A 57,671-nucleotide genomic window follows, 5' to 3' on the forward strand; every position below is an offset into this window, starting at 1 on the left:
GCGAGTCGGAACCACCCCTTCCCATCCCGAACAGGACCGTGAAACGACTTTGCGCCGATGATAGTGCGGACTACCCGTGTGAAAGTAGGTCATCGCCAGGCTCTTATACCCAAAACCCCCAGCCCCAAAAGGCTGGGGGTTTTGCTTTTTGGGCGTTCGATTCAGCACACGGCACGCGCAATCGGAATCGTTCGCCGTGGCGTGGCCGCTGGTTCGCGTACCGGCATCGGTGCTGCGACCGGCGTATCCATCAGCTTCCGATACCAGCCGTGGAAATGACGCATGCCGTCTTCCAGCGGCGTCTGATATGGACCCGCATCGGTCTTACCTTGCCGATATAACGCGCGCCGGCCGGCGTCTACGCGCTCGGCAATCTCGTCGTCCTCGATCGCCGTTTCCATATAGGCGGCGCGATGCGCCTCCACCAGTTCACGGTCGAATGCGGCCAGCTCCTCCGGGTAATAGAACTCGATGACGTTCATCGTCTCGTGAACGCCCTTGGGATATAGCGTCGACAACACCAGCGCGTACGGGAAGACCTCGATCATATGGGTTGGATAATAAGTCGCCCAGATCGCGCCGAAGTCAGGTACGCGGCCGTCGCCGTAAGCGAGCAGTCGCTCATGCCAGGTTCGATACGTGTCGGTGCCCGCGATCTCCAGCGTCGGGTGTACGTCGATCCGCTGCACGCTGTACCAGTCCCCATATTCCCAACTCAATCCCTCGCTATGCACGTAGCGGCCTAGGCCCGGGTGGAAGGGGCCGATGTGATAGTCGTCGTTATAGATCTCGACGAAGGTCTTCCAGTTGCAGTCGCAACGGTGCATTTCCACGTGATCGAGTACGTAGTCGCCAAAATCGAGTTCCGGCCGGTCGAACAGGCCGCGCAGGTCGTGGGCGGCATTGCGCGGGCCCTCGAACAGGAAGCCATTCACGTTCTGGAGCGGAAAGCGCTCCAGGTTCCGGCATGGTTTTTCAGGAAATTGCGGTGCGCCGATCAACTGGCCGCTGTTGTCGTAGGTCCAGCCATGGAGCGGGCAGACGATGTTGCCGCCGCGCTCGCGCAGGTTGCCCTGGCCGTTGCCGGCAGTCGCGCCGGGTCCGTACTGGCCGAGCATAAGCGCCTGCCGATGCCGGCAGACGTTCGAGATCAATTCCACGCCATGGTCGGTGCGCACCAGGACGCGCGCGTTGTCTTCATGGCCCAGCGCGCGCCAGTCGCCCTGGTCGGGGACCATGCGGTCGTGGCCGATATAGGTCGAGCTGCGCGGGAAGATGCGTTCCATTTCCATCGCAAACACATCGTCATCGCAATAACTTGCTACCGATAATTGCAGGGCCTCCGCTTCGAAGTGGGAGGACTGACTCAGATCGGACATGGTGTTCTCCTTGCACGGATGAGCGCCGCCGCGTATGGCGGACGCATACGAGGAAAAATCAGAAAAAAGCGAGAGGTAGGACGCGGGCGGGCTAGGGCCCGTCGCGGGCAGCGAGTCGTGCCAGGCGCTCGGGCACGCGCTGGCGCGGGCAGGTGGTACACATCTCGCCGTCGGCGCGGCGATAGTGGAGGCAGCAACCCTTGCGGGCGAGCGCGAGCCGTTCTGTACCGCCGCCGTCGCGGAAGGTGAGGAAGCCGCATTCGCCGCCGAGACCGATGGCTTCGAGCCAGCGTTGTCCCAGCGCATGCATGCGCGGCGTATCCCAGTCGATGCGCTCGCGCTGCACGCACAGCAAGGCGCCGAGTACGCAATCGGCCAGCAATCTGCCGGCGGCCTTCACCGGCAGCGGGCCGACGTCCCGCCATTGCGCATGCAGCCGGGTCCAGCCTTCCGCGATCTGGCGGGCGACGCGCCGCAGCCCGTCATCTTCCGCGTCGAGCCGCGGCGCATGCGGCGCGATGCGGAAACCGTGGATGCCCCCCGCCTCGGTGCGCTGGGATAACGCCGAAAGATCCGGCGCGCACGCACAGCAATGCACGCCGACCACGCCGAGGTACACCGGCTGCCAGATATGCAATCCCCAAGCGCGAAGTGACCAATAGTGGGCTCCGGCTTCGGGATGGTGCGCGCCGAGGTGCCGCACCATCGGTGCGATGTCCTCGGCGCGTGCCTCGCTCCACGCGCGCCCGTTGCCGATCTCGCCGATCGTACCGTCGAGTCCCGGCACCACGCGCGCCGCCGTGGCCAACAGTGCGTGGAGCCGGTCCGGCGCGGGCGCGAGCATCAGGCAGCCGCCTTGGTGTCGGCGGAGCGGGCGCGGCCGGCCACCGGGTTGGGCAGCGACCCCGCCATGGTCAGGCTCGATGCCGGATCCGCCAGGTTCACCATCTGCAGGTTGTTCTTGAGCTGCAGCCGGTTCAGGCACGAGTGCAGGAAGTCCGGCGCGAAGAAGTCGTAGCGCGCGAATTTGTGCTGCAACTCGGGATGCGCCGCCTGGTAGTCGTGCGCGCTGTCGGCCACCACCTGCCAGAAGTCATCCTCGGAGCAGCTGCCGCCCTCCACCAGGATCTGCGCCATGTGCCGGAACACGCCGTCGAATACGTCGATGAAGATACCGAGCAGCTTGTAGTTCTCGGGCACGTCCACGGCGAGCCGCTGGATGCCTTCGGGCAGCACCGCGTCCTTGTTCAGGATGGCCGACTCCTCCGCGATGTCCTTCATGAACACGCGCGTGACGGTGTGGCCCTCCAGCACCAGGATCAGGTTCTCGCAGTGCGGCATGAACACAAGGTCGTGCGCGTAGAAGCAGTGCATCAGCGGTTCGAGATAGGCACGCAGGTACTGGCGCAGCCACGTCCGCGCGGAGAGCCCCGAGCGGCGGATCAGCGCCGGCAGCAGGGCGTCGCCCTGCGGGTCGGTGTGGAGCAGCGCGGCCATCGTCATCAGCCGCTCGCCCTCGCGGAGCTTGCCGAGCGGGCTTTCACGCCAGAGCGCGGACAGCATCTTCTTGTAGGGGCTGTCCATCTCGAGCGCGGCCTCGTAGTAACGGTTGCGATAGCCGACGGACGCCACCTCGCGCAGGATGCTGAAGCCGTAGCCGCGCAGCGTGGCATCGTCGTTGATCAGTCCGTCCAGAAAGGCGTTGATGGCGGGCGTGCCAGCCATGTAGTACGGCGACAGCCCGCGCATGAAGCCCATGTTCAGTACCGACAGCGAGGTCTTCACATAGCACTTGTCCGGCCGGGACGCGTTGAAGTACGTGCGCACCGACTGCTGGGCGGTGTACAGGTCGTCGCTGTAGCCGAGTGGGATGATCTTGCGATTGGCCACATCGGCGGCAAACGCGATGCTGAGCTTGTTGAACCACTGCCACGGGTGGGCCGGCATGTAGAGGTAATCCTCGGGCGCCACGTCGGCCGCCTCCAGCGCCTGGCGGAACGCGGCCAGACGGGCTTCGCCCAGTTCGCTCGCCATGTGGGCCTCGTAGTCCAGCCCGGGAATGCTGGCGAAGTGGGCGTTGTCACGATGCACTGCCAGCCAGATCACGGCGAAGCGCGAGCCGGTTTCCGGGGCGAAGGCGCGGTAGTCCTCGGCATCGAAGCCCAGCCGGCCGTTGTTCGCCACGAAGCCCGGATGGCCTTCGATCATCGCCCACTCATAGGTCTGGAAGTCCGCGTCGAGCAGGGTCTCGGCGCTCGGCGCCTGCGGGTTGTGCTTGTAGGCGGCGCCGAACAGGGTGCTGCTGATCTCGTCCAGGTAGATCGGCAGCTTGTCGGCGGGAATGCCGAGCGTGTGCTTGAAGTCGTTGATGAAGGTCAGCGCGTCCAGCGGCGCGTTGGCGCCGTCGAGCACGCGCTCGATGCTGGCCGGGTCGATGCGCCAGTGGCGCAGGGCCATCGGCTGGCCGTCGAAGGTGTAGTGGCAGTTGGGCGTGTCGGCGTCGATGCGGTAGCGGGTCCAGCCGTCTGCATCGGCCGCGCCTTGCGCCGCCGGCGTGATGACCACCTCGTGCGCGTATTCGGCGATGGCCTTGCGCACGAGCAGGCGGTTCACCTTGGCCCAGACGGCCGGTTCGAGGTGGTTGACCACGTGGCGCGGCTCGCGCGTGGTCTGGGCTTGCAGCGTGGCGTGGATGGTGGCGTCAAGCGGGGCGTTCATCGGTGAAATCTCCTCGGATGGATCGTTCGAAATCGGGGCGGGTGCAGAAGGCCAGCCAGGCGGTCTTCTGCGGCAGGGTGATCTGGCGGTCGTAGGCGAAGCCCACAGCGCGGTTCAGGGCATGGACCTTGTCGTTGCGCGCGTCGGGCTCCACCACTACGCGCTGGGCGCCCAGCGTGTAGAGGGTGTGCGCCATGACGTGGCGCAGCACGTCGCGCGTGAAGTGGCGGATCGGCGCGGCCGGCGGGCCGACGAAGAAATGCATGCCGATGTCGCTGGCGCGCGGCGCGAAGTGCGCGCCCACGGGCTCGTGCGCGGGGTTGTAGCATTCGATCAGGAAGGCCGGTGCCCCTTCGCAGAGGCCCATGTAGGCACCGCCGTGGCCGTTCGCGAGCAGGTCCGCGTAGAAGCGGCGGGTCTCGTCCAGCGTCAGGTCCTGCATATTCCAGAAGCGCGCGTAGTCCATGGTGAACCAGCGATGGAGCAGGCCGATGTCATGGTCGAGCGACAGCGCCCGGATCGTCATGCCCGGATGGAGCAACGGGCGCAGCGTGGCCGGAATCGGCTCCGCGCCACCACGGGTGATGTCCCAGCGGTCAGCTTGCATGGGGGGCTCCCGCAAGTCCGGCGGTGTCCGCCGCATTGGTCTCAGGCAGCGCGGCCGGCGCCGCGTGGCGGCGGTCCACGCCGAAGCTCCAGCGGTCCAGCGCGGCGGTCAGCAGCATGCCGGCGGCGGCCAGTACGAAGGTGACCTCGATGCCGAAGCGGCTCACGATCAGCCCGGCGCCGAACGACGACAACAGCACCCCCAGGTTCTGGAAGAAGTTGGCGATGCTGAAGTCCTTGGCGTAGGCGTCCGGTGTGCTGACCTTGAACAGCGTGACCTCAAGCTTCACGATGACCTGGAACAGCGACCACCCATACAGGCAGCGCCCGATCAGCACCAGCGCCGGTGACGGCGCCGCCTGCAACAGTAGGCCCACCGTGCCAAGCAGCAGGTTGCCGAGCGTATGGTCGAGCAGCTTGCGCCCGTCCCGCGTGGCCCGCTTGTTGGCGATCAGCGCCACCAGCGCGACCACGCCCGGAATCGCGAACACCAGTCCCGTCAGCATCTGGTTGTGCATGCCGGAGATCTGCTCCCAGTACACCGAGAAGAACGGGCGGACGAGGTAGGCGCTGAAGTCGAACAGCAGCATCAGCAGGCTCAGGCGCAGGATCAGCCCCAGCGTGCCGCGTCGCGCCGTGCTGGCAGGACTGCCCGCCGCCGGCTGGGCCGCATCGGTGCCCAGCACGCGCACCACCCGGCCGGTGCGGATCAGGTAGATGCACAGCGCCATCTGTACGAAGTCGCCGGCGGCCATCATCCACAGGCAGGTGCGCGGGCCGAACTGCTGGAGTGCCATCCCGCCCGCCATCGCCCCGAAGATGCCACCGATATGCACCACCACCGACAGCAGGCCAATGGTGGCGCCGTGCGTCTCGGCTTTCTCGAGCCGCATCAGGTACGGGAACATCAGCAGGTAGCTGCTCTTGGTCATGAACATCAGCATGGTCAGCACCCAGAAGGCGGTGACCGTCTCCGCCCATGCGCTCAGCGCGCCGAAGGTGCCGGCCACGAGCTGGGTGTAGACCAGCAGGTGCATGGTCTCTACACGCCGCGCCACGCGCGCCCAGAACGGCAGCGTGCACATCACGGCGATGGAGATGGCGGCGATGTAGGCGCCCACGTGCACCGGGCTGGTGATGCCGTAGCGCACTTCGAAGAACTGCGGGTAGAACGCGATCAGGATGGCGTCGCTGATGACGCCAAACGCGGACATGATGACGATGGTGAGTCGCAGGCTCATGGTCTATCCCGCCACCGTGACCCATTGCGCCAGCGCCGGCTGCGGCGGATGGGCCGGCAGGGGCGTGCCATTGCCGGGGGCCGGCACGGTTGCCGCGGCTTCCGCCGCGTCGATCCGCTCGAAGCCGCTGTTGGCGCGCGGGGCGAAGTCCTGGAACGTGGTGCGTGCCTCGGCGCGATAGTGGTCCACGCCGGTCAGCGCGTGCAGCAGCCGCGCATTGCGATGGCAAGCCATGCCCAGGTCCGGGTTGGTCAGGCCGTGGCTGTGGAAGCCCGCGTTCTGCACGAAGATCTCGTCGCCATGCACGTCCACCGCGAAGTTGCGCGCCTGCTGGTAGCGCCCAGCCGCGTCCCAGCGGATGCGTTCGCGAATGCCGTCGATGAAGGCCGGCACGCGATTCGTGTAGCCGGTGGCCATGACCACGCCGTCGGCCGCGTGGCGGTAGGCGTCGCCCAGGTCCATGTGACGAAACGTCATCTCGTACTGGCGCGCGGCGGGGTCGAAGCGCATGCCGTCCAGCGCGAGGTTGGTCAGCAGCTGCGTGCGGGCCCCGGCGCGGTGGCGCTTCTCGTCGAGCGTGTCGTAGATCTGGTCGATCAGCGTCTTGTTGATGCCGTTGTAGATGCTGCGCTGGTCCTCCAGCACGCGCGTCTTCACCGACTCGCCCAGGTCGTAGAAGTGGTCGCTGTAGGCGGGCGAGATCAACTCCAGCGTGAGCTTGGCGTTTTCCATCTGGAAGAAGCGCGGCGAGCGGGTCACCCAGTTCAGCGTGTAGCCGTGGGTGTCGCAGTCCTTGAGCAGGTCGTGGTAGACCTCGGCGCCGCTCTGGCCGCTACCAATGACGGTGATGGTGCGGCGCTGCTGGAGCCAGCGCTTGTTGGCGAGATAGGCCGAAGTGTGGATCGGCGCGGGCTCGCCCGCGCAGCAGGCGGGCAGGTTCGGCGTGCTGCCGATGCCGAGTACGAGCCGCCGCGCGCGATGTCGGAACGGCGTGCCGGTGTGGGTGTCGACGCCGCTCACCACATAGCCGGGCAGGGACGGGTCATGGCGGATGTCGAGCACGTCCTGCCGATAGCGCACGTTGGGCAGCTGCCCGGCGGCCCACTTGCCGTAGCGGTCGTATTCCTGACGCGTCAGGTAGAAGTTCTCGCGGATGTAGTAGTGGTAGATGCGGCCCTGCTGCTTGCAGTAATTCAGGTAGCTGAAGCGGCTGGTGGGGTCTGCCATCGACACGAGATCGGCCAGGAATGGGTTCTGCAACGTCGTGCCGTCCACGAGCATGCCCGTGTGCCAGCCGAACGCTTCCTTCTTCTCGAGGAACAGGCTGCGTACGCCGGGCAGCGGATCGGCCAGGCACGCGAGGCCGAGATTGAACGGGCCCAGTCCGACGCCGATAAAGTCATAAGGATCTTCATTGCTCATGTTTAGCCCTGGTGGATCGCGAAAACAGAAAGGCTTCCGCAGTGGAAGGGGGATATCCATCAAGACGAATGGCCTCGTAATTCGTTTAGTTCGGCCATGTCATTCACTTAAAACATGCGGGGCTGTGCGGGCTCGCGTCATCAAAGCCGTGCTACGCGTGCACGGGCACGCGCGAGGCACGCATGACGCGTGCACGTGTGGCGTTTCAGGAAAACGGATGGAGGGCGGCGCGCGTGGCGTCCGCCGCGCGTCCGGAGGGGCAGCGCGCGACGTGCATCGCGCAGCCAGGAATCAGCGCGCGATATTCATCGCGCTGAGGGCGCTGCGCGCATCCTGGAGGATGAAGTTGACCATCGTGGCCGAGATGCCCAGCCGCTCGGCAATGCGCTTCTGCGTCTGGTCCTCGTAGTAGTACTGCACCACGGCGTCGCGCGTGCGCGAGGGCAGGCGCCGCATCGCGTTACGCAGGCAGGTGGCCTGCTCCTGTGCCATCGCGATGCAGTCCGGCGAGTTGGTGTCGAGCGGTGCGTCCTGCTCGGGAACATCGCCGATGAATAGCCGCTTCTCCAATTGTTGGCGCCGGTAGCTATCCAGCGCGAGATTGCGCACCACCCGGCTGATGTAGCTGGCCTCGCAACGCAAGGCTTCGGGGCAGGGGTCCTGGCAGAGCTTGAGAAACGCGTCGTGCAGCACGTCCTCGGCCTGACAGGGGCAGCCCAGAATGCGGGTGGCCACGTGTAGCAGGCTGCGCCGTTGGGCGATGAAGGTGTGGAGAACCGTGCCGGGCGCATCGTGCGCAGGAGGCGTGTCTGCGCGGGCAGGGGGCTTGCGATCGTCGATCACTGTCATGTGAACTCCATGGGAAGGGCCATGCGTTCCCCTGGCGGGGATGTACCGTTTTCAACGAGGCGCCCATCCTAAAGTAAATGCGAATCGTTCTTATTAATGACCGTGCCGAACAAATGGTCACTGAGGGCGAAACCTGAAGGCAGACTTAAATGCCGTGATATGCGGGGCAGATACGTCTTGTTACACGCACGTTGCCGACAGGGCGCCAATGCATGGCTTACCCATCGGTTGTAATTCCGGAGCGCCGGCCAGACGCCACGCGGCCTCCGGGGCGCCTGGCACCGCACAAGAGCGACCGGCACGGCTTTCGCTACGTCATGAAGGGAGCGGTGGAGATTTCCTTCCCGCCGCAATCGATTCGCCATGTGGAGGTAAGCCATGAAGACGATGAAGACGATGCGGGCCAGCAGTGTGTTGGCCGCCGGGGCGCTGGCGTTGATGTCGGTGTCGGCGCTTGCGCAGATGACGCCGGGCCCGCGCGACCCGTACACGCAGGGCGGTGCAACGGCCACGCCAATCGATCCTTCGACCAGCGGCGCGCGCGCGGGCGACAAGTTCGATCCGTACTCGCAGGGCGCCGTGCAATCGACGCGACAGGATCTGGCCCCGCAGCAACAGCAGCAGATGCAGATGTCCTCGCAACAGTACGATCTCGTGCCGGGAGCGGCGACCACGACCAATCGCACTTACGGCTCCGCCGCCTACCAGGGCGACATGCGCTGGACCACGCCCAACCTCGGCCGGCCGCTGGGCCAGCGGAACCGCTATCTGGACGGCGCCTGATCTCGCTGGATGGATCGACAATAAGAAACGCCCCCGGTCAAACGGGGGCGTTTCTTTATTGCAGCCTGGAAGCGTTCGTCTCGAACGTCGTAAAAGTGCTACATAATCCACTGAAAGTGACCCCGCCCTATCCCCCGCCTTTTATTTCAGTGCATTACACGACAAGTCCTGTCATCCAGATTCTTCTTCAAGCTGGTACGATGACGCGCAACTCGTCATTCGGCTATGGAACTCGTTGCAGTCCAGTGAGCCGAATGCTGCATTGCATCACGACGGCGACGGCTTCCCTGGAGGAGACGGTTGTCTTTACCCTAATACATGGGGTGCCGCCGTGCACTGCAGACATTACCGTGGCAATGCGCCGCCAGCAGGCATCGGGAAAACCGATTATTGTGGCGGCCGGCAAGACGTAGCGCGACGTTCAGATCGGCGCGCGGGCTTGCGCGAAGCACGGTGATCCGGACAAGCGAAGCAACGTGCAGGACATTTCAGAATACGGGGAGCAGGGCGGTTCCACGAACCCCCTGCGGCCGGATACGCGCGCGCGGCGCGGCCGGTCTTGTGTTTTCCTCCAGGCCAGCAAATGGCGAAAGCAGGGGCCCATGGCGACAATCCGCTGAACCCGACGACCGAATTTCGTGCCGGCGACCCGGCACGCCACTTGCGTCCACGCGCTGCGCCGTGGCGCCCGCCTGGTCTACGGGGCCAGGCCACATCATTCCGTTTCATCCTCGAGGAAATCGCTATGCAAGCAATGCGCGCCAGGCGTGCTTTGATTCCGGGCATGCTGGCCATCGCCGTCTCGGTCCTTGCCGCCTGTGGCAAGGAAAACAAGGCGCCCGCAGCCCAGACGCCCGAAGTGAAGGTGGTCACGCTGAAGGACGAGACCGTGACGCTCGACTCGTCGCTGCCGGGCCGGACCACGGCCTTCCGTATCGCCGAAGTCCGCCCGCAGGTGGACGGCATCATCCTGAAGCGGCTGTTCGTGGAAGGCTCCGACGTCAAGCAGGGCCAGCAGCTGTACCAGATCGACCCCGCCACCTATGAAGCCACGGCCAAGAGCGCCGATGCCACGCTGGCGTCGTCGCGCCTGCTCGCGGAGCGCTATGGCCGCCTGGTGGGCGAGGAAGCGGTCAGCAAGCAGCAGCACGACGAAGCCAAGGCCGCCTACCTGCAGGCCCAGTCGACGGCGGACCGCGCCCATATCAACCTGCGCTACACCAAGGTGCTGTCCCCCATCTCGGGCCGCATCGGCCGCTCGGTGGTCACCGAGGGGGCACTGGTCACCAACGGCCAGGCCGCCGCGCTGACCACCGTGCAGCAGCTGGACCCCATCTACGTGGATGTGACGCAACCGTCCACCACGCTGCTGCGGCTGCGGCGCGAACTGGCCGACGGCCGGCTCCAGGCCGCCGGTGCCAACGCTGCCAAGGTGACGCTGAAGCTCGAGGATGACAGCACCTACTCGGAGGCGGGCCGGCTGGAGTTCTCCGAAGTGTCGGTGGACCCGAGCACCGGCTCGGTAACGCTGCGCGCGGTGTTCCCGAACCCGCGCCACGAACTGCTCCCGGGCATGTTCGTGCACGCGCGGCTGGCCGAAGGCGTGAAGACCTCGGCCATCCTGGCGCCACAGCGCGGCGTCACGCGCGACCTCAAGGGCCAGGCCACCTCGCTGGTGGTCAATGCCAACAATGAAGTCGAGCAGCGCGTGCTGAAGACCGACCGGACGATTGGCGACAAGTGGCTGGTCACGGACGGCCTGAAGGCCGGCGACCGCGTCATCGTGGAAGGCCTCCAGTTCGTGCGCCCCGGCGCCAAGGTCAAGGCCACGGAAGCCACCGCCACCGCCGCTACGGCCCCCAATGCCGCCTCGGCCCCGGCCGCCGCTTCCGCGCCTGGCGCGGCCAAGTCCTGACCGGGACCGACGCATGAGGAATCGCCATGTCTAATTTCTTCATCGACCGGCCGATCTTTGCCTGGGTGATCGCGCTGGTCATCATGCTGGCTGGCGGGCTGGCCATCCGGTCGCTGCCCATCAACCAGTACCCGGCCATCGCGCCGCCGACCATCGCCATTTCGGTGAACTACCCCGGCGCGTCCGCGCAGACCGTGCAGGACACGGTGGTGCAGGTCATCGAACAGCAGATGAACGGGCTGGACAAGCTGCGCTATATCTCGTCGGAGTCGAACTCCGACGGCAGCATGACCATTACCGTGACGTTCGAGCAGGGCACCAGCCCGGACATCGCCCAGGTGCAGGTCCAGAACAAGCTCGCGCTGGCCACGCCGCTGCTGCCGCAGGAAGTGCAGCAGCAGGGTATCCGCGTGACCAAGTCCGTGCGGAACTTCCTGGTCATCGTCGGCCTGGTGTCGACCGACCCGAGCCTGACGCGGGAGGATCTGTCTAACTACATCGTCTCGAACCTCCAGGACCCGATCTCGCGGACCTCGGGGGTGGGTGACTTCCAGGTGTTCGGCTCGCAGTACGCCATGCGCATCTGGCTGGACCCGGCCCGGCTCAACAGCTACCAGCTGGCGCCGCTGGACGTGAGCAACGCCATCAAGGCGCAGAACGTGCAGGTGGCCTCCGGCCAGCTGGGCGGCCTGCCGGCCGTGCGCGGGCAGCAGCTCAACGCGTCGGTGATCGGCAAGACCCGTCTCCAGACCGCCGAGCAGTTCGGCAACATCCTGCTGAAGGTCAACCCGGACGGCTCGCAGGTGCGCCTCAAGGACGTGGCCGACGTGGGCCTGGGCGGCCAGGATTACAACATCAACGCGCAGTACAACGGCCGCCCGGCCTCGGGTATCGCCATCCGGCTGGCCTCGGGCGCCAACGCGCTGGATACGGTGAAGGCCATCCGCGCCACGCTGAACCAGCTCGAGCCGTCGTTCCCGGCGGGCATGCAGGTGGTGTTCCCGTACGACACGACCCCGGTCATCGCCGATTCGATCCACGAAGTGGTGAAGACGCTGCTCGAAGCCATCGTGCTCGTGTTCCTGGTGATGTACCTGTTCCTGCAGAACTTCCGCGCCACGCTGATCCCGACGATCGCCGTGCCGGTGGTGCTGCTGGGCACCTTTGGCGTGCTGGCTGCGTTCGGCTACTCGATCAACACCCTGACGATGTTCGGCATGGTGCTCGCCATCGGCCTGCTGGTGGACGATGCCATCGTGGTGGTGGAGAACGTCGAGCGGGTGATGTCCGAGGAGGGGCTGGGGCCGAAGGAGGCCGCCCGGAAGTCGATGGGGCAGATCCAGGGCGCGCTGGTCGGTATCGCGCTGGTGCTGTCGGCCGTGTTCCTGCCGATGGCGTTCTTCGGCGGCTCCACGGGCGTGATCTACCGCCAGTTCTCGATCACGATCGTCTCGGCGATGGTGCTCTCGGTGCTGGTGGCGCTGATTTTGACCCCGGCGCTGTGCGCGACCATGCTCAAGCCGATCGAGAAGGGTGACCACGGCGAGCACAAGAAGGGCTTCTTCGGCTGGTTCAACCGCAGCTTCATCCGCTCCACCCAGCGCTATGAGCGCAGCGTGGTCGGCATCCTGAAGCGGCGCGTGCCCTACCTGATCATCTACGTGCTGATCGTGGCCGGCATGGCCTTCCTGTTCACGCGCATCCCCACCTCGTTCCTGCCGGAAGAAGACCAGGGTGTGCTCTACGCCCAGGTGCAGACCCCCGCCGGCGCCACGGCGGAGCGCACGCAGGCGGTGCTCGACCAGATGCGGAACTACCTGCTCAACGACGAGGGCAAGATCGTCAGCTCGCTTTTCACCGTGAACGGCTTCAACTTCGCCGGCCGCGGCCAGAGCTCGGGTCTGGCGTTCATCCTGCTCAAGCCGTTCAAGGAGCGCGAGGGCGACGCCACCAGCGTGTTCGACCTGACCAGGCGCGCCCAGGCCAAGTTCAGCACCTTCCGGGACTCGCTGGCTTTCGCCTTCGCGCCGCCGGCGGTGCAGGAGCTGGGCAACGCCACCGGCTTCGACTTCTACATGCAGGACCAGGCCGGCCTGGGGCATGACGCGCTGATGGAAGCCCGCAACAAGTTCCTGGCGCTGGCCGCCAAGGACCCGGCGCTGCAACGCGTGCGTCCGAACGGGCTGAACGACGAGCCGCAGTACCAGCTCGAGATCGACGACGAGCGCGCCCGCGCGCAAGGCGTGTCGCTGGCGGACATCAACAGCACCATCTCCATCGCCTGGGGCTCCAGCTACGTGAACGACTTCATCGACCGCGGTCGCGTGAAGCGCGTCTACCTGCAGGGCCGCCCCAACGCGCGCATGAATCCGGAAGATCTGGACAAATGGTACGTGCGCAACGACAAGGGCGACATGGTGGCGTTCTCGACCTTCGCCACCGGCAAGTGGGGCTATGGCTCGCCCAAGCTCCAGCGCTACAACGGCGTGCCGGCGGTGGAAATCCTCGGCGAACCGGCGGCGGGCAAGAGCTCCGGCGAGGCCATGGCGGCGGTGGAAGCCATCATGAAGCAGATGCCGCAGGGCATTGCCTACTCGTGGACCGGCCTGTCGTACGAAGAGCGGCTGTCGGGCTCGCAGGCGCCAGCCCTCTACGCGCTGTCCCTGCTGGTGGTGTTCCTGTGCCTGGCCGCGCTGTATGAAAGCTGGGCGATTCCGTTCTCGGTGATGCTGGTGGTGCCGCTCGGCGTGGTCGGCGCGCTGCTGGCGACGATTGGCCGGGGCTTGTCCAACGACGTGTTCTTCCAGGTGGGCCTGCTGACGACCATCGGCCTGTCCGCCAAGAACGCGATCCTGATCGTGGAATTCGCCAAGGAGCTGCACGAGCAGGGCAAGAGTCTGGTCGATGCAGCCGTGGAGGCGTGCCGGATGCGCCTGCGGCCCATCATCATGACCTCGCTGGCGTTCATCCTGGGCGTGTTCCCGCTGGCGGTGTCGCAAGGCGCCGGCTCGGGCAGCCAGCACGCCATCGGTACCGGCGTGATCGGCGGCATGCTCACGGCCACGGTGCTGGCCATCTTCTGGGTGCCGCTGTTCTTCGTGGTGGTGAACGCGCTCAAGGAGCGCCGCCAGAAGCACGATTCCTCCTCCCTGGAAACGGGGGCCAAAGCATGAGACAAACGCTAATCAGCATGGCCGTCGCCGCCACTGCGGCGCTCGCGGGGTGCAGCCTGATCCCGACCTACGAGCGTCCGGCGGCGCCGGTGGAGGCCGCCTATCCGCAGGGCGATGCCTACCCGGCCGCCAATGGTGCCGGCCAGGTGCCACCGGCTGCGGAACTGGGCTGGCGAGACTACTTCGCCGACCCGCGCCTGCAGCGGCTGATCGAAGTCGCCCTGCAGAACAACCGCAACCTGCGCGTGGCGGCCCTGAACATGGAGGCGTACCGCGCGCAATACCGCATCCAGCGCGCGGACCTGTTCCCGCAGGTGGGCGTGGTGGCAGAGGGCACGCGGCAGCGCGTGCCGGCCGATCTCTCCAGCACGGGCCAGCGGGTCATCAGCAGTTCGTATGGTGTGTCGTTGGGCACCACGGTGTGGGAGATCGACCTGTTCGGCCGGCTGCGCAGCCTGAGCCAGGCGGCGCTGGAGCAGTACTTCGCCAGCGACGAAGCCCGCCGCAGCACGCACATCGCGCTGGTGGCCAGCGTGGCCAACGCCTACCTGACGCTGCGCGCCGACGAGGCGCAGCTGAAGCTGACGCGCGAGACGCTGGGTACCTACGAGCGCACCTACAACCTCACGCGCCGCAGCTACGAGGAAGGCATTTCCTCGCGGCTGGACCTGCGCCAGTCGCAGACCCAGGTGGAGAACGCGCGGGCCTCGCTCGCCCGCTATACGCGGCTGGTGGCGCAGGACACCAACGCGCTAACGCTGCTGCTCGGTGCGAGCCTGCCGGCGGACCTGCCCGAAGGGCTGCCGCTCGAAGGCAAGCTTGTGGCGGACGTGCCGGCGGGTTTGCCCTCGGATCTGCTCCAGAACCGCCCGGACATCCTGGCCGCCGAGCACCGCCTGCTGTCGGCCAACGCCGATATCGGCGCGGCGCGGGCGGCGTTCTTCCCGAGCATCTCGCTGACCGCCTCGGCGGGCACGGCGAGCCGCCAGCTGTCGGGGCTGTTCGATGCCGGTTCCGGCACGTGGCTGTTCTCGCCGCAGATCAACCTGCCGATCTTCACGGCGGGCAGCCTGAGCGCCAGCCTGGACTACGCGCGGATCCAGAAGGACATCAACGTGGCGACGTACGAACAGACCGTGCAGTCGGCCTTCCGCGAGGTGGCGGACGGGCTGGCGGCGCGCGGCACGTACACGGAGCAGCTTGAGGCGCAGGTGCGCCTGGTGGAGGCGAGCCGGGACTACTTCCAGCTTGCCGAGGGCCGCTATCGCACCGGGGTGGACAACTACCTGACGCTGCTCGACGCACAGCGTCAGCTGTTCGCGCAGCAGCAGGTGCTGATCGACTCGCGCCTCAACCAACTGACCAGCGAGGTCAACCTGTACAAGGCGCTGGGCGGTGGCTGGAACGAGGTGACGGGGCAGGCGGCGAACAGCGCCGGCGCCGGCACGCGCCCCAGCGGCAGCTAGCCGACCCGCAGGACAACCCTCTCCCGTCCGCGGGAGGGGGGTCTGGCACTACAGCGTCGACTTCCCGAACAAACTCTCCAGCAGGTCTACCACCAGTTCGGCCGTCTGGTTGTGGACGTCCCGGGCCGGGTTCAGCTCCAGGACATCGAGCGACCCCAGTGCCCCGGTATCCTCGATCATCTCCAGCGCCAGATGCGCCTCCCGATACGTCGGCCCGCCGCGTACCGGCGTGCCCACCCCGGGCGCGATCTGCGCATCCAGGAAATCCACATCGAAGCTGACATGCAGATGCGTATTCGCGTCGATGCCGGCGAGCGCCTGCTCCATCGTCTGGCGCATGCCGTTTTCGTCGATATAGCGCATGTCGTAGACCGTCAGCCCCAGCTCGCGCAGGCGCAGCTTCTCCCCGGCATCCACGCTGCGGATGCCCACCTGGCGGATCGACTGGGGCGACATGGCCGGCGTGACGCCGCTCAGGGCGGTCAGAGGCGCGGGGCCGTCGCCGCACAGGCAGGCCACCGGCATGCCGTGGATATTGCCGGTGGGACTGGTGCTGCCGGTGTTGGCATCGGCGTGGGCATCGAGCCATAGCACCAGCAGCCGCCTGCCGGTCTCGCGGCAGTGGCGCGCGGCAGCGCTGATCGAGCCGATGGCCAGGCAGTGGTCGCCGCCCATCAGCAGTGGCATCTGGCCACTGGCGAAGCAGCCGTAGGCGGCGTCGAACACCAACTGATTCCAGGCCAGCACTTCCTGCAGGTGGCGCATACCTTCGACGGGAAGCTGGCCAGGGTTGCCCGGGCCGCTCAAGTTGCCGAGGTCGGTCACCTGCAACCCGTTGCGGGCCAGCGCCCCGGCAATATCGGCCACGCGCAGGGCCTCGGGCCCCATCGAGGTGCCACGAATGCTTGCCCCAACATCGGTGGGCGCGCCAATCAGCGTGACAGGCTGCATGAGAGACTCCAGGGGTTGCGGCTCCCACTCATATTAGGTGTTGTGCCGCCGCCGCTCCATGGTGGCATGTTGCCCTGCAAATTAAGGAAATTTCGACCTATAATCATTGACCACACAACGATTGATCGGGCAATAGAATGACTTCCGCGTCACAAGAAGGGCAGGGCGCTCCACATTCGTCCGGCAACGGGCAAGTGCTGCCGTTCCGGGAATCGCTGCTGGCGATGATCGGCATCGCCTTCGTGGTGATGCTCGTGGCGCTGGACCAGACCGTGGTGGCCACCGCGCTGCCGACGGTGGTCGCCGAACTGCAGGGTTTCGAGTACTACGCCTGGGTGGCCACGGCCTACCTGCTGACCTCGGTTGTCACCGTGCCGATCTTCGGCCGGCTGGGCGACTACTACGGCCGCAAGCCATTCGTGCTGGTGTCGATCGTGGTCTTCCTGGTGGCCTCGGTGCTGTGCGGCATGGCGCCCAGCATGCCGTTCCTCGTGGCGGCACGCGCGCTGCAGGGCATTGGCGGCGGCATGCTCGTCGGCACCGCCTTCGCCTGTATTCCCGATCTGTTCCCGGACCCGCATGTGCGCCTGCGCTGGCAGGTGATGATGAGCACCGCGTTCGGGCTTGCCAACGCCATCGGCCCGTCCATGGGCGGCGTGCTGACTGAATGGTATGGCTGGCGTGCCGTCTTCTATATCAACGTGCCGGTGGGCCTGCTCGGCCTGTTGTTCGCGTGGCGCTACCTGCCGCACCTGCGCCATCAGGCGCACAAGGGGCCGATTCGGGTGGACTGGCTGGGTGCGCTGCTGATTGCGGCGGGGCTCGGCTGCCTCCAGCTTTCGGTGGAATGGCTGCCCGAGCGTGGGCTGGACATCGTGACGATTGGTCTGGCCGTGCTGTCCGTGGCGTCGTTCGTCGGCCTCTGGCAGTGGTCGCACCGCGCGGCGGACCCCCTGCTGCCGCTCGACATGTTCCGCAATCCGGCGCTGGCCTCGCTGTTCGTGCTTGGCGTCCTGGGCGGCTTCGCCATGTTCGCGCTGCTGCTCTACGCGCCGCTGCTGTTCCAGGGCGGGTTTGGCTATTCGCCGAAGGAGGCCGGGCTGCTGGTGACGCCGATGGTGGTCTGCATCACCATCGGCAGCATTCTCAATGGCCGCATCATCACGCGCATTCCGGTGCCGAACAGCATGCTTTATGCGGGATTCGCGCTGCTGGCGCTAGCCTGCCTCGGTTTGTCGCAGGCCACGCGCGGCATGCATCACATGGTGCTGCTCGGTACCATGCTGCTGGCCGGCCTCGGGCTCGGCTTCGTGCTGCCAAACCTGACCGTGTTCGCCCAGCAGACGGCGGGCCGGGCGCACCTCGGCATTGCAACGGCGATGTTGCAATCGTTGCGGATGGTGGGCGGCATGGTCGGTACCGCGCTGGTTGGCACCATGGTCACGCGCAGCTATACCGGCGGCGTGGAGCGCGCATTGCAGGCGGCCGGCGCGTCGGACTGGGCCGGGCGGATGACCGACCCCCAGATCCTGATCGACAAGACCGCGCAAGCAGAATTGCTGACCAATCTCCAGGAGGCAGGGCACAATGGAGCCCTGCTGCTCGAGCAGGCGCGCGTATCGCTCGTCGGGGCCATCCATCTTGGCCTGCTCGTGGCGGCGATTGCGGCCCTGGTGGGGCTCTGGTGCGTGCGCCGGGTCCCGCCGGTGACGCTGACGCGGGTGCAGGAGCCCGCGATGGCAGCCGATTGATCCGCCTGAGATCACGGCGCCCCCGCGGATGCAAGCGTCCGCCTAAAGGAGATTCGGAGTGGAACTGGAGCGACAAAGCCTGGCCGTATTGCAACAGTTTGGACGCACTTACCGCGCCTACGCGGCGGCGTTCGAGCAGCGCATCGGTCATCCGCTGCCGCGCTGGCGCATCTTGTCCGCGCTGCATGGCCACGAGGGCCCCATCGCGCAAAAGCCGCTGGCGGACCGCGTCGGCATGGACCCCGGCGCACTCACGCGCCAGTTGAAGGCGTTGCAGGAGCTGGGCTGGATCGAGCGCACCACGAGCGAGCGCGACAATCGCATGACCAATGTCACGCTGACCCCGCTCGGGCGCGATATCGTCGATCAGGCCCTGCCGCGCCGCTCGGCCTTCCTCCAGGACGTGCTGGCCGATGTGTCCGAGACGACCATGCACAACCTTTCCAAGGGGTTGGCGCAGCTCGAGGCGGGGATTGCCGATGCGGCGGCCCGCACCCTGGCCGAGCGCGACGCCGCCTGAGCCCGCCCCCCGTCCCTTTCGCTACCCCGCCTTCCCGCCCAGCAGCGCCGCAATGGCCAGCGGGTTGGTCGGAAAATACAGATGCACGTATGACGCCGTGAGCGAGCCGGTCTGGTAGACCGCCTCGCCGGGCGTGCCATCGCGCGGCGACACCGCCCGCACGACCGGCTCCAGCGGCGAATCGGTTTTCGAATAGTGGAAGGTGTGGCCGCGCAGGGGTTCGTCGCCATCGGGCATCAGACCCGGCAACGTCACGGCCTGATGCCCGATGGCGGCGAGCCGCCGTTGCATCGTCACCGTGCCCGGCAGCAGGCCGGCCATCTGGTGGCTGATGCCTTCCTTGTCCACCAGTGTGTCGAACAGCGCCATCATGCCGCCGCACTCGGCCAGGATCGGCAGGCCGTCCGCGTGGGCGCGCCGCAGGGCTGCGCGCATGTCGGCATTGGCCGCGAGCGTGGCGCCATGCAATTCCGGATAGCCGCCGGGTAGCCACAGCGCATCGCACGCGGGCAGCGCGCGGTCGCGCAGCGGCGAGAACCACACCACATTGGCGCCCAACGCGAACAACGTGTCCACATTGGCGGGATAGATAAAGCGGAACGCGTCGTCGCGGGCAATCGCCACGGTCTTGCGCGCCAGCGGGCGCGGGCCGGGTGCGGTCGGAGCCGCAGGGGCTGGGAAAGACACGGCTGGGGGTAGCTGCCCGATCGGCAAGGCTTCGAGCGCGTCGGCCATGCGGTCGAGGCGGTCGATCAGGTCTGGCAGCTCGTCGGCGCTGAACAGGCCGAGATGGCGCTCGGGCAGGCTCGCCGCGGCGTCGCGCGCCAGCGCGCCGGCCCAGCCGATATCCACCGGCAGGCTTTCTCGCAGCAAGTCGGCATGGCGTGCAGTGCCGACCCCGTTGGCCAGCACCCGCATCGGCGGCAGCGGCGCGCCGTAGTGCGCCAGCCCGTGAGCCAGCGCGCCGAAGGTCTGGGCCATGGCGCCGGCCTGGATCACGGCCAGCACGGGCAGGCCGAAGCGCCGCGCCACGTCGGCGCTGCTCGGCGTGCCGTCGTGCAGGCCCATCACGCCTTCCACGAGGATCAGGTCGGCCACTGCCGCCGCCTCGGCCAGCCGTGCGCGCGCGTCGGCCTCGCCTGTCATCCACAGATCGATCGAGTGCACCGGCGCCCCGCTGGCCGCCGCCAGCAGCGTCGGGTCGAGGAAGTCCGGGCCAGTCTTGAATACGCGTACGGTGCGTCCCTGGCGGGCATGCAGCCGGGCCAGCGCGGCCGTGACGGTGGTCTTGCCTTGCCCGGAAGCGGGGGCGGCCACGAGCAGGGCGGGCACGGCGCGGCCGGCGATGCCGGCGGGCGGCGGGGTGGTTGTGGCGGTTGTGGCGGGATGGTGTGCAGGCATGTCAGGTAGGTAGCGCATGACAACGGTGTCATGCGGCGAAATCGATTATAGCGAGCGGTCGCGATGGTAATTCCTCAGTTTCGTCTCAGTTTCGTCTCAGTTCCATGTCAGCCCCGGGGCAGGACCACGCCCTGCAGCGCCGCGCACTCGAACAGTTCGCGGTCGTTGCTGACGCCGAGCTTGTGCATCGCGCAGTTCTTCTGCCGGCTGATGGTCTTCACGCTGCGGCACAGCGTGGCGGCGATCTCCGTGACCGTGCGCCCGGTCAGGTAGAGCCGCAGGACCTCGGTTTCGCGCGCGGACAGGCGCTGCACGCCGTTGCGCCCACACGGCAGCATGGTGCGCAGCTCGGTGGGCGCCAGCGCGCGCAGGGCGGACTTGCCGATGTAGGTGAAGCCGCGCTGGGCCCGGGCGATGGCGGTAACGATTTCGGTCAATGGGCAATCCTTGAGCAGCAGGCCATGCACGTGCGCGTCCAGGATCGTGCGCAGGACCAGTGGATTGGTGATCATCGTCAGCACGATGATCGACAACGCGGGGTAGCGCCGCCGCAGGCTGGTGATCAGCCGTACGCCGTCCAGTTCCGCGGGGCCGGGCATGTGGTAGTCCGTGACCACGACGTCGGGCTGCAGTATTTCCACTTGTTGATGCAGTTCTGTCGCACTTGCCACTTCCCCGCAGACTTCCCAACCCGTCTGTGTCTGCAAGCTTGCGCGGATTGCCGCCGTGATGACGGGATGGTCGTCGGCCAGCAAGATCCTCAATGTCATCCAATGCCTCCTGTGCACATGGGTCCGATACGACTTTGGCAGGCGTGAAAAAAGGCGCCGCACGCGGGAGGGCGTGCGGCGCGAACACGCAGTAGCTGCGTGCACGCGTGCGCGCGGACCAAACGGGATACGACCCGGCACACGACAATGCCCGCTGAGATTAATGCGGACTCCTGCGCAAATGATTTGAGACGATTCGGAAAATGCAGGCTCCTGTGAGGCAGGACTTGCGCTTGTGCGGAAAGGGATGGCCGGAAAGGAAAGACCCCGCGCGGCGGTTGCCGCGCGGGGTCTGAGGGTGTCTGGGAGGGTGTCCCGGCGCGGGGGCCGCCGGGGGCGCGCGCGTCAGGCCACCGCCAGACGGCGTGTCTCTGGCCGGCCCTGTCGGCGGTTCTCGATGGCGCGGATGGGGTCCCGCAGCACGGCGGCACCCACGTCCATGATGTCGCGCATCGCCACGCGGTCCGGGGTTTGCTCGGCAGTCCAGAACTGGAGCGAGGCCCAGCCCGGGAAGCTGCCCGGCGGCGCCAGCAGCCGCGTCTTGCGGTCACGCGTGACCAGCGGCACGTTGAAGTCGAGTACCGGGCAGATGCCGCCGGCCGCGTGTAACAGCGTGATTTGCGTGTGCCAGGAGGGCACCACGGTCTCCCGATGTCCCGGCGTATTGGCCTGCCGGGCCAGGAATGCCCGCAGCGGGCTGCCGGCCTCGCAGTCTTCCTGCAGCAGGATCCAGTCGCTCTCCGCGTCGTCGGGGCCATGGGCGCGCGCCGCGCTGACCAGCCGGCGCGGCGTGGCAAGGATGCTGTGCGGCATCACACCGTCCGGCACGGTGGCGCCATCCACTACGAAGGCGCAATCGAGTTCACCGGTGTCCAGGCTGCCGGCCAGCGAGGCATCGGCGATGACCGGCCGCGTGACGAAACTGTCCTGGGGAAACTGCTCGCACAGTGTGCTGAGGATCTCGGTGATGACCGGATCGCCAATTGATGATGAAAAACCAATGGAAATACGACGTCCGCTGGGGCCAGGTTGCGCGCTTTCGGCCAGCGGACGCACCAGCAGATTCCACTTGGCAAGAATCTGCCTGGCAGTATGCTCGAGCCGCAGCGCGTGGGGTGTCGGCTCCAGCGTGCCATTGCGCTTGACGAACAGCGCGTCGCCGGTGATCTCGCGCAACCGGGCGAGGCTATAGGCTACGGTAGGGACACGGCCCTGCGTGCAGGCGGCCACCGCGTTGAGGTCCCGATATTCCATCAACAGGACAAAGACGTGCAAAAGCTTGGTGCTGACGTGCCGCATGCTGACTTCTCCCGATCCAGATTGTTGATTTTATTTTTTGTGGGCACTACGGAAGTTGCGACTTCCTGCCTGTGTGGTCGCGGCTTGAAAAGCGCGTCGGCACCCCCGTGCCGGACCAAGCCGAAACTGCCAGGACACATGAACTACCAGAGGGCGGGGAAATGCAAAGGGTCAAGAGTCGCCCGGGTTACCGAAATCTGCAGTGCATGCCACAAGTTCGTCCCGCAACTCCAGATCGTTGCGTGGCGCGTGGCGGTTAGCAGTGGTCCCCTTCTTCCTCAGGCCGGTTGGCGGCGGCAATGAAATCCGCGCCGGTAGTCGCCTGTCCAAAAGCGCGCTGTGGCACTCTTTGCAGGCGTTTCGAAATTTAGTTGCTGCCGAGGAATCTTAATACATCATTTAGCAAACTACTAGGAACACGGTTCGAATCCCGACAATTCGCGCACGCATGTGCGGCCTTATGTCCGGACAATCAGACAACGCGAAATCCCTGCCTGGCGCGGCTTGCAGGGCGGCAGCCACCCTGCACGACTGGTGTTCGCGAGAATGCGCTCGCAGTGTCTGACGGGTTTGAAGCGATTGTCCGGCAGCGGGTGATGGCATGAATTAGTCCAATTTGGAATGCCGAAATTTGCGCCATTTTCCTGTCAGCATCGGATGTGCCTGACGCGGACTCGGACCGCGCGCGACAGGTGGCCGAGTCGTGAATTTGCTTAACTCGCGCTGCAAAGACACTGAATTCCTTTTGCCCGGGCATTGGGCTACCTTACCGGCAGGGTGGGCAGGCCGCGTACCTGCGCGGGGCGCGCGCTTGGCAAGCGGAGGCATTCGGATGAACAGACGCTATTCGGAGGAGCAGATCCGCATGTACCTGGCCGAGGCCGCCAGTGGGGTGCCCGTGCGGGAGCTCTGCGCGCGCTATGGTTTCAGCGATGCATCGTTCTACGGCTGGCGCGCGAAGTACGGTCCGGCACGCGAATCCGATGTGCCGGACGGGCGCCGCCTGCGCCAGCTGCAGCAGGAGAACGCGCGACTTAAGAGTATGCTTGCGGACGCACTGCTCAAGCTCGAGCTGCTGCGCAACCGTACCGGCCGCAATGGCGATGGCAACGGCAAGGACCGCTAGCGCGTAGCGCGGGTCGCCGTTGTCTGGGCGTGCGGGCCGGTGTTTATCGTCATGGCGATGCGTGCGTGCGTGCCTCGCCAGCAGTTTCCGGAGTTTCCTGGTGAAGCCGTTTTTCGTAGCGTGGGGTGTGGGTATTGGGCTGTTGATGACAGCGGGCATGGCAGGGGCGCAGACCCCGCCGGTGGACCCGGGCACGCCGATGATCGCACCGCCGCCTCCACGCATGCTCGACCCGGCCACGGCGACGCTCAACGGCGAGGGCCCCACACCTGGCGTCTCGCAACGCGAGCACTGCCGACAGTTGCTGGACCAGCTCAACGGCCTGTCCAAGGAGCCGCAGCAGTGGGAACAGGGCAAGTCGTCCGTGACCACCGCCGATGGCCGCACCTATTCCACGCTGGAGCGCGCGCCCGATCGCAAGCGGCTGGAAGAGGCTTATCGCCAGGAGTGCGCGCAGTCGGCCAGGTAGTCCCCCTCGTCCCTCCTTGTCCGTCCTCATCCGTCATTGTGGGAGCCAATATGTACCGGTTGCGACGTATTCTGGCGTGGTGCTGTGGAGGGATGCTGTTGCTCGGCGGCGGGGCCGCCTGGGCGCAGGCCAAGCTCGATAATGCGCATCTCGACCAGTTGCTGGCGCCCGTGGCGCTCTATCCCGATGCGCTGCTGTCGCAGGTGCTGATGGCGTCGACCTACCCGGCCGATGTGGCCGCGGCGGCGGAATGGTCGAAGGCCAACGCCAGCCTCTCCGGCGACGCGGCGACCAAGGCGGTGACCAACGAGCAGTGGGATCCTAGTGTGCAGTCGCTCGTCGCCTTCCCATCCGTGATGGACATGATGGGCCGCCAGCCGCAATGGGTGAACTCGGTGGGCGATGCCTTCCTCGCCCAGCCCGATGACGTGATGGACTCGGTGCAGCGCCTGCGCGTGCAGGCGCAGAAAGCCGGCACGCTGAAGACCACCGAGCAGCAGAAGGTGGTGACGCAGCAGTCTGGCGGCACGACCATCGTGCAGATCGAGCCCGCCAATCCGCAAGTGGTCTACGTGCCGACCTACAACCCGACGGTGGTCTACGGCGCGTGGCCTTATCCGGCCTATCCGCCGGCCTACTATCCGCCACCTCCCGGGTCGGTCTTCGCCAGCGCCCTGGTGGCGGGCGTGGGCTTTGGCCTTGGCGTGGCCGCCGTCAATTCACTGTGGGGCGGGTTCAACTGGAACTCGCACGACGTGAACATCAACGTCAATCGTTACAACAATATCAATGTGAACCAGCGGCTCGACGTGAACCGCTCGAACGTGAACTGGCAGCACAATCCGGCCAATCGCGGCAATGTGCCGTACAAAAATTCGAATGTGGCAAACCGCTTCGACGCGCAGCGGCAGCAAGGGCTGGCCAACCGGCAGGCGGGGCAGGCGAGGCAGGCGGGGCAGCGGCTTGGGCAGGGTGGCCCGGGCGGCCGGCCCACGCCACAGGCGGGCTCGCGCGATGCCGCGCGTGACCGCGCCGCGCAATCGTTCCAGGGCCGCACGGGCCAGTCGATCGCCGGACACGGGCCGAACGTCAATCGCGGCGGCGCGGGTGGCGTGCAGAACCCCCGGCCAGCCGGCGCCGACCGCCAGCGGGCCGACCAGTCCGCCGCGCGCAACCGCGCACGGGACAGCAATCGTGACAGCGCCTTCCGCGATGCCGGCAACGGCGACCGCATGCGCCAGCAGGTGCAGCGCGGGGGGAATTCGGGTGGCTTCCACCGCGCCAGCCAGCCGGCGCAGCGGTCCCTGCCGCAGCGTGGCGGCGGCGGAGGGGGCGGCGCGCACTTCGGAGGGGGCGGCGGCGGTGGCGGTCATCTTGGGCATGGTCGGAGATAAGACATGATGAGAGCGACGATGTCCGCCACCATGAAACGTACCGTGCGTCGGTTCCTCGGCGCCGCGATACTGGCCGTGCCGCTGCTGGCGGTGTCCGCGCCGGCGTTGGCGCAGCGGGTCTATCCCTCGCCCGAGGCCGCCTCGGACGCACTGGGCGACGCCATTGCCCGCAGCGACCACGACGCGCTCAAGGGCGTGCTTGGCCCGAACTACCGGACGCTGCTGCCGCCGCAGGGCGTCGATCAGGAGGATATCTACGAATTCCTGGCCGCCTGGTCGCGCCACCATGCGGTGGAGCGCGCGGGCGAAGATATGGCGCGCGTGGCGGTGGGGGAGAGCGGCTGGACCTTCCCCGTGCCCATCGTCAAGCGCAAGGCGGGCTGGCAGTTCGACATGCCGGCCGGCCAGCGCGAGGTGCATGTGCGGCGCATCGGCCGCAACGAACTGGTGACGATGGACACCCTGCTCCAGCTGGCGGACGCGCAGCAGCGCTACGCCGAGCTGGTCGGCAACGGCCGCTACGCGACCCAGCTCGTCAGCAGCCCGGGCAAGACCAACGGGCTCTACTGGCCGTCGTCTTCGGCCGAGAACGACAGTCCGCTCGGTCCCGATGCACTGGCAATGGGCCCGGACGCCCCGCCGAACGAGGCGTTCTATGGCTACCGGTACCGCATCATCGCCGCGCCGAAGGGCAGCAACGCCCAATACGCAATCGTCGCCTGGCCGGCCCGCTATGGCGACAGCGGCGTCAACACCTTCATCCTCGACAGTGAGCGCCACTTTTATGAGCGCGACCTGGGCGCCTCCACAGCCAGCCGGGCGGCCGCATTACGCACATTTTCGCCGGAGGGATGGACAAAGGTGGCAGAGCAGTAGATTCACTATCCCGCTGTATCGTTGTTCGAACAGGCGCCTTCATGGCGCCTTTTTCTTTCTTTTTCGCTAAAGCGCCATAGCTTTTCTCCCGCGCCTCATGGTGGGCGGCCGCCCCCGAGGCAAGGAGAAAACTGTTTCGAAATCTCATGTTGTGCTTTGCAGACAATAGCCCTAATCCAGCATGCCGACTATGGTATGCTGCGTCGCACAATAGCGGAGGGGGCCCGTTCCTAGATGAGCAGGAGTCTTCATATGGCCAAAAGCCTGTCGACGGACTGGGAGACGCAACTGCGACAAATCGGTCGCACGCAATTCCGGACCGCAAAGCAAATCCGAACATGGCTGGGGCGCCTCGACTTGGCGTCTCCAGCAACCCGCCGCCGCACGCCGGCCCCGGGTGACACCGCGCCGGGCGACCTGCCCGGCACGTGGCAGTCCTTGAAGCTCGGCCTCGCCCCATTGCCGGGCGAACTGGTGCCGCAGCTCTCGTACCGTCTCTATATTCCATCCGGCGCCAAGGGCGCGCTGCCCGTGGTGATGATGCTGCACGGCTGCCAGCAGACCCCGGAAGATCTCGCAGCCGGCACGCGCATGAACGCGCTGGCCGAGCGCGAGGGCTTTATCGTCGCCTATCCGCAGCAGCCGCTGCGGCGCTCGGTGCAGCGGTGCTGGCAGTGGTTCGACCTCGCCGCCGGCGAAGGCGGGCGCGAGGCGCAGGCCGTGGCGATGCTGATCGACGAACTGGCGAGCCGCCCTGACGTGCGCGCGGACCAGATCTATCTGGCGGGACTTTCCGCCGGCGCGGCGATGGCCGCGGTGGTGGCGCTGCGCTATCCGAGCAAAGTGGCGGCCGTGGGGCTGCACTCGGGCGTGGTGATCGGCGCCGCCGATACGCCCCGGGCCGGGCTCCGGGCGATGCAGCATGGCTCCGCGGCCGAGCCGGCCTGGCTGCTCGACGCCGCCGGTGCGGTGCCGGGCGGTCCGGTGATGCCGGCCATCGTCCTGCACGGGCTGGCCGACGAAGCGGTGCATCCGGTCAATGGCCGCCTGTTGGCGCGCCAGTTCCTGGCCTACAACCGTCTCGACGACCGCCTTGGCGCCACGCCGGCCAACGACGCGCCGCAGGTACCGGATGGCGACTTCCGCGATGCGCGCTTCGGCCGCTGGAACCGCGATCTCGTGCGCCTTGTGGAAGTGGCCGGCCTGGGTCACGCCTGGAGCGGCGGCGACGGCAAGGTGCGCTATCACAGCGATACGGGCCCTGACGCCAGCAAGCTGATGTGGCAGTTCTTCCGCGATCACCGGCGCAGCGGGGCATAAAAAAACGGGGAAGGCTGTTGGCCTTCCCCGTTTTTCTTTGCGGCGGCTATCGGCGGCTATCGGGACGTCAGTGCGAACGCTTCCGCACGAACAGCGCCGTCACCACGCCAATCACGCATACCGCCACCACGTAGTGCGCCGGCGCCAGCGGATCGCTCTTGAGCATCAGCGTCACCACCACCGGCGTCAGGCCGCCGAAGATGGCATAGGCCACGTTATACGAGAAGGACAGGCCCGAGAACCGCACCTGCGGCGGGAAGGCATGTACCAGCACGTACGGCACGGCGCCGATCGAGCCAACGAAGAAGCCGGCTACCGCGTACAGCGGAATCAGCAGGTCCGGGCGTGCGCCAATTGTCGTATAGAGCACATAGGCGCTGATGGCGAGCAGCGTGCCGCCCACCGACAGCGTCAGCCGGGCGCCGAAACGGTCGGCCAGCAGGCCAGCCACGATGCAGCCGACCGACAGGCAGAGCGTGGCGATGCTGGTGGCCAGCTGCGCGGTGCGGCCGTCGAAGTGATACGACTTTTGCAGGAAGCCCTGCGTCATCAGGATCACCACGACGATGCCGGCGGAGAGCATCCACGTGAGCAGCATCGACACGACCACCGCGCCGCGATGGTCGCGCACCACGGACTTCAGCGGCATTTCGGCGGCGAGCGCCTTGCGCTGCTGGAGCTCGGCGAACACGGGCGTCTCATGCAGCCAGCGGCGCAGGTACATCGAGCCGATGCCGAACACGCCGCCCAGCAGGAACGGCAGGCGCCAGCCGTAGTCATGCAGCTCGGCCGGCGTGAACACGGTGTTCATGCCGGTGGCCACGAGCGAGCCGAGCAGGATGCCGGCGGTCAGGCCCGCCGTCAGCGTGCCGCAGGCGTAGCCGATGCGGCGCGGCGGCACGTGCTCCGAGACGAAGACCCAGGCGCCTGGCACCTCGCCGCCGACGGCCGCGCCCTGCAGGATCCGCAGGATCAGCAGCGCGATCGGCGCCAGCAGGCCAATCGCCGCATAGGTGGGCAGCAGGCCCATCAGCATCGTCGGCACGGACATCAGCAGGATGGACAGCGTGAACATCTTCTTGCGGCCGAGCAGGTCGCCGAAGTGCGCCATGATGATCCCGCCCAGCGGGCGTGCCAGGTAACCGGCGGCGAAAATACCGTAGGTCTGGAGCTGGCGCAGCCAGTCCGGCACGGATGGCGGGAAGAACAGCTCGCCAATTACGGTGGCGAAGAAGACGAAAATAATGAAGTCGTAGAACTCGAGCGCGCCACCCAGGGCGGCGAGGGCAAGCGTCTTGTAATCCTGTCCGGTCAGCGGGCGGGCGGCTTTGCCGTCCTGCGCCCCCAGTGCCCCGACAGTACTGCTGGTGGTAGGCATGAAATGACTCGCATGGTGAATTCACATGCGAAGCGCGCAACACGGATGACGTGGAGGGGACGGCCGAACGGATGACAGCGCGGAATGGACAGCCTGTGGCCGGCGGGTAGGCCGGCGGGGGCGCCACGGGACGCTTCGCAAAGGCGTAAAGATACCAGAACGACCCACCCGCCATTTGATTTTGGCGCGGCCGGATTCAAAATCGCCCGTCGGCCTGCCATAATCCGTCACAATAATGCCAAAAGAAGTGAAATCCGGGATACAAAGCGCCATCGGCGAACCATAAAAAAAGCCGACGACATTGGCGTGTGGGGTCAAATCTTCTGGGGTGACATGGCTTTCAAGGATTCCATCCAGGCCGCCACCGGGGCGGCCATGGCGACGCCCCGCAGGCGGGTGGCGTTGCGCGTGGCGGGCGGTGCGGTAGCCGCGCTGGCGATTTTCGGACTCGCCGGCTACTTTGGCGGACCGCCGCTGATCAAATATCTGGTCGAGAAGAACGCGACCGAGGCGCTGGGCCGCAAGGTCACGCTCGGCGCGGCACACGTGCGGCCGTTCGAGCTGGCCGCGACGCTGAACGACCTGACCATTTTCGAGCCTGACGGCAAGACGCCGATGGTGACGCTGGGGCAGATCGAGGCCAATACCTCGGCGGCCTCGGTGTGGCACCTCGCGCCGGTGGTGGATTTCCTCCATATCGACAGGCTGGCCGTCCGTGTGACGCGTAACGCACAGGGGCGCATGAATTTCGCCGATGTGCAGGAGCGCTTTGCCGCCCAGCCGCCCAAGCCGGCTGACAGCAAGCCGGCGCGTTTCTCCGTCAGCAATATCGCGGTGTCCAACTCCAGCTTCGTCTACGAGGACAAGGTGCTTGATACGGTGCAGCGCGTGGAAAACTTCACGCTGACGCTGCCCTTCCTCTCGAACCTGCCGCACGACGCCACGATCAACACGCGGCCGACGCTGTTTGCGAAGATCAATGGCACGCCGCTGGCGCTGGCTGGCACCACGCAGCCGTTTGCCGACACGCGCGAGACCAATCTCAACGTCAACCTGGATGGCCTGGAGGTGGCGCGCTACATGGCGTTCGCGCCGCGCCTGAAAGATGCCGAGGTCAAGGGCGGGCTGGTCGATACGCGCCTGAATATCGGGTTCCGGCAGGACAAGGACAAGCAGGACCTGTTCGTCACCGGCACGGTGACCCTGCGCGATGCCGATGTGCGCACGCACGTGGGCGCAGAACTGCTCAAGGCCGGCAAGCTGACCGTGGACGTGGGCCGGCTCGAGCCGCTCGCACACAAGGCGCAGATTCGCAGCATCGAGCTGGAGGGTCTGGGTTTGCAGGCCGCCCGGCGCGCCGACGGCACGCTGAACCTCGCCACGGCCTTTCTGCCGGAAGCCGCGAAAGCACCGGCACCGGCGCCGGCGCCTGCCGCCGCCCCGGCTGCGCCCGCCGCCTCCGCCTCCGCCTCCGCCCCGGCCGCTGCCGGCGTGCAGGCGCCGCCGAAGGCCGACGAGGTGCCGTGGTCCTATGCCGTGGAGCGCGTGGCGCTCAAGAATGCGCGAATTGGCTTTGTCGATGAACTCGCCCCATCCGGCCCCGGCAAGCTCGATCTCGGCCCGGTCAGCGTGGACGTGGCCGGGCTGGCCAGCACCGGCGACAAGCCGGCGAAGCTCGACGCCACGGTGACCATCGCCGACGGCCAGACGCTCCGGCACACCGGGGAGCTGGCGCTGACCCAGGGCACGCTGGCCGGCACGCTCGAATCCACGGGGCTGCGGCCGCAGGGCTTCGCCGCCTGGTGGCCGCGCGAACTGCGCAGTCAGTTTGGCGACACCGGCATCAATGCCGAACTCCACTACAAGATGGCGTGGTCCCAGCCGGTGTTCCAGTTCACGCTGGAGAAATCCCGGCTGGAACTGTCGCCGGTCTACGTGGCCACGCGCGAGCCGATCGTCCTGCCGGCCACCCCGGCTGCAGCCGAACGCCCGGCCAATGTCGAACGGCAAGCGGCACGGCAAGCCGCACGCGCCGAATCGGCTGCCCGGGGCAACAACGCGGGCAATGGCAGGGGCCGCGGTCTGCGCGTCACGCGCCGCGCCGCCGATCTGGAGGGCGACAAGCTGCCGCTGGTCAGGGCCGACAAGCTTGTGCTCGAGGACATCAACCTCGACCTGGCGCGGCAGAACTTCGAGGCCGGACAGGTCTCGCTCGTGAAGCCGCAGATCGCCGCCACGCGCGATTATCACGGCGAACTGCTGGAAATGGCCCGCATCTGGGCGGTGGAGTCCGCCGAACGGAAGGCGGCGCCGGCCAAGGCCGCCCCGGCTGCGGCCACCGCCAGCGCCCCGAATGGCCGCAACGGCACCGCCGCTCCGCCGGGCTGGAAAGTCCGGCTGGGCAAGGTGTCGGTCGAAGGGGGCGCCGCGCGGCTGGCGGACTATGCGCCGGCCGAGGCGAATCGCGGCCGGCCGGTCATCCATCAGTTCCGCAATATCGGCCTGACCACGGGCACCGTGACGTGGCCGCTCGCGGCCGGCGCGATGCCGATGAAGCTGTACGCGGAGAGTGGCCGCAAGGGCGTGATGAGCCTGGACGGCGATGTCACGCCGACGCTGCCGGCCGCGCAATTGCAGGTGGACCTGCGCGACATCGACATGACGTCGCTCCAGCCGTACATGGCGGACCGCTTCAACGCGGCGCTGCGCAGCGGCCTGCTGTCTGTGAAGGGCAAGCTCGGTGTGGTGGCGCCAACCGGCAAGCCGATTGCGGCGCGCTTCAACGGCAACGTGCTGGCTGGCAACGTCCGCACGGTGGACCGCATCAGTGGCGAGGACTTCCTGCGCTGGCGCGCGCTGGCCGTGACCGGCGTCGACTTCAACATGGACGAGGCCAAGGGGCCGCTGCAGCTGGGTATCAACAGCGTGTCGCTGTCTGACTTCTATGCGCGCGTGATCCTGAATGCCAATGGCCGCCTCAACCTGCAGGACGTGATGGCGGGCGGCGCGGAGAAGGGCGAGGCGGCGCCTTCCACTAGCCTGACGCAGGCCAATCCTGCCTCGGCACCCGCTGCCTCCGCGCCGGCAGCCCCGCCCCCGCAGGCCAAGGCACCGGCCGCGGCGCCGGCACCCGCTGGCCCGCGTCCGCAGATCCGGCTCGGCGGCGTGGCGATCCAGAAGGGCAACATCAATTTCTCGGACTTCTTCGTCAAGCCGAACTATTCGGCGAACCTGACCGACATGAAGGGCTCGGTGTCGAAGGTGTCGTCGGCGGACCCGACGCCAGCAGATCTCGTGCTCGACGGGCGGCTCGACGACGACGCGCCGGTCAGCATCAGCGGCAAGATCAATCCGCTCGGCGAGCAGCTGTATCTCGACATCGCCGCGAAGGCGGCCGGCGTGGAGCTGACGCGCCTGACCCCCTACGCGGCCAAGTACGCCGGCTACCCGATCACCAAGGGCAAGCTCACGGTGGACGTGGGGTACAAGATCGAGAATGGCAAGCTCGACGCCCGCAACCACCTCTACCTGGATCAGCTGACCTTCGGCGAGCGCGTAGACAGCCCGGACGCGGTGAAGCTGCCGGTGCTGCTGGCCGTGTCGCTGCTGAAGGACCGCAACGGGGTGATCGACGTGAACCTGCCGGTGTCGGGGTCGCTGTCCGACCCCGAGTTCAGCATCGGGGGCGTGATCGTGCGTGTGATCGTCAACCTGCTGACCAAAGCCATCACATCCCCGTTTTCGCTGATTGCCTCGGCGTTTGGCGGCAGTGGCGAGGAACTGGGCTATATCGAGTTCGCGCCGGGTTCCTCCGCGCTGACCGACGCCGCGCGCGACAAGATCACTACGGTGGGCAAGGCACTCAACGACCGGCCTTCGTTGCGTCTGGAGATCAGCGGGCGGATCGATCCGGCGACCGATGCCGATGGCGCCCGCCGCGTCTGGCTGGACCAGCGCGTGGCAGAAGCCAAGCAGCGCGAGCTGCGCCGCAGCGCACAAGCGGGCGCGCAGGCGGAGGAGGGCGAGGGCGGCGAGCAGGGCGCGCGGGTGACGGTGTCGCCGCAGGAGTATCCGAAGTACCTGGAAGCCGTGTACAAGCGCGAGTCGTTCAGGAAGCCCACCAACTTCATCGGCCTGAACAAGTCGTTGTCTACCCAGGAGATGGAAAAGCTGCTGCTGGAACACGCCCCGGTGACCGATACCGAGTTGCGGGCGCTGGCTGACCAGCGTGCGCTGGCCGTCAAGCAGGCGCTGGAACGCGATGGCAAGGTGCCAGACGCGAAACTATTCCTGACCGCGCCGAAGCTGACGGCTGAAGGGATCAAGGACAAAGGCGGACCGAACCGGGTCGATTTCTCGATTCGACAATGATGGGGATGGCCGGGCGCGGGGGCCAGGCATCGGCCCCCGTCATCCGTGGTGGCGCGGTGGCTGGCGGCAAATGCCCATGCGGCGCCTGCGCTCGCGCGCGCAGCGGTTGTAGCGCATCCGGTACGGATGGCTGCAGCGCCAGATCGCGCTCGCGACAGTCACGACGAGCAGCGCCGCCATCAGGGCGGCGAGCAGGGTGAGTGACATCGCGCCTCTCCTTCTCTCTCACAGAGGCGCTTCGCTGCGGGTCTTGCCTAGATCAGCAGCGGCAGCGCCTCCAGGACCAGCACGCCCAACAAGACGCCGATGATTGCGCCGGCGCAACGGCAGCTGATGCGTAGCGCCTTGGCGGCCACCGGAATCGCGCCCATCGCCAGTAGCCCGACGAGCGCCATGGGGATCAAAAATACAAGATCGTGCGCCTGTAGGTGGATCATGGCGGTCTCCTGTCTTGCTTCTTTGTGTTTCCAGTATAGGCCCTGTGTGGCGAATACAAGGCCGCCGGACTCAGGGTTCTCCCGCAGCGTTTGAAACGTGCGTGCAGCGCACGCAACGCCCCAGGTATCTCTCACGAGACATGGCGGGCGCGACGGTACGCGAGTCGGGGCGCGGGGCCGCCACGTGCGGGCGCGTGTCCTATGCTGGACTCAGCGCACACCACGGCGCCGCCGGGTGCTGCGCGTTGAATCGGAATCAATGTTCGACGTAGGAGGACGCCATGGAACTTCACATGCAATCGCACCATTACGTGCGCCGCTTGCCAGACTGGACAGCGGCCGCCGTATCGGGACTCGCAGCCGGCGCGCTGCTGATCGTGCTCGAGATGTTCTGGTCGACGATGGTATCGGGGGTCCATCCATGGGGCACCACGCGCATGATCGCCGCCATCGTAATGGGCCAGGACGTGTTGCAGACCTCGCTGTTCAGCGTGGGAACCGTGGCCGTGGCCGTCATCATCCATTTCGTGCTGGGCGCGATACTTGGCATGGTGCTCTGTGCGCTCATCGCGCCGTTCCAGCTCGATTCGAGCGTGGGCATGTCGATGCTGACCGGCGCCGTGTTCGGGCTGGTGGTCTACCTGTTCAACTTCTATGTCATGACGCGGGCATTTCCGTGGTTCGTGGACGCGCGCGGCTGGCACACGCTGATCGGGCACCTGGTGTTCGGCATGGCCATCGCGCTCTGCTACTGGAAGCTGGAGAGCCGCGACGTATCGCACTAGAGCCCTGGCGAGTTTGTGCATCGCCGCACGACGGCGCGGCGATGTCGCCTTGCAGTGACCTGAGACCATGCACTAGTCTTATTCCACCTGCGTGACCTGCGCATCCCTCGCGGTACTGCCTCCGCGTGGAGGAGGGTGGATATGGCGATAGCCATCGCACTCGTCGTCATCGTCGTCGCTTCGGTGCTCTTTCATTTCGTGAGCCCGTGGTGGGCGACGCCGCTCGCGTCCAACTGGAAACAGATGGACGATACGTTGACCATTACGCTGGTCATCACGGGCTTCTTCTTCATCGTCATCAACCTGTTCGTCGGCTACATCGTGTGGCGCTACCGCCATCGCGCGGGGCATCGCGCCGCCTATCAGCCGGAGAATCGCAAGCTCGAGCTATGGCTGATCGGTCTCACCGCCATCGGCATCATCGCGATGCTGGCGCCGGGGCTGATCGTTTACGCCGACTACGTGCGGCCGCCGCGCGATGCGATGGTGGTGGAGGTAGTGGGCCAGCAGTGGCAATGGGCGTTTCGCTTTCCGGGCAAGAGCGGGCAGCTCGGTACATCCGATGCGCGCTTCGTCACGGCGTCCAACCCGCTCGGGATCAATCCCGATGATCCGCGCGGGCAGGACAACATCGTCGTGGTGGGGCCCGAAGTGCATCTGCCGCTGAACCGGCCGGTGAAGGTGCTGCTGCGCTCGAAAGACGTGCTGCACGACTTCTACGTACCGCCGATCCGCGCGCGCATGAACATGGTGCCGGGCATGGTCACCTCGTTCTGGTTCACGCCCACACAGGCCGGCAAGTTCGACATCCTCTGCGCGCAGCTGTGTGGCGTGGGGCACTACAACATGCGCGGCCACATGGTTGTGGAGGATCAGGCTTCGTTCGACGCATGGCTCGCCAAGCAGCAGACCTTCGCGATGACGATGGCCAAGAGCGCGCCGCCGATGGCTGCGGCACCGGGTACGGCGGCAACGCCCACGCCCGAGACCACAGTGGCTTCCGGCACCGACCTCGTCGAACAGGGCCGCGCGCTGGCGCAGAGCAAGGGTTGCGTGGCGTGCCATAGCGTGGACGGCAAGCCCGGCGTGGGGCCGACCTGGAAGGGGCTGTACGGCAGCACGCAGACGTTTGCCGATGGCAGCAGCGCGCAGGTGGACGATGCGTTCGTAAAGACCGAGATCGTCGATCCGCACGCGCGGCTGGTCAAGGGCTTCGGGCCGCTGATGCCGCCATTGCCGGTCTCCGACGCGGAAGTCACCGCGCTGACCGCCTATATCCGTTCGCTCGGCAGCGGCGCGGCCGCCACGCCGCAGGCGGGCAAGTAACGCAGTAACGCGCGGGAGGAGGATGAGATGGCTTACGCCGATGATGCCCACCACGGCCCGCAGAGCTTCGGGGCGCGCTACATCTGGAGCCAGGACCACAAGGTGATCGCGGTGCAGTACACCATCGTCGCGATCATCGTAGGGCTGGTCGGCGTTGCGCTCTCCAACCTCATGCGGATGCAGCTGGGCTTCCCGGGCAAGTTCGATTTCATCGACGCCAATCGCTATTACCAGTTTGTCACCATGCACGGCATGATCATGGTGATCTACCTCCTGACGGCGCTGTTCCTGGGCGGTTTTGGCAACTATCTGATCCCGTTGATGGTGGGCGCACGTGACATGGTGTTCCCGTTCCTCAACATGCTTAGCTTCTGGGTCTATTTCCTGTCGGTGATCGTACTGCTGGCGAGCTTCTTCGTGCCTGGGGGGCCAACGGGCGCAGGTTGGACGCTCTACCCGCCGCAGGCGATCCTGCCCGGCACACCTGGCTATGACTGGGGCGTCATCCTGATGCTGGTGTCGCTGCTGATCTTTATCGTGGCCGCCACGATGGGCGGCCTGAACTACGTGACCACCGTGCTCCAGGCGCGCACCGAGGGCATGACGCTGCTGCGCATGCCGCTGGCCGTGTGGGGCATCTTCATGGCGACCATCCTCGCGCTGCTGGCGTTTCCGGCGCTGTTCGTCTCGGGCGTGATGATGCTGCTCGACAAGACGCTGCACACGAGTTTCTTCATGCCGGCGATGGTGTCGATGGGCCAGCAGCTCGACTACAAGGGCGGCAGCCCGTTGCTGTTCCAGCACCTGTTCTGGTTCTTCGGGCATCCGGAGGTCTATATCGTGGCGCTGCCTGCGTTCGGCATCGTCTCGGACCTTGTCAGCGTGCATTCCCGCAAGAGCATCTTCGGCTATCGCACGATGGTGTGGGCCATCCTCGCCATCGGGCTGCTTTCCGTGGTGGTGTGGGCGCATCATATGTTCGTCAGTGGCATGAACCCGTACTTCGGCTTCTTCTTCGCCACGACCACGCTGATCATCGCGGTGCCTACGGCCATCAAGGTCTACAACTGGGTCATCACGCTGTGGCGTGGCGATATCCATTTCTCAGTGCCGATGCTGTTCGCGATTGCCTTTATCAGCACCTTCGTGATTGGCGGGCTGACCGGCCTGTTCCTCGGCAATGTCAGCGTGGACATTCCGCTCTCCAACACCTATTTCGTGGTGGCGCATTTCCACATGGTGATGGGCGTGTCGCCGATCCTGGTGGTGTTTGGTGGCCTGTACCACTGGTATCCCAAGGTGACCGGGCGCATGCTCAACGACACGCTGGGGCATATCCACTTCTGGGTCACCTTCATCGGCACCTACGCCATCTTCTTCCCGATGCACTACCTCGGTGTGCTGGGCATGCCGCGCCGCTACTACGCGTTCGACAACTACAGCTTCATTCCCGAGTCGGCGCACGTGATGAACATGTATATCTCGATCGCCGCGTTCGTGGTGGCCTTCGCACAGCTGCTGTTCGTCTTCAACCTCGCATGGAGCGTGCGGCACGGACGGCCCGCCGGCCCGAATCCATGGCGCGCGGCGTCGCTGGAATGGCAGACGCCCGATACGCCGCCCGTGCATGGCAACTGGGGGCCGCACCAGCCGGTGGTCTATCGCTGGGCTTACGCGTACAGCGTGCCTGGCGCGCCGGAGGACTTCATTGCCCAGAATGCGCCGCCGGAAGCCGGTGGGCATGAACCGGAGCCGTACGAAAGCAAGGGGGCCGTCGCATGAACGCCGAATCGATCGCCACGCCATCGCCGTCAGGCGTGTTCCGGGTCTCGCGCGAGGGGCCGAACAGCGGCCCCGGCGGGGGCGGCGCCATGCACGACCGCGAGGTGCGCGCGCCCGGCAGCATTGGCCTGTGGGCGTTTATTGGCGTTGTCACGTCGCTGTTCTCGCTGTTTCTTGTCGCCTTTGCAATGCGGATGGACAGCCCGGACTGGCATCGGGTGGCGCTGCCCTGGCAGGTGTGGCTGTCTACGGGACTGCTGGCTGCGGCCAGCGTGGCGATGCAGCTTTCCACGCGCGCCGCGCGGGCGGGGCATATGGAGCACGCACGCACGGCATTGCGCCTGGGCGGTCTTGGCGCTGCGGCCTTCGTGGTGTCGCAACTCTGGGCCTGGCAGGCGCTGTACGCGCTGCATGTGGTGCCGGCCAACAATCCCGCCGGTAGCTTCTTCTACCTGCTCACGGCCATGCATGGCCTGCACGTGGTGGGCGGTCTGGTCGCATTCGCCTATGTGGCGATGGATCGCGGCAGCGGCACGCGCACGGTGACACGTATCGGCCTGTGCACCCGGTACTGGCACTTCCTGCTGGCGCTGTGGCTCGTGCTGCTGGGTGCGCTGGGCTGGCTGACGCCCGAGATCGTCCGCTACATCTGCGGCACCGCCTAGCAGAGAGGGGGAATACCAATGACCTCGCCAGTTTCGTCGCCCACATCGCCGACGTCACCCACGCCGCCGGCGCACGGCATGGCAGACCATTTGCCGTCCGGCGTAAAGGGCCTGCTCGCAGACTGGTCGTCGGACCAGATGGCCTTCAAGGTGTCGTGGGGCAAGGCCATGATGTGGATCTTCCTGCTGTCCGACACGTTCATATTCAGTTGCTTCCTGACCGGCTACATGACGGTGCGGATGTCGACGACGGTGCCGTGGCCCAATCCGAGCGAGGTGTTCGCGCTGGAGATCGCCGGCCGGCAGGTGCCGCTGATCCTGATCGCCATCATGACGTTCGTGCTGATCACGAGTAGCGGCACCATGGCGATGGCCGTCAACTTCGCCTACCGGCGCCAGCGCCGCGAATGCGCGATGCTGATGCTGGCCACGGCGGTCCTCGGGGCATCGTTCGTCGGCATGCAGGCGTTCGAATGGTCGAAGCTGATCCACGAAGGCGTGCGGCCGTGGGGCAACCCGATGGGCGCGGCGCAGTTCGGATCGACGTTCTTCATGATTACCGGCTTCCACGGCTTTCACGTGTCGTGTGGTGTGATCTACCTGCTCGTCATCGCCAACAAGGTGCGGCAGGGGCACTACGACGTGACGGGCAACTACCAGCCCGTGGAGATCGCCGGGCTGTACTGGCACTTCGTGGACCTGGTCTGGGTCTTTATCTTCGCGCTGTTCTATCTCTGGTGAGGCTGGCCATGGCATCGACTCCCACCGCTCCCGATCTGGCCACCGAACCGTCGTCGCATGGCGGACAGGCCCACCCGATCGGCCTGTACCTGAAGGTCTGGATCCTGCTGTTCATCCTGTCCACGATGTCGTACATGGTGGACTACTTCCACGTGCAGGGCTTCCTGCGCTGGGCCCTGATTCTGATCTTCATGGCGTTGAAAGCCGGATTGATCATCGCCGTGTTCATGCACATGGCGTGGGAGCGCATGGCCCTGATCTGCGCCATCCTGCTGCCGCCGCTGTGCCTGCTGGTGCTGGTATGGCTGATGGCGGAAGAGGCGGACTACACGTTCCTGACGCGGGGGGTGTTTTTCAAGTAGCGATGGGCGTGTTGGCGCCATAACTTAACTGAGCGTGGTTGAAAAGCTCTCGCGTCAGGCAGATTTCGGAAAACTGCGATTGCAGTGTGCCGCTCGCCGCTTCTAGTATGCCGACTCCTATCGGCTTACTGCTTGGCGGCTCATGCTCATCAGTCCTCCGTTTCTCCCTAGCCCCATCGGCGCAAGCCAGACTGACGCATCGGCGGATGTCATGGCTCTGGCGGATAAGGGCGAACAGCGTAATCTCATTTACCCAATCAGCGGAGACCGGCGCTGGCACGGCGGTTGCCACATCGCGTCCGGAAGCCTGAACGAGGCTGTTCGCGCGATTGCCGATGGCGAAGTGGTGGCCTATCGCGTTTGCCAGCACCTGGACGGACCCGACGGGGCAGTCAAAGACAGCGATATTGGATTCGTGCTCTTACGGCACGAGACGGAAACCGGTGAAAACCGCAGGTTGCGGTTCTATTCACTCTACATGCACTTGCGCCATTTGGGCGGCTACGGCGGCAATTGCAACCCGAAGGACTTGCCGGAGTGGCTACGCATGCCGACCGGCGTAGCGTCCGGCGAGGGCAAGAAGGTCTGCCGCAAAGATATTCTGGGCTGGATAGGTCAGTGCAACGGAGACAAGTACCTGCACTTCGAGATATTCATGGCCCGGGCAGATTTCGAGGCGTACTTCAATGAGACTCAGCTGGGGCGGGCCACTCCTTCGACCCCTGCCTCGACGGATTATTGGGGTGATAGCTATTACGTCATTCCGGCTGGGCTGCCAATCCTGGCACAGCCACCCGGCACGAGTAAAGACAAACTGAATGGCGTTGAATTTCCGCCCCTGCAGGGTATCGCAGCGACGGATCGGAAGCTCTATATCGAGGTGAAATTCCGGGGTGGGCAGAGACTGACGCGTGTATGGCGCGATGACGCAGAGGGGCAGCGCACGCTGCTGACAGCGCAGCCGATTCTCGAGAAAGACTACGAGTACGACATGTACGCACGTGCTTGTGCCCTTTACCCGGCCTGCCCCAGCGACGGCTACGAGCTTTTGCGCTTCGGCCGCATTCTTAGCCGGCCTGAAACGTTGGCGGCCGGAAATCGGGTGACATGGTTCCGCGTGGCGTTCGATTCGGACAAGCAAGGGTACGTCGATATTCACAACGCGGGCATCCAGAAACTATCCGACGCGGACTTCCCTAGTTTCATGGGCTGGGAAAAGGTGAGCGAAGGCACGGGGCCCTTCGCGCAGGACGGATTGTGCGATATCGATTTGCTCAAGGATCTGCTGAAGGACAAGAATCCCGGCCATAACCCGTATGCCGGAAGCTCCGCGACCAAGACATTGCGCTACTACGTGCAAATGGGGGAGGGCGTCAGGGAAAAGCTGCGAGGGCTGGTGTGCGAGATGCCGTCGGAGTGGGATCGGTCGAACAATGAGGTGCGATACCGGAAGCTGAAGGAGCCCGGAGAGTTCTACGGAGGCGACCCGGCGGGCTATGACCGGTTCATGGCGTTCCTCGGCAAGGTTCAGTTCTGGGACAAGACCGGGCTGCCGCCCACCACCACGGAGAAGCTGTGGTTCTTCCATCCGCTGGCATTTATTCGGCATTTCAGGAAATGCCTCTGGATATCGCCGAAGGAACTCAGCCGGATTTATCCGGACAGCCTATATAACCACAAAGAAACTCCAGATCCAGAGAAAACGCGCGCCAAATACGGTGCGGCACTCAATCAGGTGATGCGGAAGTACTTGATTCGTACTCCAACGCGCGCTGTTCATTTTATGGCACAAGGCGGGATCGAATCGAATTTTTTGGCGCGCATGATGGAGGCATCCTCTAAGTATTTTACTGCAAGCCTTCAATCCGAGGCCAACGGCTATTATAATAATGCTGATGATACATACTTCGAGTATCTTGACAAACGATTGGGGAACGTCGAAAGCGATGATGGGAGAAAGTATCGCGGACGGGGCTATAAGCAGCTCACGGGAAGGGAGAATTACTCAAAATACTGGGTGTACCGAGGCTGGCTAGGATCGACATCATTCGATTCGTATTGGTGGGCGGTAAAGAAGAGGTGCCCACCAATTATCGATAATCCTCAGCAGATCAGTAACAATGCCTATGATTGCATTGATGCTGGCGGGTGGTATTGGACGGCCGGTGCAGCTTCGAATCGATATTTATCAATCAATTCCACAGTGGAAGAAGGGAGCATCTCGGATAGCGCAGTCTTCAAGGTTTCGCGTGCGATTAACGGATTGAATAGGCAAGGCGAACCGAACGGCCTGCGCGAGCGGATCATGCAAACTCGCCGAATTGCCGTTTTGTTGATGGATTGATATGAGGACCTCCCTAGTGGTCGTTGCCATCGCCGCTATTTTGTTGTTTTCGTTCGGTGGCGTCAGCGCAAACGAGACTGTGGTTAGCCTGCCGGGAAAGACTATAGTTAAAATCCCCGGCTACTCCCAGATTTTCACCCGCGCTGATGAGGCAATTTGCGTTGTAATACCTGCCGGATCGGTGGAGGTCACAGCCTGCTTCCTTGAGAGCGCGTTGGATGCTGTGGCTGAATCCAATGGATTCCTCAGATATGGTGACCTGCCGAAAGAAAGCAAGGCGCAGTTGGACGCGCTTCCAGACGATCGAATGGTCTTCGTCGAAGGTGGCTTCGGATGGGCCTATGCCACAGACCCAGTAACTTTGGGGAGCTTCGATGTCCATGAGGCCACGTCGGTCCTGTGTGAGGAGTTCAAAAACAGTGTGCGCCATCCTGCCGTTTGCTATTTCGCTGCGGCAGCTTCTATTTCAACCCCAACGCGACTATCAGTATTTATTTCTGCGGAACTAGAGCGCCCACCCGGTCGCAGTGGTGTGCAGGAGCAACGCACGGAGGAAAAAATTGGGAGAATTCACCAGATTATAGAATCCATAGAGATGATCCCCGGCTCGGGAAGTGGCAAACTCACGCTCCCTTCTAGCGAACGCCCGCTTCATATCGAGGTTGCGGATTTCAATTTCGATGGGCATGAAGATTTTGCGGTCTGGCATCTGGACGACGGCATGGGAGTACACAAGATCTATAGGATCTTTCTGTACACGCCAGGCCAGAAGACCTTCGAAGAGGCGCTGTCCCGCTGTGGAGATACTTTTATCAACGTTCGGAGGGATCTGAGGCGCCGCCGGTTACTTAGCACCCACTGGAGCGACAATACGCCGATGTCTTGTGTGACTCGCCTGCCGAAGACGCCAGGCGGACATGCGCAGAAATAGCGATGGCCAGACATCGCAGCATGGAACTGTGCGAGTCTGGCCCCGAGGCGCCTTAAACCTGCGTAATAAACTTCGTCACCAGATACCCGTCGAATGTCTCCATCCCGCCTTCGCTGCCGATGCCGGAGTCCTTGATGCCGCCGAACGGCGTTTCGGACAGGGCCATGCCGAAGTGGTTGATGTTGACCATGCCGGCTTCCAGGCCGTTGGAGACCAGGTGGGCCGTCTTCAGCGAGTTGGTGAACACGTACGAGGCCAGGCCGAAGGGCAGGCTGTTGGCGCGGCGCAGGGCTTCCTCGGCATCCTTGAAGCGCGTGACCGGCGCTACCGGGCCGAACGGCTCGTCCACCATCAGCTTGGCGTCGTCAGGCAGGTCCGTCACCACGGTCGGGGCGAAGAAGAAGCCCTTGTCGCCGATGCGTGCGCCGCCCGCCACGATCTTGCCGCCGCGGTGGTTGGCATCGTCAAGGAACTGCTCCATCGATGCGATACGTCGCTCGTGCGCGAGCGGGCCCATCTGCGTGCCGTCGTCAAGGCCGTTGCCGACCTTGATCGAACCGATCACCTCGGTGAAGCGCGCCAGGAACTTGTCGTAAGCCTTTTCCTGGACGTAGAAGCGCGTCGGGGAGACGCACACCTGGCCGGCGTTGCGCAGCTTGAAGCGCGCCAGCATTTCGGCGGCCGGCTCGATGTCGGCATCGTCGAAGACCAGCACCGGGGAATGACCGCCCAGCTCCATCGTCACGCGCTTCATGTGCGCGCCGGCCAGCGCAGCCAGTTGCTTGCCCACCGGCACGGAACCCGTGAACGAGATCTTGCGCACGATCGGGGATTCGATCAGGTAGGTCGATACTTCGCTCGGCACGCCCCAGACGATGTTCAGCACGCCCGGGGGCAGGCCGGCGTCATGGAACAGGCGCGCCAGGGCCACCACGGCGCTCGGCGAATCCTCCGGGCCCTTCAGGATCAGCGTGCAACCGGCGCCCAGCGCCGCGACGATCTTGCGGATTGCCTGGTTGAACGGGAAATTCCACGGCGTGAAGGCGGCGCAGACGCCAATCGGCTCGCGCACGACGATCTGGCGCACGGCCGGGTTGCGCGGGGGAATCACGCGGCCGTAGATGCGGCGCGCTTCCTCGGCGTGCCATTCGGCGTGCTCGGCGCAGATCATCACTTCGCCCACGGCCTCGGCCAGCGGCTTGCCCTGGTCCAGCGTGATGTCGCGGCCGATCTCCTTGGCGCGCGTGCGCGTCAGTTCCGCTACGCGGCGCAGGATGGCGGAGCGCTCCAGCGGCGAGGTTTTTTTCCACGTCTCGAAAGCGCGTTGCGCCGCGGCCAGCGCGCGATCGAGGTCGGCGCGGGAGGCGTGGGGCAGCTTGCCGAGGACTTCCTGGGTCGCCGGGTTGATGACATCCTGTTCGCGCCGGTCGCCTCCCTTGATGAATTCCCCATCGATATAGAGGGCGAGATCCTGGTACATGCGTGTCTCCTGAGTCGGTCGGGTCGAGAAACCGCAAGCTTAACGCGTCGGGCCGGAACGCGCACGGGGTAGTGATGGCCGATAATCGGCCACTTGCCCCGGGGGGATTCACGCTAGACTGGCGGACCCGATATGCCGTACATCGTCCCGCACGCCCGCCATGAAGCCAGACGCCAGACTGACCACGGGCCCGATCGGCCGCACGCTGTTGCTGTTCTCGCTGCCGGTATTGGGCAGCAACATCCTTCAGTCGTTGAACGCGTCGATCAACTCGGTCTGGGTGGGCCGCTACCTGGGCGAGGCCGCGCTCACGGCCACGTCCAACGCCAATATCATCCTGTTCTTCCTGCTTGGCGTAGTGTTTGGCATCAGCATGGCCAACACCATCATGATTGGCCAGGCCGTGGGCGCGGGGAACATCCAGGAAGCCCGCCGCGTGGTGGGCACCGGCACCACGTTCTTCGTGGGCCTGTCGATCCTCGCGGCGGTGCTCGGCTTCGTCTTCACGCCGCACATCCTCGCGGCCATGCATACGCCCGACGACGCCGCGCCACTGGCGGTGATCTACCTGCGCATCATTTTCGTGGCGCTGCCGTTCATGTACTTCTACAACTTCGTGATGATGACGTTGCGCGGCGCGGGTGATTCGCGCACGCCGTTCTATTTCATGCTGTTGTCGGTGGTGCTCGATGTGGTGCTGAACCCGGTGCTGATCTTTGGCGTCGGGCCGTTGCCGGCGCTCGGCATCGCCGGTTCCGCGCTGGCCACGCTGATCGCCCAGCTGGTAAGCCTTGTGGCGATGATTGTGGTGCTGTACCGGCGACGCCATTTCCTGCTGCTGCACAGGGAGCAACTGGCGCTGCTGTGGCCCGATCCGGCCATTCTCCGCGCGCTGGTGGCAAAGGGCCTGCCGATGGGCCTGCAGATGGTGGTGATCTCGTCGTCCGCGATTGTCATGATGTCGCTGGTCAATACCTACGGCTCGCAGACCACGGCAGCCTACGGCGTGGCCTCGCAGCTATGGACGTACGTGCAGATGCCGGCCCTGGCCGTTGGCGCCAGCGTGTCGTCGATGGTTGCGCAGAATGTGGGCGCTGGCCTGTGGCCTCGCGTCGCCCGCGTCACGCGAATGGGCCTGCTGTTCAACGTGGTGATGACCGGGGCACTGGTGGCGCTGATCTACCTGTTCAACCGGCATTCGCTCGGCATTTTCCTTGGCGATGACAGCACGGCGATTGGCATCGCCCAGCATATCAACCGCGTGGTGCTGTGGTCGTTCATCCTGTTCGGCTTCACGATTGTCGTGTTTGGCACGGTGCGCGCCACCGGTGCGGTCATGGCGCCGCTCGTCATCCTGTTCGTGTCGATGTGGGGGATCCGGCTGCCGTTCGCATGGCTGATGGAGCCACATATCGGCGCTGAGTCGATCTGGTGGAGCTTCCCGGTTGGCTCGATCGTGTCCGTGGCGCTGGCCTTTGCCTACTACCGTTTTGGCAACTGGAAGCGCAGCCACATCCTGCCTGTCGAGCCTCATGCGGAGGCTGTCGGCCTGGCGCCCGATACCAGCATGGGCACGCCCTGCGAGGACGCCGATGCCGAGGCGGCCCCTGCCCGGTGATCGGATGACAGGCGGATGTGCTTTCACATGAGAGACATTTAAGTCACCGCGCGCGCCGCGGTGCAGCAATGTAAGGCGTTCGAAAGCCAAGCATCGCCCAAGCACCAAGACGCCGCTTCATGCGGCGTTTTTTCTTTCATTCGCCTTTCGTCTCGCCTTTCAATTGACTTTCATGGGCCGCGATTCGCTTCGGTGAAGTAAATCACAACATGATGCATTGACACTGGCCCACTCCTGGTGCGGGAATCAGGAATTACCCTGAAGCCAGACAAATGAAAGGCGCCTGAAAGATCGCGTCTCTACTGTTCGCTCCGTCGCATCGGATGCTTGCCTGCCATGCATCCGCAGTGCGGGCGCCAGAGCCGGCGTGCCGCGCGGTACCGATTTTCACCACTTTGAGGAGATTCATTTTGCGCATACGCAGCCAAAAGGACTTTGCCTCCGGCCTGATGTTTGTCCTGGTCGGCCTGGGCTTTTCCTTCGTCGCGCGCGGCTATTCCATGGGAACGGCGGCGAAGATGGGGCCAGGATATTTTCCGTTCCTGCTCGGACTCGTGCTCGCCCTGCTGGGCGCGGTCGTGACGCTGAGTTCGCTCTCGACGAAGGGCGAAGAAGACCAGCTCGCGCGTTGGGACCTCAAGACACTGTTGTGGATTCTCGGCTCCGTGGTGCTGTTCGGCCTGTTGCTCAAGCCGCTCGGTATGGTGTTGTCGGTCTTCGTGCTGGTGCTGGTCTCGTCGATGGCGAGCCATGAGTTCAGCTGGAAGGGCGCACTCCTGAACGGCGTGGTGCTCGTGCTGATCAGCCTGGGCGCGTTCGTGTACGGCATCAACCTGCAGATGCCGGTGTGGCCTGCCTTCATTACCGGCTAAGGAGCCCGTCCAAATGGAATTGTTCGATCACCTTGCCCTGGGCTTCTCCACGGCATTGTCCCTGCAGAACCTCGCGTACGCCTTCCTTGGCTGCGTGCTGGGGACGCTGATTGGCGTGCTGCCCGGCCTCGGCCCCCTCGCCACCATCGCCATGCTGCTGCCGGTCACGTACACGCTGCCCCCGGTAGCTGCACTGATCATGCTGGCTGGTATCTACTACGGCGCCCAGTACGGCGGCTCCACCACCGCAATTCTGGTGAACCTGCCCGGTGAGTCGTCGTCGGTGGTGACCACCATCGATGGCTACCAGATGGCGCGACGTGGCCGTGCCGGCGTGGCGCTGGCCACTGCGGGTCTCGGTTCGTTCTTCGCCGGCTGCGTGGCCACGCTGATCCTGGCCGCCTTCGCAACGCCGCTGTCGGAACTGGCGTTCAAGTTCGGCCCCGCCGAGTACTTCTCGCTGATGGTGCTGGGCCTGATCGGTGCCGTGGTGCTGGCTTCGGGCTCGCTGCCGAAGGCGGTGTCGATGATCGTGCTGGGTCTGCTGCTGGGCCTGATCGGTACCGACGTGAACTCGGGCGCGGCGCGCTTCTCGTTCGACGTGCCTGAGCTGACCGACGGTATCGACTTCGTCGCGCTGGCCATGGGTATGTTCGGCTTCGCGGAAATCATCGCGAACCTGGAGCAGAAGGAAGCCCGGGAGACGTTCACGAACAAGGTGACCAACCTGTTCCCGACCAAGGAAGACTTCCGGCGCATGATTCCGGCGGTGCTGCGTGGCACGGCCCTGGGTTCGGCGCTGGGCATCCTGCCGGGCGGCGGTGCGGCACTGGCTTCGTTCGCGGCCTACTCGCTCGAGAAGAAGACCTCCAAGTACGCGCATGAATTCGGCAAGGGCGCTATCGAAGGCGTGGCAGGTCCGGAATCGGCCAACAACGCCGCGGCACAGACCTCCTTCATCCCGCTGCTGACGCTGGGCATTCCGCCCAACGCCGTGATGGCGCTGATGGTGGGCGCAATGACCATCCACAACATCCAGCCCGGCCCGCAGGTGATGACCAGCAACCCGGCGCTGTTCTGGGGCCTGATCGCCTCGATGTGGATCGGCAACCTGATGCTGATCATCCTGAACCTGCCGATGATCGGCATCTGGGTGAAGCTGCTGACCGTGCCGTATCGCTTCCTGTACCCCGCGATTCTCGTGTTCTGCGGCATTGGCGTGTACTCGGTCAACAACCAGACGTTCGATGTGTTCATGGCTGCCGGCTTCGGCGTGATCGGCTACCTGTTCCTGAAGCTCAAGTGCGAACCCGCACCGCTGCTGCTCGGCTTCGTGCTCGGACCGATGATGGAAGAGAACTTCCGCCGCTCGCTGCTGCTGTCGCGTGGTGACTTCACCGTGTTCGTGACGCGCCCGCTGTCGATGGGCCTGCTGATTGCCGCTGCCGCACTGGTGGCCGTGGTGGCACTGCCGTCGATCAAGGCCAAGCGCGAGGAAGCGTTCCAGGAGGAATAGCGCTCCGTGGCGCGCTCCTGAGTAACACCGGCTTTTGCCGGGCACACAACGCAAGCTTTCGGGGTGCCTCGCGCACCCCGTTTTTTTAAGGACTTTCCAAAGCGACTGCGCCCATGATCACGCCTTCGCTCGACCGGGTCGTTTCCCGGCTCTATATCCTCAAGCTCGTTCAGGCCAGCCCGTCCACCGTCTTCAGTCTGATGGAGCGGCTGCGCGAGCGCGGCATCGACAAGAACATCCGCGCCCTGCGGCCCATTCTGCGCAGCCTGATGATCGCCCGCTCGATCACGGCGGAGCTGGTGGAAGGTAATGGTCGCGTCTATACCATCACCGACAGCGGGCGCGCCGAGCTGGACGCCTACCTGTCGCACCTCGACGTACTCAAGTCAGACCTGCCCGGCGCCGGCAACCACGCGCAAAAGAAAGACGCCGCCTGAAGCGGCGGCGTCCTGGCCCGAGGAGAGGGCTCTTGGAATCGTGCCATGCGGCGAGGCTTACGGCTGGGTGACCAGCTCCTGCGCCGTGGTATTGCTCGTGCTGCTCTGTGCCACCAGGACCTTGATCTTGTTCGGCACCACCGCGCCAAAGCCGTCGGCCGGGATCGTGGTGATGAGCCAGTCGTCGTTCTTGTTCACGGTCAGCGCGCCCGAATCGAAGATCACGGTCTTGGTACCAGCCGCGGTCACGCGCAGGCGATAGGTGCCGCCATCCACATAGATCGAATCCTGACCCGAGGCCGGCACCGCATTCTTGTAGCTGATGGCGGCAATCGTCGGGTTCACGGCCGCGATGTCCTGTGCGGGCGTGGTCAGGTACATGTCCACATTTTGCGCATTGATCGAGGCGTTCAGGCCACGAATCCGTGCAGAGGTGTCCAGCAGGCCCTTGCCGTACGGGTCGTCGATCTGCACCACGTCGGCCGACGCGGTACCCGGCAGCGCCACCACGGTGTACTTGTGGCCCGTGTGCGCCGAAACGGTGGTCGAGCCGATCTGCGTGGACGTGCCGGCCAGGTTGAACGCGAACAGGTTGTTGCCTTCACTGACGTTGAAGTAGCCGGAGACCGTCTTGTACGGGATGTTGGTCAGCGAGGTCAGCGCGCCGTTCTGCAGCACGTCGACATTGGGGCCGGCCGTCACGGCGTGGATGACACGCACCGAGGGCTTGCTCAGGCCCACGCGGTCGTCGATGCCGTCATCGCCGCCACCGCAGGCTGCCAGGACTGCCGTGGTCGCGAGCGCCAGGCCCAGAATGATGTTCCGCTTGAGTTCCATGGTTATTCACCTCTTTTACGTTGGGATCATTGGGGCGCGCGGGACGCACACGACCTCACACCGACCCATTGCGCCGGTGCTGTCTCGAGTGGCGATGGTGGCGTGCCGCGCGGGCAATCGTTGCTAGTTGCTGCGGGCTGCCGTGCGTGAATGCGCTTGCCTGATGCAACGATAGGCATGCGGGAGGGTGTGAGACAGCCGGGCACCTCCGATATCAATGTCGGAGAATTCCCACAGTTCGGTTACAAAGCTGATACAAGTACAGGTTGTGCCGCGTGCATCGGGCGAGCGGAATGCTGCGCAGCCCCGAGGCGCGAAGCATGGTCCGACGGGGTGAGGTACTTCTTACACGGCGCCGGGCGTTGCCGGCCGTTGAAGCGAGAGGGGCGGCGCGCGGCGCGGTGCCGCGCGCGGGAAAAACTTACACCATCACGACCTGATTGCGGCCATTGCGCTTGGCCTGATACAGGCCGGTATCCGCTGCCTGCACAAGACGGCTGGCATCGCCACTCTCATCGGGCACGATCACGGCGCCGCCGATGCTGATGGTCACCATGCCGCTGGTTGGCGACCCACTGTGCGGAATCTGCAGCGACTCGATTGCGCGCCGCACCTTCTCGGCGAGCAGCCTTGCGCCGCCCGCCGACGTGGCTGGCAGGATCATCGAGAACTCCTCGCCTCCGAAACGCGCGGGCAGGTCAGCCGGCCGCGCGCAGTTGTCGCGAATCACGCCCGCCACGCGGCGCAGCACCTCGTCGCCAGCTACGTGGCCGTAGGTGTCGTTGTAGGCCTTGAAGGCATCCACGTCGATCATCAGCAGTGCCAACTGCGTCTGCTCGCGCTGCGCGCGCCGCCACTCGGCGCTCAGGTATTCATCGAAATAGCGGCGGTTCGAGAGCCCGGTGAGGCCGTCGGAGTTGGTCAGCCGCTGCAGTTCCAGGTTGGTTTCGAGTAACTGTTGCTGGCTCTGCCGGAGTGCCCGATACGCTTCGTCGCGCTGCAGCAGGTTCAGGTAGGAGCGTGAGTGATAGCGGATGCGCGCCACGAGCTCGATGGTGTCCGGCAGCTTCACGAGATAGTCGTTGGCGCCCGCCGCGAACGCGGCGCTCTTCATCGTGGCTTCTTCCTTGGTGGAGAGCACGATGATGGGGATGTCGCGCGTGCCGGGGTTCTCCCGATAGCGCCGTACGAGCGTCAGGCCGTCGGTGCCCGGCATTACGAGGTCCTGCAGGATGACGGTCGGTTGCGTGCGCTCCGCCACGGCCACGGCATCGTCGGGCTGCGCGCAGTAGTGGAAGTCGATGTCCGGCTCGCCGGCCAGTGCGCGGCGTACCGCTTCGCCGATGATGGCCTGGTCGTCAACCAGCAGCACCATCGCCATGTACTCGCTGTTGTTGGCGCCTTTCGCGCTATGGGCCGCCGCATCGGCCGGAGGGTTAGGTCTTGGCATTTTCATGCATCCTGTGCTTTGTTCTTGTTCTGGTGGTTTGCCTGGATCCGTCTGGATATCGATGGAGGTCAGCGCGCCGGACCTGCGCAGCGCCCGCCGCCGCACGCCTTGACCAGCCGCGCGGCAATCCGGGGCAGCGGCAGGATCTCGACGGCGGCGTCCAGCGCGGCAGCCGCCTTGGGCATGCCGTACACCGCACTGGTGGCCTGGTCCTGTGCGATGGTCAGGTAGCCACGGTCGCGCATCGCCTTGAGGCCGCGGGCACCGTCGCGGCCCATGCCGGTGAGCAGCACGCCGACCGCCTCGCCGCGCCAGTGCTCCACCACCGATTCAAAGAACACGTCGATGGAAGGCCGGTACAGGTAGTCGCCCGGCTCCGGGGTGTAGGCCATCCGCGCGGCATGCACCAGCCGCAGGTGGTCGTTCGTGCCCGCCAGCACGACGGTGCCGATCTGCGGCGTCTCGCCGGCGCGTGCGATGCTCACCGGCAGCGCGCACTGGGCGTTGAGCCAGTCGGCCATGCCGGGCGCGAACGCTTCGTCCACATGCTGCACGGCCACGACCGCCGCGCCGAAGTCGGCCGGCAGCGCGCCCAGCAGCGTGGCCAGTGCAGCCGGCCCGCCTGCCGAGGCACCGATCGCCACGAGGCGCGGCGCGGCCGGCGCAGGCGTGGCCGCGGTCAGGGAGTTCGATGTGGTCGCTCGGCCGTTCAGCAGCCGGGCGATGTTGCGGATCTTGCGCAGCAGCGGTCCTGCTGCGAGTTGCGTATCCGCCTCGGCCAGTGTGGGCGTGTCCACCGCATCGACCGCCCCGTGACCCATCGCAGCGAACACCTGGTCCGCGTTGCGCCCGAGATCCATCGTCACCACGACGATCGCACAGGGCGTGGCGGCCATGATGCGCCGTGTGGCTTCCACGCCGTCCATGACCGGCATCAGCAAATCCATCAGGATGAGATCTGGCGTTTGCGTGGCGGCCATGCGTATGGCCTGCTCGCCATCGCCAGCCACCCAGATGATTTCGTGCGTGGCATCGAGCGCGATGGCGCGCCGCAGCGCCGCCACGGCCAGCGGAGAATCATTGACGATACCGATCTTCATGCGCGTGCCTCGCCGATGAGATCCAGCACGGCGTCCAGCAACGCCGTGTCATGGAAACTGCCCTTGGCCAGATAATAGTCCGCGCCGGCCTGCAACCCGCGTTCGCGGTCCTGCTCGCGGTCCTTGTACGACACGATCATCACCGGCAGCTGCCGCAGGCGCGGCTCCTCCCGAATACGGCTGACCAGTTCGATGCCGTCCATGCGCGGCATGTCCACGTCCGTGATGACGAGATCGAAGGGTTCGGCGCGCAGGACGTTCCAGCCATCCATGCCGTCCACGGCCACCGCCACATCGTAGCCGCGCCCGGCCAGCAGCTTGCGCTCCAGCTCGCGCACGGTCAGGGAATCGTCGACCACGAGTACCCGCTTGCGGCGGACGTCGGCGGCACCGGCGCCAGCCTGGCGCACGCGCTCGATCCGGCCATCGGACACCAGCTTCTCGACCGAGCGCAGCATATCCTCGACATCGAAGATCAGGACGGGCGTGCCGTCGTCGGTCAGGCTGCCCGCCGCGATGTCCTTGATCTTGCCCAGCGCCTGCGCCAGCGGCTGCACCACCAGCATGCGTTCGCCCAACAGGCGGTCCACCGCAATGCCGTAGACACGATCCTGCTCGCCGATGATGACTATGGGCACGGCGTCGGCGTCCTGCGTGGCCGTCTCGGGCCGCTGCAGCAGCTGCGCCGCACTGACGAGGCCGACGGGCCGGCCGTCATGGCGGAAGTGCTGGTGCTGCTCCACCTGCTCGATCTCGTCCCGGCGCACCGCCACCGCGCGCAGGACGTGCCCGAGCGGGAAGGCATAGGCTTCACCGGCTACTTCCACCAGCAGCGTGCGCACGACGGACAGCGTGAGCGGCAGTTCGAGATGGAAGTGGAGCCCGCTGCCGGGCTGCTGGGAGAGCCGCAGGCTGCCGCGCACGGCGCGCACCATGTCCTGCACGGCGTCCAGCCCGACGCCGCGTCCCGAGACATGGGAAACCGTCTCGCGCAGGCTGAAGCCGGGCAGCAGCAGGAATTCGAGCAGCTCGGTCTCGGACATCCGCGCCGCGGTCTCGGGCTGGGCCAGGCTGCGGCGCACGATGGCATCGCGCAGCGCGTGGAAATCCACGCCGGCACCATCGTCGAAGATCTCGATGACAAGACGCCCCGCGTTATGGCGCGCATGCAGCGAGACGCGCCCTTCCTCCGGCTTGCCGGCGGCGCGGCGCACCTCGGGCGGCTCGATGCCATGATCCACCGCGTTGCGCAGCAGGTGGGCCAGCGGGGCGTCGAGCTGTTCGAGGATGTCGCGGTCCACCTGGGTCTGCTCGCCCGCCAGCGTCAGGTGCACCGGCTTGCCGAGCGCGCGGCCGAGGTCGCGCACCATGCGCGAATAGCCCATGATGCCGTCCGAGAGCGGGCGCATGCGGCAGGACAGCGCGGTGTCGTAAAGCTGGCGCGACAGCCGGCTCGCACGGTGATCGTACTGGTCGATTTCCTCCACGCGCTGCGAAAGCTGGCCATGGCTGTCCTCAAGCAACTGGCGCGCTTCGGCCAGCGCCGCCCGCAGCCGTGGCACGGTACCGTCGGCACTGGCCAGCAGGGCCTGGATGCCGTCCAGCGCCTGGAGCGCGCGCATCTGCTGGCGCCGCGCCTGTTGCATGGCGCCGCCGAACGGGCGCAGCCAGTGCGTCTCCACCATCGCTTCGCCGGCCATGGCCAGCAGCCGGTCCAGCCGGTCGGCGTTGACGCGCAGCATGCGCTCCTGCGTGTCGCCGGCGACCTGTATGGCCTGAGCGGAAGGAGGGGCTTCGGCGACAGGCGTCTCGGGCGTTGCTGTGGATACCGCCGGCATCCGCGCGGGCGGCGGCACCGGGTCCGTGCCGTCGAGCAGCGCGTTGAGGCGCGCGACACAGGCGTCGATCTCCGCCAGTCCTTCCCGCTCGGGCCAGTCGAGCGCGCCGCCGGGGGGATGGCCGATCCGTTGCAGCAGGTCGGTGCCCTGCAGCAGGGCGTCGATATGGGACGGCGTCAGCAGCAGGCCGCCGCGCTGCGCGGCAACGAGGCAGTCTTCCATCACGTGCGCCACGCGCACGCCGCCATCCAGCCCGACAATGCGCGCCGCGCCCTTGAGCGAATGGGCGGCGCGCATGCACGATTCCAGGTGCGCGGCCGCAGCGGGCTCGCGCTCGAGCGCGAGCAGGCCGGCGTTCAGGATTTCCGCCTGCGCGTCCGCCTCGAGCGCGAACAGTTCGAGCATCGAGGCATCGCGGAGCTGTTCGGGATTCATGACAGGCTCCGTGACAGGGCCTGCCGCAGCAGGTCGGCGTCGAGCAGGCCGACTGTGTGGCCCTCATGCTCGAACAATGCCCGCGTGTAGTGCGCGGAGGCGCGCGCCAGCGTGGCCGGCAGCGGCAGCAGTGCGGTGTGAGGCACGTGCTGCACGCCCGCCACCTCGGCCACGGGCAGCGCAATGGCGTTGCGCCCCTGGCCCAGCATCAGGAATCGTCCCGTGCGGCTGGTATCGGTCGCCGTGCCGCCGAACAGCAGCGCCAGCGACACGCAGGTCAGCAGCGCCCCGCGCACTGAGGCCACCCCGACCAGCGCCGCGTGACGGCGGTGCGGCAGCGAGTGGATTGGCGCCGGCGCGGTGACTTCGCCAAGCACGGCGGTCGGCAGTGCGAGCCATTCGTCGCCCACGCGGAAGACCACGCACGACTGGCCCGCCGCGCGATCGACGTGGGAGGCGCCCCCGGCAGGTTGATCCAGCGTGGCGGCATCCACGAGATCGTCGACGGCCAGCGCGTCGAGCAGGGCCGTGGCGGCCTGCGCGTAGGTCGGGCAGTTGCGGCAGTGGACGTGCGTCGCCAGCAGCGGACAGGAAGCGTCGCCGGACACGCCGATGCGTCGCCAGCAATCGTCGATGGCAGCAAGGTTCGGCAGCGGGGTCGCGGAGGTTTCAACCATGGCTCATGCGGGCGTGACGTTGGGCGCGCTCGCGCAGGCGCGCGGCGCCGCCGGCATCGCCCTCGCTGTCGAGCAGGGCGGCAAGGTGGTAGAGCGCTTCCTCGTGGCCGGGTTCGAGGTACACCGCCTTGCGGTAGGCGGCATGGGCATCGGCCACGTGGCCGGCGGCGTCGTGCAGCACGCCAAGCAGGCAGTAGGCGTTGGCGGATGGGCCGCGCTGCGCCAGGAATTGCTCGCACGCGACGGTGGCGCCGGCCAGGTCGCCACGGTCGGCAAGCGCGGAAATCGCGGTGAGCGCATCGCTGCCGGCTTGCGGCACGGGCGGGTTCACGCGCGTGGCGGCGGGCGGCGCGGCGCGCAATGCGGGGGCCGGCTGGGGCCGGCGCGCCGGCACAGTGGGGGAGACTGGCAGCGGCGCGCGGGGCAAGGCCGGCGCCAGGGACGCCGGCACTTCCCGTGCGGGCGGGCGCACCGGATGGGGATGGAATGCGAAGGCGAGCGGCACCCCGGCGCTGGCGAGCCCTTCACGCGTCAGCAGGCTGGCTTCGGCCGGGCCGACGAAGACCAGGCCGTCCGGGCGCGTCAGGCGTACCAGCGCCTGCGCCGCGCGGCGCTGCGTGTCCAGGTCGAAATAGATCAGCAGGTTGCGGCAGAACACCACGTGGTAGGGCGGCTCGGCAGCGAGCAGCGACGGATCGAGGAGGTTCCCCGGCAGCAGCCGGACCTGCGCGCGAACCTTGTCGGCAATCTGGTAGCCCGCCGCCACCGGCGTGAAATAGCGTTCACGGAAGTCCAGCGGCCGGCCCCGGAACGCATTGTTGCCATAGTGACCGGCGCGCGCCCGTTCCAGCGCCCTGGCGCTGACATCCACGGCATCCACGCGAAACCGCTCGGGCGGCACGCCGGCGTCCAGCAGCGCCATGACGATGGAGTACGGTTCCTCGCCGGTGGAGCAGGGTGCGCTCAGCACGCGCAGCATCGGCACACCGTCGCCAAAGCTGCGGTGGGCGGCAAAGCTCGCCATGGCCAGCAGCGCTTCACGATGACGGAAAAACCAGGTCTCCGGCACCACCACGGCTTCGATCAAAGCCTGCAACTCGTCCGGCACCGCGTGCAGCACGTTCCAGTAGTTGCCAAGGTCGGTGGCCCCCACGGCGATCTGGCGCTCCAGTACGGCACGCGCGATCGTGCCGGCGCCGATGGCGCCCGCATCGAGCCCGATGCGTTCCTTCAGCAACACTTCGATGGGCGTGAGCGGGTGCGGGGCGTCGGTCATGCCGGGGCCGGATCGGGAAACAGCAGGTCGTGCACGGCATCGGGCAGCAGCGCCCCCACGCGCACCCATTGCACGAGGCCGCGCGCGTCGTGCAGTACGGGGCCGAGATAGCGCACCGGGGCAGGGTCGATGCCGCCATCGACGAAGGCGGCGGCATCGGCGCGCAGGGTTTCCGTGGCGTATTCGAGCCGCAGGCCGAGCAGGCGGGCGGGCTGGTCGATGGCATGCCTGCCATGGGCGGTGCGGCGGTAGTGCACCAGCACGGTCCGCGTGCTCTTGCGCGCCACGGCGGGCGTGCCTGTGGCCAGCGCGGGGATGTCGATCACGGGTACCGGCTGCCCGTGCCGCACCATCAGCCCGCCAACCCATGCCGGCGCCCCCGGAATCTGCTTGAGCGTGGTCAGCGGCAGTACCTCGGCCACCTCGGCGGTATCGAGCGCGTAGTGGTCAGGACCGATGCGGAACAGCAGGAAGAGGGCCATGGTGGGACATGCGCGTCGCGAAAGCCCGCGCTCACACCTTGAAGCGCGAGACGCCGCTGCGCAGTTCGTTGGCCACGAGCGTCAGCTCGTCGATGGCCTGGCTCGACTGGCGCAGCGACTCCACGGTCTGCTGTGCGGCCTCGGACAGCTGCATCAGCGCCTGGTTGATCTGTTCGGCGCCGCCGGCCTGCGCCTGCATGCCCTCGTTCACCATCTGCACGCGCGGCGCCAGCGACTGCACCTGGCCGATGATCTGGGAGAGCTGGTCGCCCACCTGGGTGACCTCGGACATGCCGCGTCGCACTTCCTCCGAGAACTTGTCCATGCCCATCACGCCGGCGGAGACGGCCGACTGGATCTCGCGCACCATCTGCTCGATATCGTAGGTGGCAACGGCGGTCTGGTCCGCCAGACGCCGGATCTCGGTGGCCACCACGGAAAAGCCGCGCCCGTACTCGCCGGCCTTCTCGGCCTCGATGGCGGCGTTCAGGGACAGCAGGTTGGTCTGGTCCGCCACGCGGGCGATGGTGGTCACCACCTGGTTGATATTGCCGGCGCGCTCGTTAAGCGTGGCCAGCCGGGCGTTGACCGAGCCGGCGGCCTCCATCACATGGTGCATGGTCGCCTCCATGCGCGACAGCCCGACCTGCCCGGTGCCCGCCAGCCCGGCGGTCTGTTCGGCGGCGTGGGAGACTTCGCCCATCGTCCGCACGAGGTCGCGGGAGGTGGCCGAGATCTCGCGCGAGGTGGCGCCGATCTGGGTCGTGGTGGCGGCGGTCTCGGTGGCCGTGGCCTGCTGCTGGCGGGCGGTGGCGGCGATCTCGTTGACCGACGTGGTGACCTGGATGGCCGAGCGCTGCGCCTGGCCGACCAGCGTGGTCAGCTCGCCGGCCATCTGGTTGAAGCCTTCCTCGACGGCCAGGAATTCGTCGCGCCGCCCCAGCGCCATGCGCTGGCGCAGGTCGCCACCGCGCATGCCGGTCAGCAGCGAGACGATGCCGGCCATCGGCACGGTGATCGAACGCAGCAGCAGGTAGCCGCAGACCGCGGCCACGACCACCGCGAGCCCCAGCGCCACCTCGATACTTGTCTTGGCGCCTTC

The 57,671-nt window shown here is 65.9% G+C and carries 47 protein-coding genes and 1 rRNA gene (1 of these 48 running past the window's edge); 25 read left to right on the forward strand and 23 right to left on the reverse strand.

Translation table 11 applies throughout. The annotated features are described in order from the left end of the window. Positions 1-101, forward strand: a 5S ribosomal RNA gene (rrf, locus tag AB4120_RS08790); the annotation flags it as partial. A 60-nt stretch (positions 102-161) separates the two neighbouring features. Here rrf and AB4120_RS08795 read toward each other — a convergent pair. From AB4120_RS08795 to AB4120_RS08825, 7 genes are all read right to left on the reverse strand, one after another. Further along, the gene (locus AB4120_RS08795) at positions 162-1,379 is read right to left on the reverse strand and encodes an aromatic ring-hydroxylating oxygenase subunit alpha (protein WP_149138216.1); all 1,218 of its coding nucleotides are present in this window, start codon (positions 1,377-1,379) and stop codon (positions 162-164) included. Positions 1,380-1,470: 91 nt separating this feature from the next. Next, a complete protein-coding gene (locus AB4120_RS08800) occupies positions 1,471-2,223 on the reverse strand; it encodes a siderophore ferric iron reductase (RefSeq protein WP_149138215.1) in 753 nt (250 codons plus the stop codon). Continuing rightward, positions 2,223-4,061, reverse strand: coding sequence for an IucA/IucC family protein (locus tag AB4120_RS08805; protein ID WP_392388556.1), 1,839 nt, complete (start codon positions 4,059-4,061; stop codon positions 2,223-2,225). Before AB4120_RS08805 ends, AB4120_RS08800 begins: the two co-directional genes overlap by 1 nt. A gap of 19 nt (positions 4,062-4,080) precedes the next feature. Beyond that, positions 4,081-4,704, reverse strand: coding sequence for a GNAT family N-acetyltransferase (locus tag AB4120_RS08810; RefSeq protein WP_187645280.1), 624 nt, complete (start codon positions 4,702-4,704; stop codon positions 4,081-4,083). Further along, entirely contained in the window at positions 4,694-5,944 is a 1,251-nt protein-coding gene (locus tag AB4120_RS08815) for an MFS transporter (protein ID WP_149138212.1), read from the reverse strand. Before AB4120_RS08815 ends, AB4120_RS08810 begins: the two co-directional genes overlap by 11 nt. 3 nt (positions 5,945-5,947) lie before the next feature. Then, positions 5,948-7,366, reverse strand: coding sequence for a lysine N(6)-hydroxylase/L-ornithine N(5)-oxygenase family protein (locus tag AB4120_RS08820; protein WP_149138211.1), 1,419 nt, complete (start codon positions 7,364-7,366; stop codon positions 5,948-5,950). Between the two features lie 291 nt (positions 7,367-7,657). After that, positions 7,658-8,215 (reverse strand): sigma-70 family RNA polymerase sigma factor, encoded by a 558-nt coding sequence (locus AB4120_RS08825; protein WP_149138210.1) that lies wholly within the window; start codon positions 8,213-8,215, stop codon positions 7,658-7,660. A 378-nt stretch (positions 8,216-8,593) separates the two neighbouring features. On the opposite strand from AB4120_RS08825, the gene AB4120_RS08830 reads away from it, so the two are divergent. The 4 genes from AB4120_RS08830 to AB4120_RS08845 all read left to right on the forward strand — a co-directional run bounded on the left by AB4120_RS08830 (position 8,594) and on the right by AB4120_RS08845 (position 15,552). Then, positions 8,594-8,998, forward strand: a complete 405-nt coding sequence (locus AB4120_RS08830; protein ID WP_187645279.1) for an endonuclease — start codon at positions 8,594-8,596, stop codon at positions 8,996-8,998. A 745-nt stretch (positions 8,999-9,743) separates the two neighbouring features. Continuing rightward, a complete protein-coding gene (locus AB4120_RS08835; RefSeq protein WP_149138209.1) occupies positions 9,744-10,913 on the forward strand; it encodes an efflux RND transporter periplasmic adaptor subunit in 1,170 nt (389 codons plus the stop codon). Between the two features lie 26 nt (positions 10,914-10,939). Then, entirely contained in the window at positions 10,940-14,086 is a 3,147-nt protein-coding gene (locus AB4120_RS08840) for an efflux RND transporter permease subunit (protein ID WP_149138208.1), read from the forward strand. Then, entirely contained in the window at positions 14,083-15,552 is a 1,470-nt protein-coding gene (locus AB4120_RS08845) for an AdeC/AdeK/OprM family multidrug efflux complex outer membrane factor (protein ID WP_149138207.1), read from the forward strand. The genes AB4120_RS08840 and AB4120_RS08845 overlap by 4 nt, the downstream gene beginning before the upstream one ends. Before the next feature lie 48 nt (positions 15,553-15,600). On the opposite strand, the gene rocF is transcribed toward AB4120_RS08845, so the two are convergent. Continuing rightward, positions 15,601-16,503, reverse strand: a complete 903-nt coding sequence (rocF, locus tag AB4120_RS08850; RefSeq protein ID WP_149138206.1) for an arginase — start codon at positions 16,501-16,503, stop codon at positions 15,601-15,603. A 137-nt stretch (positions 16,504-16,640) separates the two neighbouring features. Between rocF and AB4120_RS08855 the strand changes: the two genes are divergently transcribed. Both AB4120_RS08855 and AB4120_RS08860 read left to right on the forward strand, forming a co-directional pair. Then, positions 16,641-18,254, forward strand: coding sequence for an MFS transporter (locus AB4120_RS08855; protein ID WP_149138205.1), 1,614 nt, complete (start codon positions 16,641-16,643; stop codon positions 18,252-18,254). A 58-nt stretch (positions 18,255-18,312) separates the two neighbouring features. Further along, positions 18,313-18,774 carry a MarR family winged helix-turn-helix transcriptional regulator gene (locus tag AB4120_RS08860; protein WP_149138204.1) on the forward strand — a complete coding sequence of 154 codons (462 nt, stop codon included), beginning with the start codon at positions 18,313-18,315 and terminating at the stop codon, positions 18,772-18,774. A 21-nt stretch (positions 18,775-18,795) separates the two neighbouring features. Here AB4120_RS08860 and AB4120_RS08865 read toward each other — a convergent pair whose 3' ends face one another. The 3 genes from AB4120_RS08865 to AB4120_RS08875 all read right to left on the reverse strand — a co-directional run bounded on the left by AB4120_RS08865 (position 18,796) and on the right by AB4120_RS08875 (position 22,244). Beyond that, complete coding sequence (locus AB4120_RS08865; RefSeq protein WP_262389860.1) at positions 18,796-20,193, reverse strand: cobyrinate a,c-diamide synthase; 1,398 nt, start codon at positions 20,191-20,193, stop codon at positions 18,796-18,798. 89 nt (positions 20,194-20,282) lie between these two features. Continuing rightward, positions 20,283-20,945, reverse strand: a complete 663-nt coding sequence (locus tag AB4120_RS08870; protein WP_149138203.1) for a response regulator — start codon at positions 20,943-20,945, stop codon at positions 20,283-20,285. Positions 20,946-21,290: 345 nt separating this feature from the next. Next, positions 21,291-22,244: a LysR family transcriptional regulator gene (locus AB4120_RS08875; RefSeq protein ID WP_149138202.1), complete on the reverse strand. Its 954-nt coding sequence runs from the start codon at positions 22,242-22,244 to the stop codon at positions 21,291-21,293. A gap of 832 nt (positions 22,245-23,076) precedes the next feature. Here AB4120_RS08875 and AB4120_RS08880 point away from each other — a divergent pair. The 5 genes from AB4120_RS08880 to AB4120_RS08900 all read left to right on the forward strand — a co-directional run bounded on the left by AB4120_RS08880 (position 23,077) and on the right by AB4120_RS08900 (position 27,429). Further along, a complete protein-coding gene (locus AB4120_RS08880; RefSeq protein WP_144196343.1) occupies positions 23,077-23,370 on the forward strand; it encodes a transposase in 294 nt (97 codons plus the stop codon). A 100-nt stretch (positions 23,371-23,470) separates the two neighbouring features. After that, on the forward strand, positions 23,471-23,839 hold the full coding sequence (locus tag AB4120_RS08885; protein ID WP_392388547.1) for a hypothetical protein: 369 nt from the start codon (positions 23,471-23,473) through the stop codon (positions 23,837-23,839). Positions 23,840-23,889: 50 nt separating this feature from the next. Continuing rightward, complete coding sequence (locus AB4120_RS08890; RefSeq protein WP_441642152.1) at positions 23,890-25,233, forward strand: DUF3300 domain-containing protein; 1,344 nt, start codon at positions 23,890-23,892, stop codon at positions 25,231-25,233. Positions 25,234-25,236: 3 nt separating this feature from the next. Then, entirely contained in the window at positions 25,237-26,109 is an 873-nt protein-coding gene (locus tag AB4120_RS08895) for a DUF2950 domain-containing protein (protein ID WP_392388546.1), read from the forward strand. Between the two features lie 252 nt (positions 26,110-26,361). Further along, positions 26,362-27,429, forward strand: a complete 1,068-nt coding sequence (locus AB4120_RS08900) for an extracellular catalytic domain type 1 short-chain-length polyhydroxyalkanoate depolymerase (protein WP_441642153.1) — start codon at positions 26,362-26,364, stop codon at positions 27,427-27,429. 67 nt (positions 27,430-27,496) lie between these two features. Here the strand turns inward: AB4120_RS08900 and AB4120_RS08905 are convergent, their stop codons facing one another. Beyond that, a complete protein-coding gene (locus AB4120_RS08905; protein WP_149138201.1) occupies positions 27,497-28,807 on the reverse strand; it encodes an MFS transporter in 1,311 nt (436 codons plus the stop codon). Positions 28,808-29,140: 333 nt separating this feature from the next. Between AB4120_RS08905 and AB4120_RS08910 the strand changes: the two genes are divergently transcribed. Further along, the gene (locus tag AB4120_RS08910; protein WP_441642154.1) at positions 29,141-33,178 is read left to right on the forward strand and encodes a DUF748 domain-containing protein; all 4,038 of its coding nucleotides are present in this window, start codon (positions 29,141-29,143) and stop codon (positions 33,176-33,178) included. Between the two features lie 39 nt (positions 33,179-33,217). Here the strand turns inward: AB4120_RS08910 and AB4120_RS08915 are convergent, their stop codons facing one another. Together AB4120_RS08915 and AB4120_RS08920 are read right to left on the reverse strand one after the other, a co-directional pair. Next, on the reverse strand, positions 33,218-33,385 hold the full coding sequence (locus AB4120_RS08915; RefSeq protein WP_187645278.1) for a hypothetical protein: 168 nt from the start codon (positions 33,383-33,385) through the stop codon (positions 33,218-33,220). A gap of 47 nt (positions 33,386-33,432) precedes the next feature. Further along, entirely contained in the window at positions 33,433-33,615 is a 183-nt protein-coding gene (locus AB4120_RS08920; protein ID WP_066736414.1) for a hypothetical protein, read from the reverse strand. Positions 33,616-33,896: 281 nt separating this feature from the next. On the opposite strand from AB4120_RS08920, the gene AB4120_RS08925 reads away from it, so the two are divergent. From AB4120_RS08925 to AB4120_RS08960, 8 genes are all read left to right on the forward strand, one after another. Continuing rightward, positions 33,897-34,400: a hypothetical protein gene (locus AB4120_RS08925; RefSeq protein ID WP_149138200.1), complete on the forward strand. Its 504-nt coding sequence runs from the start codon at positions 33,897-33,899 to the stop codon at positions 34,398-34,400. 141 nt (positions 34,401-34,541) lie between these two features. Continuing rightward, positions 34,542-35,726 (forward strand): cytochrome c oxidase subunit II, encoded by a 1,185-nt coding sequence (locus AB4120_RS08930; RefSeq protein ID WP_149138199.1) that lies wholly within the window; start codon positions 34,542-34,544, stop codon positions 35,724-35,726. Between the two features lie 27 nt (positions 35,727-35,753). Continuing rightward, on the forward strand, positions 35,754-37,508 hold the full coding sequence (ctaD, locus tag AB4120_RS08935) for a cytochrome c oxidase subunit I (protein ID WP_149138198.1): 1,755 nt from the start codon (positions 35,754-35,756) through the stop codon (positions 37,506-37,508). Further along, entirely contained in the window at positions 37,505-38,173 is a 669-nt protein-coding gene (locus AB4120_RS08940; protein ID WP_149138197.1) for a bb3-type cytochrome oxidase subunit III, read from the forward strand. Before ctaD ends, AB4120_RS08940 begins: the two co-directional genes overlap by 4 nt. 78 nt (positions 38,174-38,251) lie before the next feature. Next, a complete protein-coding gene (locus tag AB4120_RS08945) occupies positions 38,252-38,914 on the forward strand; it encodes a heme-copper oxidase subunit III family protein (protein ID WP_262389858.1) in 663 nt (220 codons plus the stop codon). An 8-nt stretch (positions 38,915-38,922) separates the two neighbouring features. Next, entirely contained in the window at positions 38,923-39,276 is a 354-nt protein-coding gene (locus tag AB4120_RS08950; protein ID WP_144196353.1) for a cytochrome C oxidase subunit IV family protein, read from the forward strand. A 211-nt stretch (positions 39,277-39,487) separates the two neighbouring features. Continuing rightward, positions 39,488-41,620: a peptidase M23 gene (locus AB4120_RS08955; RefSeq protein ID WP_149138195.1), complete on the forward strand. Its 2,133-nt coding sequence runs from the start codon at positions 39,488-39,490 to the stop codon at positions 41,618-41,620. Between the two features lie 16 nt (positions 41,621-41,636). Continuing rightward, the gene (locus AB4120_RS08960; protein WP_149138194.1) at positions 41,637-42,551 is read left to right on the forward strand and encodes an XAC2610-related protein; all 915 of its coding nucleotides are present in this window, start codon (positions 41,637-41,639) and stop codon (positions 42,549-42,551) included. Between the two features lie 52 nt (positions 42,552-42,603). Here AB4120_RS08960 and AB4120_RS08965 read toward each other — a convergent pair whose 3' ends face one another. Further along, positions 42,604-44,031: an NAD-dependent succinate-semialdehyde dehydrogenase gene (locus AB4120_RS08965; protein WP_149138193.1), complete on the reverse strand. Its 1,428-nt coding sequence runs from the start codon at positions 44,029-44,031 to the stop codon at positions 42,604-42,606. A gap of 160 nt (positions 44,032-44,191) precedes the next feature. On the opposite strand from AB4120_RS08965, the gene AB4120_RS08970 reads away from it, so the two are divergent. The 4 genes from AB4120_RS08970 to AB4120_RS08985 all read left to right on the forward strand — a co-directional run bounded on the left by AB4120_RS08970 (position 44,192) and on the right by AB4120_RS08985 (position 48,474). Continuing rightward, positions 44,192-45,649, forward strand: coding sequence for an MATE family efflux transporter (locus AB4120_RS08970; RefSeq protein ID WP_149138192.1), 1,458 nt, complete (start codon positions 44,192-44,194; stop codon positions 45,647-45,649). A gap of 410 nt (positions 45,650-46,059) precedes the next feature. Continuing rightward, positions 46,060-46,521 carry a tripartite tricarboxylate transporter TctB family protein gene (locus tag AB4120_RS08975; protein WP_149138191.1) on the forward strand — a complete coding sequence of 154 codons (462 nt, stop codon included), beginning with the start codon at positions 46,060-46,062 and terminating at the stop codon, positions 46,519-46,521. A gap of 13 nt (positions 46,522-46,534) precedes the next feature. Beyond that, positions 46,535-48,037: a tripartite tricarboxylate transporter permease gene (locus AB4120_RS08980; protein ID WP_092294480.1), complete on the forward strand. Its 1,503-nt coding sequence runs from the start codon at positions 46,535-46,537 to the stop codon at positions 48,035-48,037. A gap of 113 nt (positions 48,038-48,150) precedes the next feature. Then, on the forward strand, positions 48,151-48,474 hold the full coding sequence (locus AB4120_RS08985; protein WP_092294482.1) for a helix-turn-helix transcriptional regulator: 324 nt from the start codon (positions 48,151-48,153) through the stop codon (positions 48,472-48,474). A gap of 57 nt (positions 48,475-48,531) precedes the next feature. Here AB4120_RS08985 and AB4120_RS08990 read toward each other — a convergent pair whose 3' ends face one another. From AB4120_RS08990 to AB4120_RS09025, 8 genes are all read right to left on the reverse strand, one after another. Then, a complete protein-coding gene (locus tag AB4120_RS08990) occupies positions 48,532-49,311 on the reverse strand; it encodes a DUF4397 domain-containing protein (protein ID WP_149138190.1) in 780 nt (259 codons plus the stop codon). A 421-nt stretch (positions 49,312-49,732) separates the two neighbouring features. Then, complete coding sequence (locus tag AB4120_RS08995) at positions 49,733-50,761, reverse strand: diguanylate cyclase domain-containing protein (RefSeq protein WP_149138189.1); 1,029 nt, start codon at positions 50,759-50,761, stop codon at positions 49,733-49,735. Positions 50,762-50,829: 68 nt separating this feature from the next. Further along, positions 50,830-51,861 (reverse strand): chemotaxis response regulator protein-glutamate methylesterase, encoded by a 1,032-nt coding sequence (locus AB4120_RS09000; protein WP_149138188.1) that lies wholly within the window; start codon positions 51,859-51,861, stop codon positions 50,830-50,832. Next, a complete protein-coding gene (locus AB4120_RS09005; protein WP_441642155.1) occupies positions 51,858-54,134 on the reverse strand; it encodes a hybrid sensor histidine kinase/response regulator in 2,277 nt (758 codons plus the stop codon). The genes AB4120_RS09000 and AB4120_RS09005 overlap by 4 nt, the downstream gene beginning before the upstream one ends. Further along, complete coding sequence (locus AB4120_RS09010; protein WP_149138187.1) at positions 54,131-54,811, reverse strand: chemotaxis protein CheW; 681 nt, start codon at positions 54,809-54,811, stop codon at positions 54,131-54,133. The genes AB4120_RS09005 and AB4120_RS09010 overlap by 4 nt, the downstream gene beginning before the upstream one ends. After that, positions 54,804-56,087, reverse strand: a complete 1,284-nt coding sequence (locus AB4120_RS09015; protein ID WP_149138186.1) for a CheR family methyltransferase — start codon at positions 56,085-56,087, stop codon at positions 54,804-54,806. Before AB4120_RS09015 ends, AB4120_RS09010 begins: the two co-directional genes overlap by 8 nt. Next, positions 56,084-56,569, reverse strand: a complete 486-nt coding sequence (locus tag AB4120_RS09020; protein WP_149138185.1) for a chemotaxis protein CheW — start codon at positions 56,567-56,569, stop codon at positions 56,084-56,086. The genes AB4120_RS09015 and AB4120_RS09020 overlap by 4 nt, the downstream gene beginning before the upstream one ends. A gap of 31 nt (positions 56,570-56,600) precedes the next feature. Next, a protein-coding gene (locus AB4120_RS09025; RefSeq protein WP_149139299.1) for a methyl-accepting chemotaxis protein crosses the window boundary here: on the reverse strand, positions 56,601-57,671 show its 3' portion. The gene runs 549 nt beyond the window's last position; only the last 1,071 of its 1,620 coding nucleotides appear in the window; the start codon falls outside the window, past its right edge; the stop codon is at positions 56,601-56,603.

Origin of the sequence: Cupriavidus sp. 2KB_3 (assembly GCF_052115685.1) — a bacterium.
In the GTDB taxonomy this organism is placed as follows: domain Bacteria; phylum Pseudomonadota; class Gammaproteobacteria; order Burkholderiales; family Burkholderiaceae; genus Cupriavidus; species Cupriavidus campinensis.

Excerpts from the sequence above, each read along its gene's own strand:
- AB4120_RS08795 (WP_149138216.1), bottom strand. The coding sequence starts at position 1,379 with ATGTCCGATCTGAGTCAGTCCTCCCACTTCGAAGCGGAGGCCCTGCAA.
- AB4120_RS08800 (WP_149138215.1), bottom strand. The coding sequence starts at position 2,223 with ATGCTCGCGCCCGCGCCGGACCGGCTCCACGCACTGTTGGCCACGGCG.
- AB4120_RS08810 (WP_187645280.1), bottom strand. The coding sequence starts at position 4,704 with ATGCAAGCTGACCGCTGGGACATCACCCGTGGTGGCGCGGAGCCGATT.
- AB4120_RS08815 (WP_149138212.1), bottom strand. The coding sequence starts at position 5,944 with ATGAGCCTGCGACTCACCATCGTCATCATGTCCGCGTTTGGCGTCATC.
- AB4120_RS08820 (WP_149138211.1), bottom strand. The coding sequence starts at position 7,366 with ATGAGCAATGAAGATCCTTATGACTTTATCGGCGTCGGACTGGGCCCG.
- AB4120_RS08825 (WP_149138210.1), bottom strand. The coding sequence starts at position 8,215 with ATGACAGTGATCGACGATCGCAAGCCCCCTGCCCGCGCAGACACGCCT.
- AB4120_RS08830 (WP_187645279.1), top strand. The coding sequence starts at position 8,594 with ATGAAGACGATGAAGACGATGCGGGCCAGCAGTGTGTTGGCCGCCGGG.
- AB4120_RS08835 (WP_149138209.1), top strand. The coding sequence starts at position 9,744 with ATGCAAGCAATGCGCGCCAGGCGTGCTTTGATTCCGGGCATGCTGGCC.
- AB4120_RS08840 (WP_149138208.1), top strand. The coding sequence starts at position 10,940 with ATGTCTAATTTCTTCATCGACCGGCCGATCTTTGCCTGGGTGATCGCG.
- AB4120_RS08845 (WP_149138207.1), top strand. The coding sequence starts at position 14,083 with ATGAGACAAACGCTAATCAGCATGGCCGTCGCCGCCACTGCGGCGCTC.
- rocF (WP_149138206.1), bottom strand. The coding sequence starts at position 16,503 with ATGCAGCCTGTCACGCTGATTGGCGCGCCCACCGATGTTGGGGCAAGC.
- AB4120_RS08855 (WP_149138205.1), top strand. The coding sequence starts at position 16,641 with ATGACTTCCGCGTCACAAGAAGGGCAGGGCGCTCCACATTCGTCCGGC.
- AB4120_RS08865 (WP_262389860.1), bottom strand. The coding sequence starts at position 20,193 with ATGCGCTACCTACCTGACATGCCTGCACACCATCCCGCCACAACCGCC.
- AB4120_RS08870 (WP_149138203.1), bottom strand. The coding sequence starts at position 20,945 with ATGACATTGAGGATCTTGCTGGCCGACGACCATCCCGTCATCACGGCG.
- AB4120_RS08875 (WP_149138202.1), bottom strand. The coding sequence starts at position 22,244 with ATGCGGCACGTCAGCACCAAGCTTTTGCACGTCTTTGTCCTGTTGATG.
- AB4120_RS08880 (WP_144196343.1), top strand. The coding sequence starts at position 23,077 with ATGAACAGACGCTATTCGGAGGAGCAGATCCGCATGTACCTGGCCGAG.
- AB4120_RS08890 (WP_441642152.1), top strand. The coding sequence starts at position 23,890 with ATGTACCGGTTGCGACGTATTCTGGCGTGGTGCTGTGGAGGGATGCTG.
- AB4120_RS08895 (WP_392388546.1), top strand. The coding sequence starts at position 25,237 with ATGATGAGAGCGACGATGTCCGCCACCATGAAACGTACCGTGCGTCGG.
- AB4120_RS08900 (WP_441642153.1), top strand. The coding sequence starts at position 26,362 with ATGGCCAAAAGCCTGTCGACGGACTGGGAGACGCAACTGCGACAAATC.
- AB4120_RS08905 (WP_149138201.1), bottom strand. The coding sequence starts at position 28,807 with ATGCCTACCACCAGCAGTACTGTCGGGGCACTGGGGGCGCAGGACGGC.
- AB4120_RS08910 (WP_441642154.1), top strand. The coding sequence starts at position 29,141 with ATGGCTTTCAAGGATTCCATCCAGGCCGCCACCGGGGCGGCCATGGCG.
- AB4120_RS08915 (WP_187645278.1), bottom strand. The coding sequence starts at position 33,385 with ATGTCACTCACCCTGCTCGCCGCCCTGATGGCGGCGCTGCTCGTCGTG.
- AB4120_RS08920 (WP_066736414.1), bottom strand. The coding sequence starts at position 33,615 with ATGATCCACCTACAGGCGCACGATCTTGTATTTTTGATCCCCATGGCG.
- AB4120_RS08925 (WP_149138200.1), top strand. The coding sequence starts at position 33,897 with ATGGAACTTCACATGCAATCGCACCATTACGTGCGCCGCTTGCCAGAC.
- AB4120_RS08930 (WP_149138199.1), top strand. The coding sequence starts at position 34,542 with ATGGCGATAGCCATCGCACTCGTCGTCATCGTCGTCGCTTCGGTGCTC.
- ctaD (WP_149138198.1), top strand. The coding sequence starts at position 35,754 with ATGGCTTACGCCGATGATGCCCACCACGGCCCGCAGAGCTTCGGGGCG.
- AB4120_RS08940 (WP_149138197.1), top strand. The coding sequence starts at position 37,505 with ATGAACGCCGAATCGATCGCCACGCCATCGCCGTCAGGCGTGTTCCGG.
- AB4120_RS08945 (WP_262389858.1), top strand. The coding sequence starts at position 38,252 with ATGGCAGACCATTTGCCGTCCGGCGTAAAGGGCCTGCTCGCAGACTGG.
- AB4120_RS08950 (WP_144196353.1), top strand. The coding sequence starts at position 38,923 with ATGGCATCGACTCCCACCGCTCCCGATCTGGCCACCGAACCGTCGTCG.
- AB4120_RS08955 (WP_149138195.1), top strand. The coding sequence starts at position 39,488 with ATGGCTCTGGCGGATAAGGGCGAACAGCGTAATCTCATTTACCCAATC.
- AB4120_RS08965 (WP_149138193.1), bottom strand. The coding sequence starts at position 44,031 with ATGTACCAGGATCTCGCCCTCTATATCGATGGGGAATTCATCAAGGGA.
- AB4120_RS08970 (WP_149138192.1), top strand. The coding sequence starts at position 44,192 with ATGAAGCCAGACGCCAGACTGACCACGGGCCCGATCGGCCGCACGCTG.
- AB4120_RS08980 (WP_092294480.1), top strand. The coding sequence starts at position 46,535 with ATGGAATTGTTCGATCACCTTGCCCTGGGCTTCTCCACGGCATTGTCC.
- AB4120_RS08985 (WP_092294482.1), top strand. The coding sequence starts at position 48,151 with ATGATCACGCCTTCGCTCGACCGGGTCGTTTCCCGGCTCTATATCCTC.
- AB4120_RS08990 (WP_149138190.1), bottom strand. The coding sequence starts at position 49,311 with ATGGAACTCAAGCGGAACATCATTCTGGGCCTGGCGCTCGCGACCACG.
- AB4120_RS08995 (WP_149138189.1), bottom strand. The coding sequence starts at position 50,761 with ATGCCAAGACCTAACCCTCCGGCCGATGCGGCGGCCCATAGCGCGAAA.
- AB4120_RS09000 (WP_149138188.1), bottom strand. The coding sequence starts at position 51,861 with ATGAAGATCGGTATCGTCAATGATTCTCCGCTGGCCGTGGCGGCGCTG.
- AB4120_RS09005 (WP_441642155.1), bottom strand. The coding sequence starts at position 54,134 with ATGAATCCCGAACAGCTCCGCGATGCCTCGATGCTCGAACTGTTCGCG.
- AB4120_RS09010 (WP_149138187.1), bottom strand. The coding sequence starts at position 54,811 with ATGGTTGAAACCTCCGCGACCCCGCTGCCGAACCTTGCTGCCATCGAC.
- AB4120_RS09015 (WP_149138186.1), bottom strand. The coding sequence starts at position 56,087 with ATGACCGACGCCCCGCACCCGCTCACGCCCATCGAAGTGTTGCTGAAG.
- AB4120_RS09020 (WP_149138185.1), bottom strand. The coding sequence starts at position 56,569 with ATGGCCCTCTTCCTGCTGTTCCGCATCGGTCCTGACCACTACGCGCTC.